Source organism: Ensifer adhaerens (assembly GCF_000697965.2).
Taxonomy (GTDB): Bacteria; Pseudomonadota; Alphaproteobacteria; order Rhizobiales; family Rhizobiaceae; genus Ensifer; species Ensifer adhaerens.
Map to the genome: position 1 here is coordinate 1,917,936 of NZ_CP015880.1, position 53,884 is coordinate 1,971,819.

A 53,884-nucleotide genomic window follows, 5' to 3' on the forward strand; every position below is an offset into this window, starting at 1 on the left:
TCCGCCGTGGCGACCGGCTTTGCCGTCGCCTATCTCGTCGGTGTCGTGACCGCCATCCTCGTCCAGTCGCAACTGGCGCCGCGGATGTTTGGCCGCAGCCTCAAGGAGGCCTGCGCCGAGCTAGAAGCCGAACTGAAGATCGCGCCGCAGACGAGCGGCGACACCGCACGGCGCGAAATCGAGGCGCGCGCCTTCGTCATCGCCGACGCCCTCGTGGGGCTGACGGTCGCGGAAGCCGAAGCGCGCGTTCCCGAAAACCAGAAGGCCTATATCGAGCAGATCCGCCGGGGCGAGGAGATCATCACCCCAACGCCCAAGGAGCGCCTGCAGGCTGGAGACATCATCGCCGTTGCCGGTCTTCGCGGCTTCCTCGTCGAATATTCCAGTCGGATCGGCACCGAGATCGACGACCGCACGCTGCTCGATATCCCGGTTGAAGTGCTCGATATCGTGGTGACGAACAAGGAGGTTGCGGGAAAACGCCTGTGGCAGCTGAGGCAGCAGCCGGAAGCGCGCTCGGTGTTCCTGCGCGGCATCCTGCGCGCCGGCCAGCCGATCCCGATCTTTCCTGGCCTCACCGTCCGCCGTGGCGACGTGATGTCGATTGCCGGCGCCAGACGCCATGTCGAGGAGGTGGCGAAGCTGCTCGGCTATGCCGACCGTGAGACCACCGCAACCGACATGGTCTTTGTCGGCGTCTTCATCTTCCTCGGCGGCCTCATCGGCATCCCTGCCCTGAAACTCGGCGCGCTCGAAATCGGCCTCGGCGTCGCCGTCGGCGTGCTGATCGCTGGCCTTTGCGCCGGCTGGCTGCGCTCGGTCCGGCGCACCTTCGGTTTCGTGCCGGAGGCAACCCTCTGGTTCTTCGACAGCGTCGGGCTGTGCGCCTTCATCGCCTGCGTCGGAATCTCGGCCGGCCCGAGCTTTGTCGCCGGCCTCGTCCAGTCCGGCCCGGCGCTGGTCATCGCCAGTCTGCTGATCTGCCTGATCTCGCATCTGGCCGCACTTGCGCTCGGCCGCTGGGTCTTCGGCATGAACGAAGGCGTGCTCGCCGGCACCTGCTGTGGGGCAGGAACCTCAGCCCCGGCGCTTGCCGCCGTGCAGGAGGCGGCCGGAAGCAAGGTCCCGACACTCGGCTACGGTCTCGGCTACGCGATCGGCAACGTGCTGCTGGCGCTCTGGGGCGCCGTGCTCGTCACCGTTCTGGCGTAGCGCAGCGAGGCTCCGCTCGGTGTCGAACTGCGAGAAGGTGCGGTTGCGAGGGGGCCAGCCGACCGGACAACCCCGCCGCGGCGCGCCCTCTCGTTACGACACAAGAACGCGCGGCCCACAGCGGCAGCGCCCGCAAATTGTTTCGAACGCGCCCGTCCGACTGACGACCTCCAGGGGCTAGACGCCTTCCAGAAAGTGCGCTTTCTGCGCCGGATAATAGTCTGAAAATGACGGCAAAGCCTTGCCGGCGCGCGCGGCGACCAGCATATCGAGGTAATATTCCCAGCCCGGCCCGACGTCGCCTGCGAGTTTCGGGTCGCTCAGATGTTGAACCAGGCGCAGCTCCGTCGTGTCGCCCGTCTGCGTAAACGTCAACGCGATGCGCCACTCGCCGGCGTCATCCTTCATCACCACGACCAGGCGGTGCGGCGCGGCGCACTCCTCGATCAGGACATCCGTCCATGGCTGGCTTTTCTCATGGAGCAGTTGCAGCCGCACGGTCTTGCCGGGCCCCGCTACGCCTTCCCAGCGGCCGAACCAGAGCGCGGTGCTCTCGGACTTTGTCACGCTCGTCCAGACGTCGGCGACGGGTGCATGAAACGTGCGCGTCAGGATCAGGTCATTGCCACTGACGTGGCCGGTGGGCTTGGGGCTCATGCCATCTTCTCCCTGTTGTCGCTCACGGATAGGCAAATCTGTGGCGGGCGCTACCGCGCGTCTACCTGTACACGGTAGCGGCTATTTATGCGAGCATCCCTGCCGGCGAGGCGCCACTCGCACCACACCTAGCGCAGCGGCCACACCAGCATCAGTGTCGGGATGCTGACGATCACGATCACCACCGACAGCGGAAGGCCGAGGCGCGGATAGTCGCTGAACTTGTAGCCGCCCGGCCCCATGACCAGCGTGTTGCACTGGTGGCCGATGGGCGTGAGGAAATCGCAGCCGGCGCCGATGGCAACTGCCATCAGGAAGGCTTCCGGCTTGTAGCCGAGCGCGCCGGCGAAACTCGCGGCGATCGGCGCCATAACGAGCACGGTGGCGGCATTGTTGAGGAACGGCGTCACCGCCATGGCGGCAAGCAGGATGATCGTCAGCGCGCCGGCCGGCGGCAGGCCTGCGGCAACCGTGCCGAGCCAGGCCGCAATGACATCGGTGCCCCCGGTCGTGCGCAAGGAATCGCTCACCGGGATCAGCGCCGCCAGCATCACCAGGATCGGCCCATCGACCGAGCGATAAAAATCGCGCAAGGGGATGATGCGGAAGACGACCATGGCGAGGGCCGCCGCGAAAAAGGCGATCGGCACCGGCACAAGTCCAACTGCCGTTGAGCCCATCGCGGCCGCCAGAACCAGAAGCGGCAGCGGTGCCTTTCGCGTCGTGCCAAGCAGGATCTCGCGCTGCGCCAGCGGCAGGCAGCCGAACTCCTGCAGGAAGAGCGTCAGTTCGCGCCGCGCGCCCTGCAGCACAATGATGTCGCCTGCCCTCAAGCGAATGCTGCCGAGCCGCTGCTTCAGCCTCTCGCCCTGGCGGCTGACGGCGAGCAGGTTGATGTTGTGGGTGTTGAACAGCGCCAGGCGCTGTGCCGACATGCCCTCGAGCGGCGAACCGCTGCCGACGACAGCTTCGATCGCCTCGATCTCGTCCCCGGCCTTTTCCCGCCCATGCGGCGCGCGGTCGCCGGCAATCTTCAGCTTGCCTTGCGAGACGATGCGATCGAGCGCTCCCGGACCGCCTTCAAAAATCAGGATGTCCTCGGCTTCGAGGGTAACGTCGGGAAGCGGCGCCAGATGCAGGCCGCGGCGAAAGATGGCGATGACGACGGCGCCGCCGTCGCCCAGTTTCACCAGATTGCTGAGCGCCTTGCCGATCGCCGGCGAACCGGCGGCAACAACCGCCTCGGACGTATAATCGGTGATCTCGATCGCCGAATGGACGGAGACCTGGCTGCTGGAGCGCTGCGGCACCAGCTTGTAGGCAAAGAGCAGGAAGATGCAGCCGACCAGCGCCAGCGTCGCGCCGACGGGCGTGAAGTCGAACATCGTGAAGCTCTCGCCGGTCAGCTCCTGGCGCACCCGTGAGACGACGATGTTCGGCGACGTGCCGACCTGGGTCATCAGCCCACCGATCAACGAGCCGAAGGCCATCGGCATCAGGAAGACCGAAGGCTGGACATTCGACCGCCGGGCAAACTGGAAGGCGACCGGCAGCATGATTGCCAGCGCCCCGATGTTCTTGATGAAGGCGGAAAGCACTGTCACCGTGATGACCAGCAGTGCGAGCTGGGCCCGGACCGACGAGATGTTCGGCAGGAACCGCTGGATGGCGGCGTCGACGATCCCCGAGCGCGCCACCCCGGCGCTGACGATCAGGGCGCTGCCGACGATGATGACGATGTCGTCGCTGAAACCATCGAAGGCATGATCGTAAGGCACGATGCCGACGGCGACCGCCAGCATCAGCGCCGAACAGGCGATCACGTCGTATCGAAACCGCCCCCAGATAAAGAAGACCATCATGGCGCCGATGACGAGAAACGCGAGAGACTGTTCGGCGGTCATGCAATATCCGGGTTCAGCAAAGAGACTGGGCGGGACGGAACGTGCGGCCGACACAAGCCGAAACGCGCAATCCGCGCAGAAGTTCACACAAGACGTAACCCATGTTTCGGCAAATCGGAATTCATCTCAGCGACAAATCTGGGCATGAGTGCGAAGCGCATGGACCGCCGGCCGCGCCCGGCGGCGAGGCGACAGCCCCTGCCGCCCGCTACTCGATGGTCCCGAATACGGCCGTCTTCAGCGTATCGATCGCCTCGCCCCGCTTCTTGCCCTTCATCAGAAATCTAACCATCCGCCAGGCGTCTCGCCCGCGCAGCGCAATGGTTATCTCGGCGGTGGCGTCCGGTTCCTTGAGCGACTTCATCGCCAGGCGCCCCTTGGCCGTTGATCATAACCGGCGTCCAGTCCGCGCTCGCCTCGTATCCCGCCCTCGCCTGCAGTTCGGCGAGCACCTCGGCATATGGCCGTTCGTTCATTGTTGCCGGGACCTGCTCGTGCCCGCCGCTTGCTTGGTCCGCGCTGATCGCGAAGAGCATGTTGTCGCGCGCGGGATCCTCGACGTGCCAGGCGGCCTCGAACGTCGTCTGCCAGCTTATCACCGGTTTGACGAAGGTCTGCATCGGGGGCGGCGGGCCACCAAGGCAGCCGGTATGTAAAGCAGCAGCATGTCGAAAATGCGCGCCAGAAAACGGGGCCATGGCCGGGCAAGCGGATATCCGGGCACTGGCGGCGGCACGTCGGCGGACGGTCCGGGTCCTGGCGTCGCGCGGCGGAGGCCGCTTTGATTTAGGCCATGTCGCAGGCCGGGATCCGCTCCCCGTGTCCCTGCCGCCAAACCAGCAGGTGAAAGCTCGTCCCGCGCGATCATCACCAGCAAAATGTTGTCGCTCACGGGCCCGTGTCGCTCGACCCGATCACATAGTGCCACGCTGCCATTTCGCCCCCAAAGGCGCGTCCAAAAAAGCTCGGAACGCACCCGAACGCTGGGTTGCGCACAAGCCCGCCGCAACTGTCGCGATCAGGCATTCCACAACTGGGACAAGCCGTGAACATTTGCAAGCATTGCTTGCCGGAATCCGCATGACAGAACTTGGAAATTTCCGTTTAAGCGCTACACTTTAGAAGAGAGTGCTGGACCGCACCGGCAACGATCGTCCAAGGCGTTTCCGCCTGACGCTTGACGCCGTGTGGGCCAGGCTCAGCCATTCTGAGGATCGCCGACATGAAACACGCTTTTGCCGCCCTCTCCGTCGTGCTGCTGCTCAGTGGCTGCACGGCGACCACCGGCCCCGACATCAGCTACGGTTACTCGCCGAACATGCAACCGATTCCTGGCAGCATCACCTATGGCGGGCAACCGCGCACCAAGCTGAAGAAGGCACCCGTCGGCAGCATCGTCCCGCACCAGTTCATCGATTCCTACGGCCGCAAGGTCTACGAGACCTATATCATCGAGCCTGACCGTTCGTTGCGCCTCACCAGTCGCCGTTGGGCGCCGGACTTCCTCGGCTTCGACGACTGAACGAGATCACCTCACAGATCAGGCATCGCCGCTGAACTGCGCGTGCACCCAATCGCGAAGCACGCGGGTCGCTGGCCGGTCCGCCATGCGCGGACTGTAGACCAGGTCGTATCGGTCGCTTTCCAGCGTCAGGTCGAACGGCTGGACGAGAATGCCGGAGGCAAGCTCCTCGGCGACCAGCGTGAGGCTCAAGAGGGCAATTCCCTGCCCGGCGATGGCCGACTGCACGGCATGGATCTCGTCGGTAAAGGAAAGCCCCGCGCCGGCCTCGACATCGGTGGCGCCAGCCCGTTCCAGCCATTGCCGCCAGACCGGCGCGCGCGCATCGTGGCGGCGCAGCGTGCCCCAATCGTAGTGGATGAGCGTCGCGTGCTTGAGGTCCGCGGCACTGGCCGGCGCCAGTCGCGGCACGCAAACCGGGGCGAAACGATCGGCGAACAGCGGTTCGGTGACGAGGCCCGGATAATCACCGCCGCCAAGGCGGATCGCAGCATCCGCATCCACCTCCAGATCGACCATCCGGTGGGAGGCGTCCAGCCTCAGCGTCCACTCGGGATAGGCTTCGCGGAAGGAACCGGCAAGCGGCGCCAGGCGCTTGGCGACGAAGGCGACGGTGGACGTCAACCGCGCCACCTTGCTCGCCTCCTGCCGGCGCATGTCGGCGATCGCCTGCTCGAAACGGTCGAGGCCATCACGCAGCACCGGAAAGAGCACCTGTCCCGCAGTGGTCAGCCGGACCTGCCGCGTCCCTCGTTCGAAGAGCTTGGTCTCCAGCATCTCCTCCAGCTGGCGGATCTGGTGGCTGACGGCAGTGGCCGAGACGTTCAGTTCCTCGGCCGCCAGCTTGAAGCTCATCCGCCGGGCGGCCGCTTCAAAGACCCTGAGTGCGCCGAGCGGCGGCAACTTCCTCATGATTTCCTCAATGGATGAACTCAGCTCATCTGTCGGCTGAGAAATCACTCTTTGTCAGCCGCCGAATGGCCCAGCATATTGAGATCAACAGTGAAGGCAACAGCGCCAAGCTGAGAAAATCTAAAGCATGAAAGGACATCTTATGTCTCTCGAACAGGTCGTCACCCAGCCGGATCCCTACGCGCCCTTCCTGCTTTCCCAGGCGATCAAGGCCAATGGCTTCGTCTTCGTCTCCGGTCAGGCGGCAATCGGCGACGACGGCAAGCTCGTCGGCGTCGGTGACTTCGACCGCCAGGCCGAACAGGCGTTCCGCAATCTCGAGCGGGCGCTCAAGGCGGCGGACTCTGGGTTAGACAAGATCGTCAAGGTCACGATCTTCCTGCGCTCCATGGAGAATTTCGCCAAGATCATCGAGCTGCGCCGCACGTGGTTTTCCGCCCCCTATCCCGCCGACAGCATCATCGAGGTCTCCTCGCTCTATTCGCCAGACGCGCTGATCGAGATCGAAGCGATCGCGCTCGATGGAGGCAAGTGACATGAACGCACCGTTTGGCATCGCGTCCCCCGCCTTCACCGGCACCCGTCTCAAGGGGCTTGATTTCGCCAATCGCCTGTCCGTGGCGCCGATGACCCGCATCAGCGCCACGGCGGCCGGCGCGCCCGGCGAGCGCATGCAGCACTATTACCAGCGCTTCGCCCGCGGCGGCTTCAGCCTGATCACGACCGAGGGCATCTACACCGACAAGGCCTATTCCCAAACCTACAAGGACCAGCCGGGCCTGACCGATCGGGAACAGGCTCTCGCCTGGCGACCGATCGTCGAGGCCGTTCATGCGGAAGGCGGGCGCATCTTCGCGCAGCTCATGCATGGCGGCGCGCTGGCGCAGGGTAACCCGCACAGGCCCGAGACGGTAGGCCCCTCCGCCGTCCGGCCGAAGGGCAGCCAGTTGACCGGTTATCACGGCGACGGCCCCTATGCCCTGCCGCGCGAGATCAGCGATGCCGAAATCGCCGAGGCGATCGAAGGCTTCGCCTGTGCCGCCCGGCTTGCAATCGAGGTTGCCGGTTTCGACGGCATCGAGATCCACGGCGCCAACGGCTATCTGCTCGATCAGTTCTTCACGGACTTTTCGAACCGGCGGGCGGATCGCTGGGGTGGAGATATCGTTGAGCGGCTCGGCCTGTCACTCGAAGTGCTGAAGGCAGTGCGCGTGGCGATCGGCCCCGACGTCCCGTTGGGGCTGCGGCTCTCCCAGAGTAAGGTCAACGACTTCAGGCACAAATGGGCAGAACGCGAACAAGGTGCAGCCCGCGTGTTCGAGGCGCTCGCCGAAAGCCCGGCAGACTTCGTGCACGTGACCGAGTTCGAAGCCTGGAAGCCGGCCTTCGAGGGCGGCGACGCCTCGCTCGTTTCCCTCGCCCGCCGCCACGCGCCGCGCCTGTTCATCATCGCCAACGGCAGCCTGCACGATCTTGACCGCGCCGAGGAGGTGATGGAAGCCGGTGCCGACATGATCGCGCTTGGCCGCGGCGCGCTCGTCAATCCCGACTGGCCACAGCTCACCGCGAAACGCACCGCTCTGCGTCCGTTCGACCTGCCGTTCCTTGCGCCGATCAGCGATATCAAGGACAGCGAACTGGCTCTCTGAATGCAGAGAAACGGGCGCGCCCCGCAGGAGGCGCGCCCGTCAACTGTCCTAGTGATTGCCGGCTCCAGGCGGTCACCCCGCCGCCACGAAGCGATAGGCCGCCCCGTTGCGCTCCGCCCGCCCGATCCCCGGATAGGCCCAATGATAGCCAAGCAGCGCCAGCCGCTCCGACGCGGCCCGGTCGATCAGGGCCTTGCGGTTCTTCAAGGCCAGCTCCGCATCCGTGTCGAAGCCGAAATGCCAGTCGGGGTGCTCAAAGAAGACGATGTTGCTGGTGACCGCATCGCCCGTGATCACCAAGCCCTCATGTCCGGCGCCGTCACCGCCGGAAAGCTGAAGCGAGATATGACCGGGTGTGTGGCCCCGCGTGTCGAGCACCTGCATGCCGCTGACGATTTCGTCGCCGGGCTTCACCAGGGTCAGCCGGTCCTTGACCGCAAAGAGATCGCGCTGCGCACCCTTGGCAAAGCCATGAAGCACCTGCGGCATGGTCTTTTCGAAGTTGGGATCGGTCCAGAACCGCCATTCCCCCTCCGAAACGAAGTACTGCGCATTCGGAAAGGCGAGCGTGCCGTCGGCGCCAACGGTGCCGCCCGCATGGTCAGGATGGGCATGCGTCAGCACCACCTTCGTCACCGCACTCGGGTCGATGCCGGCCGCAAGCAGATTGGCGTGAAGCTTGCCGGCGCTCTCCTGGAAACGTGTGCCCGAGCCGTCGTCGACCACGATCAGATCGTCGCCAGTGCGAATGACCGGAATATTGGTGTGAAACGGCGCCTTTTCGGGAGTGCCGCCAAGCCGGCGCATGATCTCCGGCCGCTCTTCCGCCGTTGCATCCGGCAGCACGATGCTGACCGGCAGCATGATGAAGCCGTCGCTGACGACGGAAATATCGAAGCCGCCATGCCGGAAACGTTTGATATCTGCGGCATAGGCACCTTTCGGCAGCAGGGCGGAGGCTGCAAGCGCACTGGTGCCTGCAAGGAATTCACGACGGCCGGGGCCGGAGACGTCGGTGGGATTGTGGGAAGAGGTCATGGCTCTGATCCTTGGCTGAAGCGTTTGACATAGGGTGCCGGCGCCACCTGTGAGGTGGCACCGGCGAACAACCATCAGGCCTTGGCGAAGGCGAGCAGGTCGGCGTTGAGCTGGTCCTTGTGGGTGTCGGTGATGCCGTGCGGTGCGCCGGCATAGACCTTGAGCTCCGCATGCGGCACCAGCGTCTTCGAGGCCCGTGCAGCCGCATCGATCGGCACGATCTGGTCGTCGTCGCCATGGATGATCAGCGTCGGCACGTCGAACTTCTTCAGGTCCTCGGTAAAGTCGGTCTGCGAGAAGGCGACGATCGAGTCATAGGTGTTCTTGTGTCCCCCCATCATGCCCTGCAGCCAGAAGCTGTCGATCATGCCCTGAGAGGCGACCGCGCCCGGGCGGTTGAAGCCGAAGAACGGACCGGACGCGATGTCGCGGTAGAGCTTCGAGCGATCCTTCAGGCTTGCCGCCTGCAGGCCATCGAAGACTTCCTTCGGCAGGCCGCCGGGGTTCTTGTCGGTCTTGACCATCAGCGGCGGCACGGCCGAGATCAAACCGGCCCTGGCGATCCGGCTGGTGCCGTGGCGGCCGATATAGCGGCTGATCTCACCGCCGCCAGTCGAAAACCCGGCAAGGAAGATCCCCTTCAGATCGAGCGCGTTGATCAGATCCGCGAGGTCGTCGGCATAGTGGTCCATGTCGTTGCCGTCCCAGGGCTGCGACGAGCGGCCGTGGCCGCGGCGGTCATGGGTGACGACGCGGAAGCCGTTGGCGGCAAGGTGGAAGGCCTGCGCTTCCCAGCTGTCTGACGACAGCGGCCAGCCGTGGCTGAGCACGACGACCGGGCCATCCTTCGGACCCCAGTCCTTGTAATAGATCTCGACGCCATCGCGGGTGATGATGCGGCTGCCCATGGTGTTTGCTCCCTTAGTGCCGGACGCGCCGGCGGTTGTTGCGGTGTTGGATGCGGCCTTGGCCGGCGTGTTCATGGCATTGACCGCGGCTACCGTCGCGGCAGCGCCAAAGGCGGCCGAGAGAACCGTGCGGCGGGAGATGCCGTTGGAAACGCTTGCGGAAACTGCTTTTGCCTGTGTCATTGTCCTCACCTCTTTGATCTCTGTTGCTCGGGCTTCCATTCGGCGGAAGCGATGGTTGAATTGATAAATCGGTGGGCCTAACCTCTCGACCGGCAAAGCTGACAACGATGGGGGCAGAAGTGACAAAACGACCCGAAAACGAGCCGGCGGAGATCGGCATCGTCGTCTATCCCCGCGCCCTGATGTCGGCGATCCATGGGCTGACCGACATGTTCCAGGTGGCGAGCATGCAGTCGGTGGAGCAAAGCGGCAGAGACGCGCCGCAAATCCGCATCAGCCACTGGAAACTTCAGGAAGATGGCTCGGTGTCGAAATCGCGCGACACCCACGAAGGCCCCTCCTCGGGCCTTGTGGCCCTGATCCTGCCGCCGACGCTCTCCGATCTGCCGGTCGGCGATCGCATCGGTGCCCTGCCCGCCTTCGTGCGCGAACAGCATCAACGCGGCGCGACGATCTGCTCCGTCTGCGGCGGCGCCTATCTGCTGGCAGAGTCCGGCCTCGCCACCGGTCGCACCATCACCACCCATTGGTCGCATCAGGACCTGATCTCCAACCGCTACAGCGACATCCGCGTCGACACCGACAGGCTGCTGATCGACGAAGGCGACATCATCACCGCCGGCGGCATGATGGCCTGGATCGACCTCGGCCTGAAACTCGTCGACCGGTTCCTCGGAACCGACGTCATGCTGGCAACCGCACGCTACATGATCATCGACCCCGGCGCGCGCGAGCAGAGCTATTACAGCGTCTTCGCCCCGAAGCTCGATCACGGCGACACGATCATCCTGAAGATCCAGCACTGGCTGCACGGCGCCAACACCAAGGGCGTGACGCTGCAGATGATGGCCGACCGCGCCGGTCTCGGCGACCGCACCTTCCTGCGCCGTTTCCAGAAGGCGACCGGCTTCAACCCGACCGAATATTGCCAGCGGCTACGGATCGCCAAATCCCGCGATCTGCTGGAGCGCTCACATCTCTCGATCGAGCAGGTTGCCTGGCAAAGCGGCTATGACGACACCAACGCCTATCGCAAGATCTTCCGCAAGATCCTGGGTCTCTCACCGAAGGAGTATCGCCTTCGCTTCTCGGTTTCGGAGAGCGTCCGCACTTTGGGCGCTCCGGCAAATCCGATACCGGCCGTGTGATCATCGACGGGCGAAACCCTTTAGAGCACCAAACGCAAAAAGCGCCGCGCACCCTTTCGGGTGCGCGGCGCTTTGATTAAAAGACGTAGGTCAAGCAGCCCTGAGCGCTAGGCTCTTCCGGCAATCACGAACACGATCCGCCGGATCGCTTCGGCAAAACTGACACCGAGAGCCATCGCAGCAATTCCCGTCACTCCTAGTGCGCCAATACCCATGAGCTTCCACCGCCTGACGTCATCGGTCACCGGCTTCATATCGGAGATTTCGGCACCGATAGCGGAAGCCGACGCTTCCAGTTCGTTGACCCGCTCAGCGAGTTCATCCATGCGCCGGTGAACGCTGGCTTGACTGGCGGCAGATTTATCCTCCGCCCGCCTCGCGCCATCCTCGATCCGATGAATGGACTCCTGCAGGCCGCGCATGCCGGCAACCAGTTCTCCCAACTGGCGATGAACAACGATATCGATTTCAGCCAGCGACATGATGGCCTCCCCCGTGCTTCGCGCATTCGGCCTTCGTCCAGATATCCGCGGCACAAAGGCCGACGACCGTGCGATCGATCCGGCGCTGATCCGCTGGCGATGCTCCGCGCGCGCCGACAAGATCAGTTCCGACCACGGCGCGCAGCCCGGGAGCACTGGCCGGACGCGAAGTCCCACACCCTGCCAGCATCAAGGCAGGAATCGTAATCAAGGCGCTTCCCACGAGCGCGGCTATGAGCGTCATTGTTCTGCCTTTCGATGGCATTGGCGTAGGATCGTGCGCCGTCTGCGCGGATTTCATGAATGAGCCAGACGAGACCCGAGACGATGAGGCCGGCGATGAGAAGCTTCGGCCAGGCAAACATCATTTCGCCCAACCAAGGCGTCGCGCCAGCACGTACCAGCACTCCGAGAGAATGCCCGCACCAAGGCCGATACCCACCTCCATCAGCATCTGCACGTCGGGATCATCGGCAAGCACCAGCCCCGCCTCCGGCGCCAGCAGCCCTTTAGCCACGAGCAGCCCCGCGCCGTAGCGCAGCAGGATACGGATGACGACAGCACTCATTTCGTCCACCGCGCAAGAAACCCGGCAACCGCCTCAATGAGACGGCGCAGGCGATTGAATTTGGCCCCGTGCGAAGCGTTGACGCTTTCCATGTCGGGCGCCCTTTCGACCGAGCCTGGCCGCAGCACGACAACAACGGAGGGATCGGCCGAAGCGCTCTCGCGACCATATCCGGCCGCACGCAGCGCCGCCTCGAAGGCGCGGCCGTAGGCCTCGATCTTCGGCCCGTTCTGCCTGATATCGCCGTTGATAATCGCGCGTGAGGCGGCATAACGATAGCCGGTCGCCGCCGCCGAACGGCTATCGTCCGTGTCGAAATCAGTCAGTCGCTTGCCCGTGAAAAGCCCGTGCACCATGCCGTCGAAAAGAATGCGAATGGCCGTCGCCGGATCACAGGCACGATCCGGCATCTCCACCAGACCAAACTTGCCATAGTTCGCGCGACCGGTAATTTGCGCCAGCCCTCGCCCGCGAAAGACCCACCCGTCGTCGTCTTCGACATTGCCAAGCCGCCCGCCATAGACCCGGTTCGCAAGCTTGCGCGGATTGCCCGCGTAGGGTTCCGCGCTAGCAAGCGTCGGAAATCGCGCCGGCCATACTTGCATGAGCCGCCTTGCCGAGTAGTTCAGATTCTCCTCGACCGGCCGCATTGTGCCGCCGGTTTCGTGATGGACCTCGGCGAGAATTGCGGCCAGATGGCAGAGGCCTACCGCACGCCGGCGCCCCTCCAGGACGACCGCGTCCAGGCTTTCAAACTGCTTTGCAGAATAGGACTTGAATACACCCGACGCGGGATCGCGCAGGGCCGCGTAAAACGCTGCTCTGTTCATGGATTCACCTTTTGGAGATTTTCCGGTTAAAGCGCGGCGGCCGCCACCCACAGGGCATCGATCTGGGTGTCAGAAAGACCAAGCGCCGTACCAACCGTCCCGATCAGCGGGTGCAACCGGTTGAACGTGGTTGCATACTCCCACTCGATCTGAGCCTTGTCCTGATCCGAGCCAACGGGCATCCCCGCGATCGCTGCGGTCACGGTCGACGGCGAGATGTCGGCATTCACCAGTCCCAGGCGGAATTGGCGGGCGGTCAGACTGGGCATCCGCTGCCGCAATTCGTCTTCCGTCGGCGGATCGGGGGGGATGTATGGCTCGATCTGGAAGCCGGGATTATCGAGCAACCACTGGCGGATCAGGGGATTGACGCCGACGGTGTCATCCGGACGACTGCAGTAGTCGGTGTCGTAGGACGCGCCGAGATAATCCGTGATGTTGCAACGGATGTTGTAGACGTCAGCCTCTTGAGTAGCTCGAACGGCATAAACCATATTAAGTGACATCGATGTCATTATGCCGTCCTCACGAAGCAATAGGTCCATGCACCCGACCCGGGCGAATCGTAGCCGCCTCGAGCACGCCAAGTTCCAGCAAGTTGCGCCCCAGCCCCGCCAAAGGCGTAGCCGTAACTGGAACTAAGATAAATCGCATGGGCGGAATTCCTCTCTTTGATGTCCCCATTACCCGTTTCGACCAGGATGGTATGTCCGATTGGGAAATTGGTTTCATCGCGGTTTGAGCCGGTGTAGATGCCGGCCTTACCGTTCACGACGTTGCCGAGATAGTCCCCCCACATTGGCATGTACATATTGCCGTCCGACTGGATAAAGAAGCCACCGCCCCAGTATAGACGATCGCCGACGGAGCCGTTGACGCCGAGCTTGTTGCCTCCATAGCCGAACTGTATCCAACCGTTGGCCAAGTTGGTCTGACCGCGAACGGAGAGTGTGTCTGCTTGGTTGATGTCACCGAGCCACACATCGTCGCCGACCTTGATGGCTTGGCCATCACCATTCGCGGTTGCTATAAACCGAGGGGCATATACGTTGCTCGGGAACGTAGCTTCACTGATCCCGCTCCAAGAAAGCAGCGTCGGTGCATTTGATACGAAACGGTCGCTGGACCGTTGAATATACAAGCCGCCGTCGTTCACCCCAATCATACGATAGCTGTGACCGTTGTTGTTGGTGAGCAGTTGGATTTCGCCGGATGATCCGTTGCCTCCAAGTCGTGCGATGTGGCCAGACCACGAATAAAGACCAGTTTCGTGCCAACTCGCCAGCTGCTGAAACACACCGGAAGTGTTCCACACGCCGATCTGCATCGCAGCGTTCGCTTGGCTCGAAACGATCGTGCCGCGAGTTACCGACGCTGCCGACTGGAATGCAAGCACTCTATCGCTGTTGGACAAGATGTACATTGCGCCGCCGCCCCCCCCCGAAGCAACGAAATTGAGTGCCGACACGTTGCTTGAAAACGTCGCGCCTACGCCGATGATGCCACCAGTGAAGTAATGTCCACCATCCGCCTCTGGATGTCCTCGGGCGTCGGCTTGGTGAAGTAGAGGTCAGGCGATTTCAGCCCCGCCGCCTCCACGGTCTTGGCAATGCCGTTGTAGAGGTTGTCGGGCGAGACGTAAGGGTTGTCCGGCCCGAGCGTCGTCAGCAGCTTTTCCTGCAATTGCTGGATCATCTGGATCATCAGCATGTCGCGCTCGCGGGTGCCCGCACCGAGCCCGGTGTTGACGGTCGCATCCATGCCGGCGTTCCAGTGGCGCGGGTCGAAGGTCACCCATTTGCCGCGCAGACGCACCGCCCGCGGCCGGTCCTGATGCTTGATGGTAAGCCCGAGCACCCCCTTGAACACCCGCCTCAGCCCCTGCGCAAAGGTGCGCACCATCAGTTCCGTCTGGCCGATGCCCGCCTGTTCGACGAGTGCGGTCGCCTTCGCCGTCATGTTCTGCAGCGCATCCGGCGCCATGCCGCTCGACGCATCGGAAATCCCGGTCCGGTCAGTCGCCTCCTGGTCGAGATAGCCGAGCATGGAGAAGGATTCGCGCGCCACGAACGGCACCGCCGTATAGCCGACGGCGCCGCGCACATCGACGCCCTGGCCGACGCGGATCGGCTGGCCGAATTTTGGGTTCAGCACCGACTCCGGGTTCTGGATCATCCCTTCCTGCACAATCGGCTGCTGGTTGTTCTGCCAGTAGAGATTGTCGAGCGTCTGGCGCAGGAGCACGGTCTTCACCCGCTGGATCTCCGCCATGTCGTCGGTGATCGCATTGCCCTCGCGCTGGTGCGGCCGCCGCTCGGTGATGAGATCGGCAAAAGGCACCTCGTCCCATTCCGCATCCTCAAGCAGGTTGTCGGCCCCGGTGCCGCCGGCAAAGATCAGGCGGCGCAGCTCCGCAATGCCGTCATCGTCCGCATCCACCTTCACATAGAGCTCGTAGTAGTCGACCTCCTGCAGCGCCTTTGCCGTCTCCTCGCCATCGCCGAAGATGCCACGCCTTCGGGCAAATTCCTCGTCCTCGCCGTCGGTATTGCCGGCAAGGGCAAAGCCTTCGACGAGATCACGGTCATAGCCCATGGCGATCAGATCGGAGCGGCGCATCCGCCGCTTGATCCCGGCAATCGGGCTGTCGTCGATCGCGATCGCGTCCGGATGAACGAGGAATTCTTCGAGCGGCACGGCGGCCAGCCTTGTCGCCCCGCGCTCCGCCGTGCGGCGGATCTTCACGGCAAAGACCGGCTGCTCGACAGATCCCGTCGGCAGCTCGATCCGCTCGACCGATTGCGCCTGTTCCAGCACCTCCACCGTGTCGTCGGCAATGAGCTGCACCAGGGCTGCCTCGTCGAGCCCGCTATGGGTCGAAACCTCGACGCTTTTTCTCTTCTCGTACCACCAGCGGATCACCCCGTTGCCGAGCTTCAGCGCGTCGTGCGCGGCATCCTGCACCGCGTCGTAGCCGTCGCTTTCGGGAAAGACGATGTAGTTGATATAGTCGGTCGCCTGCTCGGCGCCGGCCTCGTCGCCCTGGTTGACCGGCTGGTATTCCACCACCTTGTCATTGCCGAGCACGGTGCGGATGAGCGAAGGCAGCACCTTCTTCACCGCCGCCCGCACATCGCGCGAAACCACCTTGGAGCGGTTTGCTTCCGCCGGCACGTCGGCCATCACGCCGTCGTAATATTCCATCGCCCTGATACGCGCCGCGGAAAGCTGGTCGCGATAATCCTCGCAATCCCTGACGAGCTGGCCCACGAGCTCCGTCAGTTCCGGTTTCGTCATCGCTGCCATCTGGAGAACCTTCCGATCGGTAAAGGCCCAGGCGGCATGAATGGCCTGCCCGGGCACAGCGTTCCGTCAATCGGCTCATAACGACCGAAAGAGCGTCATCACGTTGTTTTGCTTGTGAAATCAGGTGATCCGGATCGTGCCGATCTTGTAGCGCACGCCTTCGTCGGCCGTTATCACGACCGCGCTGTCACCGAGGATCGTCTTGTAGTTCTGATCCTGAGAGTTCGGATCGAAGACGCTGATGTAGTGGTTGCTGTGGTATTCGTTCGTGGCGCCGCCGCCGGCAAGGCTCACCAAACGGTGCCCGTTCGCCTCGAACTGCGGATTGGCGAGCGTATCCGAAACGCAGTAGCAGAAGCCGGGCGTCTGCAGGCCAGTGTAGCCGAACAGAACCCATTTCTGTGTGGGCACGTGGTAGCGGATGCTCTGCGCCATGCGGCCGTTCTGGTCATACATGGTGTAGGGGTTGTAGCCCGCCACCTTGAAGAAGATTTTCGGCTGCTGCGGCGCGATGTTGCCCTGGTAGTACTGGTGGTTCACCGTCTCCCACTGGTTGGCGTTGTTGTAGAACTGCCAGCCGACCGACGCGTCGAGGTTCGATGTTCGGATGATGGTGAAGCCGTTGTCGAGCAGCGTGGTGTTGCCCGGCAGATTGCGGACCTCGATGAAGGCATAATAGTAGTTGCCCTCTTGCACGATGTTCGACGGATGCAGGAAGCCATAGGCCGTGTCGATAGACTGGTAGGACCACGGCTCCGGGATCAGCACGCAGCGCACATTGTGATGGTTCTGGCCGAAATCCCCGGGATTGGGGACTGTCCAGGCCTGACCGTCATTGGTAGAGCGCACATAGCCGATGCCGTTGACCCAGCGGGTATTGAAGCCGTGGGCGTGGGAATTGAAGCCTTTGACCCCGCCGATCGTCGTCGACGATTGATAGAATTCGTGGTGGGTCAGGCCGACGACCAGAGAGCCGCGCGCGAACGGTGACACGATCCAGTGGCGGTTGGCATAGTGCCCTTCAACGGTGTCGCGCGGCGAGTTCCAGTGCCGGCCGGCATTCCAGTTGGTCCAGGTGTGGCCGTTGTGCCAATCGGAGAGGACGTTGTAGCGATACCCTTCGGAATGGCCGGTGATGAAGGTCGGCGTTCCATTGGCGTCGCGCCACGGATGCAAGGGACCGTCCACCCACAGGCCATAGGGCGTGTTACCGCCAACGTAGCCGTGCCACTGGTTCGTGCTGAAATCCATGCATGTCGTGTTTCCAGATGTGGTGACAACGCTGGTAACCATGACGACTCCTACTGTTGATATTGAAGGCAACGGGCCCCGTTCCACGGTCGTGGAAGCAGGCTCCTGGAAGGTCTGATCGATTTTCGTTCGCCGGCCCGCGGTTCGGGCCTCGAGGCCGCGACGGGCCTCGCTGGCGTTAGGTTTCACCACCGCGGCTAGAGAACCTTCCGATCGGTAAAGGCCCAGGCGGCGTTATCCGCCTTCACCCGGGCAAAGCGTTTCATCATCAGCGCGTAGCGGCTGGCCGAAATCACGTCGTCGCGTTCCTTGACGATCCGGCCGTCCTTGCGGTGGTAGAGCCTGAACTCCTCGAACCAGTCGCCACAGGTCGAAAACACCTTGAAGCGACCGGTCTGCATGCGCTGCAGCATGTCGGAGACCCCCGCCTCGACACCGTTGGTGCCGTCGTCGAAGGTCGCGCGCTCGGGCAGCATCACGAGCCCCTGCCCGCGATATTGCGCCGCAAGCTGCTCGCCCGAGCCCTTGTCGTGCTGCAGCCCGTCGTGCGGCCAGGCCCAGGGCAGCCAGGGTCCCCAGGGTTTCAGGCTTGCGGCATGGATGATCGGCGTCGCCTCGCGCTCGCGGTAGCAGCGGGTCACGTAAAAGACATCCGCATCGCGGTCCCAGGCGCAGAGCGCTGCGGCAAAGGGGTGATCCCAGCCGAAATCGAGCCCGCCGATCTGCACCCAGTGCCTGGGAACCTCGAATGGCTCGACCCGGATCTGCTCTTCCGTCACCGGGAAGATTCTTCCCGACCCGAGCGTCGGCACCCCCTTGGTGCGCGCTTCCTTCTCATGCGCGGGGTAGCTGGCGATGATCTTCGCGCGCTCCTGCGGCGTATAATGTTCGGCATCGTCGATCGTCGTCGTCACCACGGTCCGGTCGTCTGATGGTTCCAGCAGATAGCGGCTGACGACCGAGCTCATGCCTTTCAGCGGCGTAAACGTCACGGCGACCGAGCCACCGGTCGCATTGGTGCGGGTGATGCCTTCGAAATAGACGTCTTCCGGCGGCTCCTCGTCGAACCAGAGATAGTCCACGGTGTTGGCCTGCCATTTCGCCCGGCCCTGCTCGTAAGCCTTCAAGAGCAGCGTCGAGGTGCCGCCCGAAGTGTGCCGCACGGTCACGCTGTCGAGCGCGCCGGAAGCGCTCGATCGTCGTGTCCAGCCGACAAGCGCCGCTTTCGGCAGATAGCCGGTGCCCCAGTCCTCCTCGCTCATTGGCGGGCCGACGAGCAGCCGCTGCACGCCATCGCGTGTCAGCTCGTGCGATTCCGAGCCGCCGATCATCGTGATCGGCCGGTCGAACCGTCGGCCCGCCCACCAAGAGGGATAGTCGCCTGTCAGATGCATCGCCGCTTCCGCGGCGCCGGCAAGCGTCTTGCCGAGCTGGTTACCGGCCATGAACAGCCGCTCGCGAAAGCTGGCCCCCGCCGCATGAAACTCGGTCTGTTTCGCATAGGGACGGTAATAGGCGAGCCTATTGGTTTTCTGCCGCCGCCCGATCTCCATCGTCAGTTCCATCCGCTCCCGAAGCAGCAAGGAAAGGCCTGATGGTCTGGTCGAGCTTGCGGATCCGCTCGAGGAGTTGTTCATCCGTCATCTCGCCCATCTGGTTTGGATTGATGGTCACGTCCTTCGGCATCAGCGCCGCTATCGTCTTCAGGAAGTCGTTTGGGTTCTTCTCGATCAGCGCGTGGATCGCGGCCGCCCCTCGGCTCTCCCAGGCCGAAAGCATGTCTTCGAGAAAGAGTTCGCCGAGCTTGGTGCGGACCGCCTTGCGCGTGCGCGTCCGGGGGACGGCCCCATCCCCTCCGGCGCGCGGCAGAAAGCGCCCGGTCTTCGGGTCCTTTGCGGGTTTCACTGTCATGGGATTTGCTCCGGGGCACGAGGCGATTGCTCCTCCTGCGCACGTTGGATCGGCCGCCGCTTGACCAAAAGTTGCATTCTGCCATCAAAGCCGACCGGTAGCGGCGGGATTTGGAGGCGATCGCAGGTGATCCGGCGTTTGTGGACGAAACTGCTTGGCATGTTCGCGAGGCCGGCTCCGGCCCTGGCCGAAGTCGACGAGCCGACATCTCCGAAGGTCTCGGCGCCCAAGCTGGGAACGCCAATGCCTGCGGGAGGCACCATCGTGTCGCCGCGGCTGTTCAAGCTAGCAAGCGTGACAGCCGATCACAGAAAAATGCGTGTGTCACGCCGGATGTCACGCTTGCAACCTTGACTTCAGGTTGCATTCGGTCATCAATACCGCTCACCGGGTTGCCCCACATCGGGTGCTTCTGGCGCAATGCATCGCAAGCGCTCCTGCTCTACCGGCAGTGGCCAGGGAAAAGTCGAATTAGTTCAAGATTTTAAGCAGTTTTTCAGCCTAGCAGTCCAGCCGCGGGAACCATGCAATGAATGCAACAGGTGCCAGATGATCCGCAACACGTTCAGCAAGTTGAAGACCATTTTCACCCCGCGGCCGTCCGCAACGAATATCTCGCCCAGGTTGCTTGAACTGGCGACGTCAGGAAATGTCGATGCCCAGGCGAAACTCGCCGAAATCTATTTCAACGATGGCGGCGCGGAACACTATGCCGCCTCGCTTCATTGGAACCGCCAGGCCGCCCGCCAGGGTCATCCGGCTGCCCAGGCCCGCCTCGTGACCATCTATCAGAGAGGCCTCGGCGTCGAGCGCGATCCGAAGGAAGCCTCGCGCTGGCTGCGCAGCATCGGGCAGCCCCGCCCGCGACATGAGACCGGCGCCTCCGTCACCGGCAAGATCGCCAAGCAGGAAGCCTAAGGCTTTTCGCGTAAAAGTGGGCAGCGGTATTGCCGCAACGACATGCATAAAAACAAGATCTTAAAGCCTGTCGCGTGAGCCCTTTCCACGCGACCAGCTTTAGGGCTTTCGCACCAGAACATGCGGCGATCTTGCGACAGCAGCATGCGGGCGCCGAAGACGTGAAGCCCAAGTTCGGATCCGAAAAATCGCGAAGCGCCGTGACGCCGTAGCGGCCGTCGTCACCCGCGTCTCAGCGGTCGCAGCCGGCGCCGGCGCGGATTTGACTTTTTTGGATATCGGCATCAGCGCCCAGGCAAGGCCGCGCCAATCCGCCGGAATCAAAAAGGCCGCTTCAATGACGAAACGGCCAGCCTGTAATATCCTTAGCCCGCTTCCGGTCGCTTGGCAAGCCCCTTTGCCAAAATTTGTTTCCGTTTTGTTCGTTTTTTCCTTTACCCCCGCCCCGCCTCTTTGCCAGCCCATGTGCGCGATCGGTGGTACAATCGCGAGCGCCATGCAAGGCCGCTGGCGCCATGTCTCCTTCCTCAACGGATCCGGGGCCGGAGGCGGCATGGTTGATCCGTTTCGATGCGGAAGCGGTTGATGCCGCTCCCACGACCACGGGAGATACCCATGACACGACAATACCTGATCGCCGCTCTTTGCGCGGCGCTTCTTGCGGCTGCCGGCTGCACCACCGACCAGGCGAGCCGCACCAGCACTCCTGCTCCGAGCCCCAGTTACCAGGGCATGCAAGGCGTCCAGGGCATGAGTCAGGGCGGCGGCGGTGCTGGCGGTTATTGAGGTCGCTGATGCTTCGTAGACGGCGAAGCTGGCGGGGCTCGACGTTGTCCAGATCGCCCGCCCGCAGTGTCGCTCCCGTGCAAAGCCTCGGCCGAACGCACCGCGCACCGAAGCCAATCGGATTGAACATCTTGGGCCGACATGCGTTGAGTAACCATGACGCGCATTCTCGCTGCCGCGCCATTTGTTTGCGCGCATTCTGTGTTAAGCTTCCCCTTGGGAGGAAAATGCCATGGAGAATTTCTTCGCACTCGCCGCCATCGTCGTCGGCTCCGCAATCCTGGGGCTCGCGCTCGCCTACGGGTTTCGTCGCAAGGACGCGCACCGCCCTCCCGAACATGACGACGCCCGGTTGAAGTTCTAGAAGACGTTGAAGTTCTAGAAGACCGGGCTTTTCCGACCTCGCCGGTCCGCGGCCGCTCCGCTTGTCTGCCTCTTCGCGGGGTTGCCGCAATGAGCGATTCCTAGCAGACGCCTCCCCTGCAAACGCGCGACGCGGCAGAGTTCGCCCCGATATCATCGACAGGATGTCTGGCTCGATAGCGCGTGCTTGGGATGCCGATTGCATCGCGGACCAAGACTTGGAAAACGACAGGAGCCGGATGCGATGTCCCCCAATCCGCACGGCCACGCCCCGTCATTGATCCACCTTCAATCTTGAGATCTTGAACGTCCAGACCGGAACCTTTTCCGCTCGCCTCGGCTTATTCCTGGCAAACCGCCAGCAAGGAGATGCGACGATGAACAAGGCAAACCCGAAATCCCGCGACCGAGAGACACCGGAAGACGTGCCCCCGTCTGGCGAAACACGCGCAGTGCCGATCGGTAAGATCCCGCCGCTCCCCGTCGACCAGCTTCCCGCGGGAGACCATCCGACGCCGGTCGATCAGGGTCGCGTGTCGCCCGTTCCGAGCCGCGACGAAGCCAATGTCGATCCGGACGATGCACTGCCTGACGACCGCGAAGAGAAAATCCTCGAGGATGATCCGGGGCGCGAGAAAACCCGCTTCGACGAGGAGATGCCGCGCAGCAGTCGATAGAGGCTGCGTTCCCACCCATGCCGGGCCGCGTTCCCTCAGCGCATGTGAATGCCAGAAAACAAAAAAGAGGCCCGCCGGTCAGCGACCGGCGGCCTCCTTAAAACACGCTCGCCTCAGAAGTAGGGCGAATAGCACTGCTGGCGCGGGCCACCATAGGGTTGGAACGAGTTGTCCCAGGCGCGGTAGGAGCGATAGCGCGCATAGCACCAGTCGGCATGGCGCGGGTTGACGCCGGTCTCGTAGCGACGCGCTGGCGGAGCGGCGATCGCGCCACCGATGATGACTCCGGTGCCGAAGGCCGCCAGCGGATACCACCAGCCGTCATTGTGGCGGCGATAGCCGTAGCGCTCGTAGCGATAGCCGCGGTGGCCGTTATAGTAGCCATAGCGGTAGCCGCCGTCCCAACCCGGACGCGGACGATAGCCGCCATGCCAGCCTGGCCGCGGGCGGTAACCGCCATCCCAGCCGGGGCGCGGGCGATAGCCGCCGTGCCAGCCCGGCGGACGCCGGCGATGGTGACCGCCGTTCCATTCCCGGTGCTGCACCAGTTGAACGTCGCTCTTCTGCACCCGCTCGATGGCAACAGCCGGCAGGGCGTTTGCCGGCGTGATGCCCGAAAGAGCCGTTATCGCCGCAAGCACGACGATGCCAATCTTCTTCATTTCATCACCTGTCCGTTTGTAACAGGTGCGAGTTTTGGCCGGGGCGACGTGAACCCACAATGAATGCGACAATCCTAATATGGACCGCAACTCATAGGTAGCATCGCAATACTCCAGGGTGACACTGCCGCCCGGCAAGCCCGCCATCCCCGGCGATGGCCTGCCATACCCGGGTTGCCCCTGTCATCCCCTCAGGTGCGCGCGCCCGCCTTGCCGCGCAGCTTCAGCGCATGGGCGATCAGCGTCTCCACCACCTGGCCGTAGGCGATGCCGTCGGCTGCCAGCGCCTTGGCATACATGCTGATATTGGTGAAGCCGGGAATGGTGTTGATTTCGTTGATCATGAGGCTTCCATCGGCGCGCAGGAAGAAGTCCACCCGCGCCATCCCCGCGCAGTCAAGCGCCCGGAATGCCCGCGCGGCCATGTCCTTGGCCTCTGCGATCACCTCCTCGGAGAGTTTGGCGGGCGCCTCGACGACTGCGCCGCCGGCATCGACATATTTGGCGTCGTAGCTGTAGAAGCCGTGGCTCGCAGCCGGAATGATTTCGCCCGGTCGCGAGACGGTGAGCTGTCCCTTCGCATCCTCCAGCACCGAGCACTCGATCTCGCGGGCCTGGACGAACTCCTCGATCAGCACCTTGTCGTCGTGCCGGAACGCCTCGTTAAGCGCCGCCTGAAGCGCGTCCAGACTGTCGACGCGGCTGACGCCGACGGAAGATCCCTGCCGCGCCGGCTTGACGAAAACCGGCAGTCCCAGGCTTTCGAGGATGGTCTCGCTTGAATAGGCGTCGCCCGCATGAAGGCCGATCGCCCGCGCAACGGCAATGCCTTCGGCGACCAGCAGGCGCTTGGCGAGCGCCTTGTCCATGGCGACCGCCGAAGCCGCGACACCGCAGCCGACATAGGCGACATCGGCAGTTTCCGCATAGCCTTGCACCGTCCCGTCTTCGCCGAAGGGACCATGCAGAACCGGAAAGATCAGGTCGATCGCCGGCAGCAACCCTTGGCGGCCGTCGGCCGCGATGGTGACCGCCCGCCCCCGTCCGCCGGGGATCAGCGCCACCTGCGTTCCCGACACGGGGATCGCCTTCGGCAGTTCCCCGTCTTCGAGATCGACCAGCATCCAGCGGCCATCCCTGGCGATCCCGATCGGCACGATCTCGTAGCGCGTCCGATCGAGCGCCGCGACGGCGTTGCGCGCCGACATCAGCGAAACCTCATGCTCCGCCGACCGGCCACCGAACAGCACGGCAATGCGCAACTTACCTGTCATGATCCTTTTCCCTCCAGAATCGTGGTGCATCGTGCGCAACCAAGCGAGCGAAGATGGCAAGAAAAGGTCGAGAGACGCGGCATCAGCGCGGGAGGAATATTTTCCTTAAGGGCAGCCTTGCCGCTTGAATTCCGCCGAACGAAATACAATTGATGCGCGAACACTGGTTTGAAGGAGAAGCTGCCGATGGCCGAAGTCCTCGTATTCCACCATGCCCAGGGGCTGACACCCGGCGTGCACGCTTTTGCCGACGACCTGCGCGCGGCCGGGCACGTCGTCCACCTGCCCGATCTCTTCGAAGGACGTACATTTGCGAGCATCGAGGAGGGCGTTGCCCATATCGAGGCGGTCGGCTTTGAAGAGATGCGCGAGCGCGGCGTGCGCCTCGCCGATGCCCTCCCCGAAAACCTCGTCTATGCCGGCTTCTCCTTCGGTGTCCTGCCGGCTCAGAAACTCGCCCAGACCCGCCCCGGCGCCCGCGGCGCCCTGCTCTTTTACTCCTGCATCCCGATCAGTGGCCAGTGGTCCTTCGGCCCCTGGCCGGCAGGCGTACCCGTTCAAATCCACGGCATGGACAACGACCCGATCTTCGTCGGCGAAGGCGATATCGACGCCGCCCGCGAGATCGTCGAGAAGGCAGAGGACGCCGAACTGTTCCTCTATCCGGGCGACCAGCACTACTTCGCCGACAGCTCGCTGCCCTCCTATGACGCGGCGGCAACTGCGCTGGCGATGAAACGGGTACTTGCCTTCCTCGAGCGGATCTGACCGGCGCCTCGAAAGCCCGACGGTCGAGCGGCGCTGCCGTGATCAGACAGCGCCGCTTCTCATTTTCCGGTTCAGTTGCCGGTCGGCATCGGCAGACTGAAGCCTTCCTTGCCGAGCTCATCGCGCAGCCACTGGAACTGCTGATACTTCGAGATTTCGATCGGACCGGTATAGGTCCCGCTTTGAAGCTTGCGCGGTGGATATTTGACGTAGGTCATCATCAATTGCTTGATGGAGTCGCTGATGGTCACCATCGTCCAGGTGCGCTCGGTGTAGTTGTTCATGAAGATGTCGTAGCGCTCCTGCGGGTCCTGCCAGAGGTCGAAGATCTGCGGCACCGTCGCCACATATTTGTTCGGACCCTTCCAGCCCTGATTGCTGTCGACGGCAAGGCCGCCGGTCGCCTGTCCATTGTCGCCACGCAGGTTGAACACCGCCTTGTAATTGCCGACGCGGGCAGCGCCGGGAGACAGTTCGTTCTCGGTGAAATAGAACCATGAGTTCCGTTCCGACTTGCCGGTTCCAAGCAGGACCGGCGACATGTCGAAGCTGTCGAAGATGATCGGCTGGCCCTCGCGGTCCTTGTCCGGCAGAGCGACACCGGCAACCGAAGCAAATGTCGCCATCAGGTCGAGGCCGCCGACGATGTCATGGTTCTTGGAGCCGGCCTTGATCTTGCCCGGCCAGACGGCGATGGCGGGAACGCGGTTGCCACCCTCGCGCACCGTGCCCTTGGTGCCACGAAACGGCGTATAGCCGGCGTCGGGATAGACATCCTGCCAGGCGCCATTGTCCGTCGTGTAGAAGACCAGCGTATTCTTGTCGAGGCCGGTCTCGCGCAGCTTGTCCATGATGCGGCCGATGCGGGTGTCCAGCTCCACGATGCTGTCGGCATATTTCGACTTCGACAGCGATTTATGCTCGAACTCGGGCGCCGGCATGTTCGGCTGGTGCACCTTCATGAAGTTGACGTCGATGAAGAACGGCTTGTCGGATTTCGCCGCGTCGTCGAGAAACTCGATGGCCGCCTTTTCGACGTAGCTGTCGAAATAGGGGATGCCGACGACCCCTGCCGCGCCATTGACCGTGGGCGTGTCGATATACTGGCCGTTGATCTTGAAGTCCTCGACCGCCGTTTCGCCGGCCTTACCGGAGAGCGCGCCCTTGGTGACCTTCTGGAACATGGCCCTGAGCTTGGGGTCCATATCCGGGAACCAGGTCGGGTCGGCGTAGGTGTAGGCGTTGAGGTGGTAAAGGCCGCAATACTTCATGACGTCGAAGCCATGGGCGTTCGGCAAGGCATAGTCCGCCTCGCCCAAATGCCATTTGCCGGTGAAATAGGTCTGGTACCCGCCGAGCTTCAAGACGGAGGCGAGCGTCCATTCGGCCGCCGGAAGACCGCCGCCTTCCCCCTGGAATGCAACCGTCGTCATGCCGCTGCGGTTGGGAATACGCCCGGTGATCATGGCGGCGCGACCCGGCGTGCAACTCGGCTGGGCATAGAAATCATAAAACAGCATGCCCTGTTCGGCCAGCTTGTCGATGTTGGGTGTCGGCATGCCTCGTCCTTCACCGCCGCCATAGGGGCCGAGGTCTCCGTAGCCGGTGTCATCGGAAACGATCAGAAGGATGTTGGGTTTTGGTGTTGCTTGCTGCGCACGCGCCGGGGTTGACAGGCCAGCGACAATGCTCAGCCCTGCCACGCACGACGCCAGAAGTTTCATCGGAAAAGTCCTCGACACGCAGCGGGACGAAGTTGAATGATCAGATGCCTTTATCATTGTCAGGTTCCTTCCTGCGATGAGCCATCGCGCGAAAAACTGATCTGGGAAGAAGCACGTCTCCATTGAGGTTCGACGCGCAAAGCCATGCCTGAATTTTCAAACAAATTTCGGCTGCCAAAACGGCAACTCACGACCGATTGCGAAAGGCCGTTGCCGTCTGCGCGGGCATGCTGCTCCTTTCGCGCGGGCAATCAAGTACGTAACTGTAACGAACGCCATAAACGTGGGCGCTCAACCGGTGGCGCAGTGACCGCATCGGGCCGAAATCGACCGGAAACGAGCCTCCCTTGAGCCGCGACCTCATTATTGGATTTGCCTTGCAGAAAGATCCAGGCACTGGAAATCTGATACAAATACGCAATACTGAAGAAATCCGAGGTGACCGCAAATCATTCTCGAACTTTCAAATAATATTGCTGCAAGAATTGAAATTGTTTTGGAGTAACCGTGCTGATCTACTCGGACGAAAATCTTGAAGTCATCCATCGACCGGGTTCATCCCCCTATCTGCTGGTGACCTTCAACGAGATGGAGATCCAGGCAAACGGCAGCCGCTACTGGGGCCAGCGCTTTTGCGAGAAGGCCGACATCTCAGCCCTCGGCTTCATCAGTAGGCGGCCCAACTGGTTTCCGGCGGCAAGCGTGGTCAAGGCGGTCGAAGCCGCAGCACCCATTCTGAATGCAGCTCCCGAGCGCATTCTGTACGGCCATTCGCAGGGTGGTTATGCGGCGCTTCGCTATCGCCGGCGCTTCAATGCCACCACGGCCATCGCCTTTTGCCCGCAGGTCTCGATCGACCCGAAATCCGTCCCCTACGACAATCGCTTCCTCCGGCATTTTTCGCCCGATCTGCACGCCAATATGGGCATTTCGGCCGATCAGGCCGCCGGCCGCGCCTTCATTTTTTATGATCCCTTCCACGCGATAGATCGCCGCCACGCCGAGCGCATCGCAGCACTTCAGGCCGAAACGCATCTCGTGCGCGTTCACATGACCGGCCACGGCACCGTCCGTGTCTTTACCGGCACCGAGCGTGCCCTTTCGCTGATCGCCGCCTGCAGAACCCATGACGTTTCGCGCCTACGGGGTCTTGCCCGCGCCGCCCGGGTCGATGCGCCCATGCGTCCCTATCAGGTCGCCGTCGCCGCCATGGCCCGGCATCCCGCCTGGTCCGACGCGCTCGACGCCCGCTTCGGCGACCGTTTTGCGCCAACGGAGCGGGTCAACTTCCTTTATCACCGCGCCAATCGCCACATCCGCGACGGCGATCTCGTCACCGCACGCAATATGCTGGCGAAGGCTCTCGCCCTCCTGCCCGGCGATCCCGCCCTCACGCACCGGCTGAAGGAACTCGACGCTCGCATCCTGCGCGAACGGAAGGTTGCGAGGAGCCTCGTAGGGTAGGATAGGCGATGTTATTCGGCCGGCTGCGCGTTGCTTAGCTTTCCTCGTGGGGCGGAGCGCGTCGGAGATAGACCTCATCGACGGCTGCCAGGAGAGAGCTTTCGGTTGAGGTAGACAAATTGAACTCGAACATAAGAAACCGGGCAAGATGTTCGGCGCAGCTTCCCTCCCGCGGTATCTGGTGCTCCGCGCAGGTCGCCTCGAACACACACCGCAGCAGCTCGATTTCCGCGACGCTCATCAAGACATTTCCATTCGCGTCAGACACGGGCGTTTACCTCGTCTTCTTCAGGCCCGCTGTGGTGCGTTGAGAAGCACAGCGGAGGCCAAATTGCTGGTCGAGGCCGGCCATAGTCCAGGAGCCGATATACAACCGCGCTCCCGTCCAGGACCCGTCACGTTCCACACGCCTGCCATATTGATCGAGTTCGCCCGTGTTGCCGGTTGCCCCACCGTTTCGCAGCCAAAGCGTAAGGCCAATCTGATGTGTGCGATGGAGCGGTTTCATCGGCGTCTATCTCCTTGTCTTGACGCAGATCAGTTGCTCTACAAAAGCCGGTGGCGCTCCTGCGTATCCCGGCTGCGCTTCAATATGCCGGAGCTGTCATGACGTTCCTGCGGCCTTTCGCGTGCCTTTTGACTGGCCGGCTTTGCGACTGTCAGCACAAGACCAACGTGACGGATTTCAGGTTTAACCCGGAATAGTCGCTTCAATGTTTCGACATAGCGCATGGCATTCCTCAGTGGCTGCGGGTCATTCCCCAGTCGATCGGTTCCAGATTGCTTTCAGCGCTGACCCGCTCCTGTCCGAGTTCATCGTTGCGAATTCGATATTGAGGGGCGTTGTCGCGTAGCGGCATCTTTGCGGTGATGCGATAGGTTTCGGCGGTTCTCGGTGAGAGGTTATGACGGTCTCGCAGGCGAACGGACAGCCCGACGGGATAGCGATGTTGGGACATGGTTTTATCCTCACTGTCCGGGCGCATCTGATATCTCGGCGCCGCTGAGCGCGACCAAACGCGCCAACTCGTCGGGTTCGATTTGTATCAACCGCATTCGGTAGTGGTTCTCGACTGTCGCGGGCAACTTGATGAAGGTGGCAACACGGCGGTAGGCGAGCCAGGAAAGCCCTTCGATCGGCACCTCGTCGTCATCGATTTCGTAGGCGCCGGCGACGATCGTCTCATCGACGCCCGGCAATCTGAACGGTCGGTCGAAATGGATTGTCCGGTGAATCGTTCGGTCGAACATGACATCTCCTCCCGATACCGGCAGTCGCCGGCACGCGATCTCGTTTGATACCGCTGCGTGCGGCAGCGCTACGACGCGGCGATCTAAGGGGGAAATGGCGGGTCGAGGTTCTGACGCCGCGAGAAGCCAAGCAGGCTTAAATCGATTTAATCAGGGTGCGCGTCAATTGAGGTCTATTCAAGGCCAAGATGAGGCAGACCCTTCGTGGCCTGGATACCCGGGCGCAGTCGGCTGGCGACCGCTGACGAAGCAATCGGCCGCATCAATGACCCGAAAGTCTGGCATGCGGTCAACGAAAAAGCCCGGGGCGAAATCGCACCGACCTTCCTCATCATCGCTCTTACACCAGTGCCAGTACATTCGTGGTCAAAAGTCTAAAGCGACACGGCAATTGCGAGCGGCGAAACGTTCAGCGCTCACCTGCATGATGTTTTCCTACGAACCGGAGGTGGCCGCCACGACCGAGGGAAGAGCCTTCCGCGGATAATCGTTACCGTGCCTGAGAGACCGCCGCGCGCCCCATCCACACGGCTCCGGTCGCGTCCGCCCGCCCCTCAGGCCGGTTCGAGCGTCGCGTGTTCAGCCGAACATGCGACGCTCGTCGCGGTGCGCAGCCGCGCTGACGCGAAGGCATTCGAACCCGCCATCGCGGCAAGCGGCGCGGCGAAGCGCGAGCCGGCTTGAAACCGCGCCACTGGCAGCGGCCGATCCGCGCCGCTCGCTTTCACGCCCCTTCCTTCTCCCGCGAAAGCCCCAGCTGCCAGTGCAGCTCCATCAGCCCGCGCTTCAGCCAGGCGAGCTGCGGTTCCGGCATGGTGCGTAGCATCTCGTAGTCCATGATGCAGACGTTGAAGACAGTGGTCTTCACCTGCGGCCCGTCCGGCAGTTTCAAGAGCACGCCTTCCAGCTCCATCATCCGGTTCGCCGCCTGGCGGGCGCCGCGGGCGCGCTCGGCGCTCGTCTCGCCGGCAAAACCCTTCACGTCGAACAGCGATTGGGCCCGCACGCTCGGGAAAGGAATGCCGGTGAGGCTGTAGTAACGCGCCATCTGCCGGCTGTATTCGTCGCCCGCCTCGCGCTCATGCGCCGTCAGCTTGCCGTCGAGGAACATGCGACCGAGCGTGTAGCCGGCAAAGGGGCTGGCAACATCGGCGTCGCGTCGGCCGGAAAAATGCATGCGCCGGCGCGCGTCCAGCGCCACGGAGCAGACCTCGCGCTCGCTTTCGCCATGCTTGATCTGCCCGCCCGGATAGCGCGCCACATTGGCCTTGCGCGGCCTGCCCGCCCGGCTGGCGCGCTTGATGCGGATGCGCTCTGCCTTGGATTTCATGGTCTCTTCTCCTTTTGCAATCTGCATGTGCCCTCGCCCGCTGCATGTGTCTGCGGCCGCGGGCGGGACTGAAATTCGTCGGAAAATCAAAATGCCGGCGCGCCGATCCCGTCGGCACCGGCATTCGCGGGCAAGCGGCCCGGCTGCTGGGTCCGTCCGCGCCGCCGCGCATTGCCGGGCTCGCGCTTGTTGACGGCGTGCAGCACCGAGGTGTGGTCGCGCCGAAAGATCCGCCCGAGCGCCGGCAGCGATAGATCCGGACGCTCGTCGTAAACAGCGGTCATGCAGCGGTGCCGCGGCTCGACCAGCCGTCGCTCGCGGCCAACCCCGATGATGTCCTCGAAGCTGATCCCAGGATAGGCGCCAAGCACCTCCTCGATGATCGCCCGCACCGGCCGGCGGTTGAACAGATCGCTGTTTGCCGCGGCCGTGGCACCGCAGATCAGCCGCGCCTGCGAGAGGATGCGCGCCTCGGCATCGGCGAGCGCCAGTTCCAACTCCTGGATCCGGCTCGCCTGCGCCCGCACCTGAACGGCGACGATGCCGACGAGATCGTCGAGCGTCGCCGGTTTTGCAGCCGCGCTCCCCGCTTCGTCCCCCGAGAGCATCCTTTCCGCCGACCCTTCCGCTGCGCGGCCCGGTGCCTGTCCTGTCGTCAATTCAGTGCCTTCAGACCGCATGGAAAGCCTCCCTCGAAACGGCTGGATTGAGATTTGCACGCTCGACGCCGGACACGAGCCAGTCGCGAAACGCATTCCGCGCCGCCGGATTTTGCGGGGCCGTATCATCCGGCTGCCTATCAGCTGCGCTTTCGGTCGGGACGTTCGCGCCTTGCGCCCGCCCGTCGGAGGAAACTGCATCCCGCCCGGCCTTCGCTGCCGCATGCGCCTGACGGAAGCTTTCGACCATCGCCCGCACCCGGCTGCGGCTTGCCGGCGATCGCCGATCGCGCGGCGTCAGCGCCGCAACCATCTCGCGTTTGCGGGCAAGATCCGCCCTGAGACCCAGCGCCTCCGCCTTGGCGAGCGCTGCCAGCACCGGCGGCTTGGGTATCGTGCCGAGAAGCACGTTGGGATTGGCGGCATAGTCGCCGCGGATCAGTTTCTGCGTCGCCGCCGAAAGCCCCGAGGCCGGCACGCCCGAAAGCGCGTAGTGGTAGACCGCAATGATCTTCCTCGGCTCGATCGTCGGGGGCATGGTCATGCCGGCCGTCTGCATCGCATCGAGGCTGCGCAGCACCGCCGCCTCGTTGACGCAAGCCAGCCGCTCAGTGAGCGCGGTAATCTCCCGGCCCAAGGTCGAAAGCCGGGCCTCCGCCGGCGAAATCATCATCTCTGAATAGGTCATTGTTCTCGTTTCCGTTCAGTTGGTTTTCGATTGTCTGCCTGCATTCCCGCTGATGGCGGGCAAAGGCGGTCTCGTGTGGCGGCGCTTGGGGGTGATGGCCGCGACGGGCCTGTCCGCCACCGCGCAACCCGCGGCCGCCGGCATTGCGCATCCAGTTTCGCCAGGTGGCGGCCCAGTCGAGCTTGGTCGCATCGCGTCCGGATTTGGCGCGCCAGTAGTCGCGGAACTTGTCGAACTCGACGCCGGCCTCGGCCCGGCCGAAGCCGAGGCCGGCGGCAAAGTCCCAGTCGGGCTCGAAATCTTCAGGCAGCCGCATCGCCCGGCCGCTCCCGTTGCGCCGCGAGCCTGCCGCATCCGGAACGGCTGCAGCCGGAACCGGCCGGTCGGCGTCCCCACCCGGATTCGGGTCGGGAGAGTTAGTTTCTTTAGGGGGTGTGGGGGAGCTTTCTTTATCAGAGAGGGCACCGTCGGCCGTCACCGTGACATCGCGTGACGTCACGCGGGCCCGACGGCGCTGCTGCCTTTCGCGGTCGCCCGCCCGGCGGCGCTCGATCTCGGATACGTGCCCCGCCTCGGCAGCGCGCACGGCAGAAAGGATTATCTCGGGCGACGCGCCCGATTGAACCAGGGCTTCGACGATTGCGGTAATGCGCATGCGCTCAAGCCCTCGCCGGCCGGGGGAAAGGAGAACGCACCACCTGGCGGGAGAAGACGCCCGCCACCCGGCTTGGACGACGAAGCCCGGCCTTGGAACCGACGTCCCCGGTCGCCAGCCGCCCCGGAGTTTCGCGCGTCGGCAAAACCCCGCGCCCTCCCGGCGCCTTCCCTGTCAAATCATTGTCAGCCATGCAGCTTCCCATGCCTTCCCCTTTGGCCGTGCCCATTGGCACGGCCATTCGTCGCGCCTGCCGCGCGCCCGCTTCCGATTGTTCTTCCCGTCACCGGCCAGTCGCCTCGCCGCCCACCGTCAGGCAAGCAGCCGGTCGCCTTCGCCGTCCCCTCCCGGTGTCAGGGGGGCCACGCCTCCGCCGAAGGAGGCACTGCAACGGCCGAAACCCGTGACCTTGGCGCCGCCGGCACGCACTGGCTGCGCGCCGGCTGCTCTCCACCGACGTGGCGCACGTCACCGACCACGGACCGTCATCGGCCCGCGTGGCAACCATGCGCCGGCGCGCCGGCATCGATTGGAAAAGCGAGAGGTCGCCGGGGAGGAAACGACGGCCTCTCGCCTGGACCACCGCACAAGATGCGGCGATCGATGCTGAATGCGCCCCCTGGTCGGCATCGGCTGAGACGGATCGATCATCCGCATCCAGTCCGCTTGCTGGCCCACTGGGCGCCGTGACGGTTGCTGCAGCGGTTTCTGCCGCTCATTTCCGTTGACATCCTATTCATAGTAGGATTTCTTATTGCCATCAAGAGGAAAAATCCTATTGGACGACGGAAACGGAATCTGGGATGCCAGTGCCATGGACGAATTGCGCCACCTCATCCGGGAAGCAGTCGACGCGAAGAAGACGACCTACAAGGATCTGTCGATCGCGATCGGGAAGAACCATGCCTATATCCAGCAGTTCGTGGAGCGGGAGACGCCGCGGGAACTGCGCGAGCGCGACGCCCGCGCGATCGTCGAGCTGATCCAGGGGGCTGCCGCCGCCGGCGAAGCCGCGCCCAGACGCGCGCCGGGTTTTGCGCCGCAGATCGTGCCCGGCGAGCAGCTCGTCGGCCATCGCGACCTGCCGATCTTTGCGGCCGCGCAAGGCGGCGACGGCCATGTGATCGTCACCTTCGATGCGGTCGAATATGTCAAGCGCCCGTCCGTGCTCGAGGGCGTCAAGGGCGCCTACGGTATCTACCTCACCGGCAGCTCGATGATCCCGGCCTATGAGCCGGGCGACATGGCGCTCGTCCACCCGCACCTGCCACCTACGCGCGACAAGGACGTGGTGCTCTACCACGTTCCCCCCGCCAACGATGCCGAGGCAATCATCAAGCGGCTCGTCTCGTTCAACGACCGCGAATGGACGCTGAGGCAATACAACCCCTTCCTGGAGTTCACCGAAAGCCGGGTCGAATGGTCCTTCTGCCACCGTGTCGTCGGCAAATACAGCGCGCGGTAAGCGGGGCGAGCACCACAAACAATCACAGGATTTTAAAGAGATTGAGCGGCAATCCGGTCGGGATCGCCGAGCAGCCGCCGCTTAGGTACGCCGCAATTTTTCAGCCCGCTCGTCGCGCTTTAAGTCTTTGATTTCTCGCCCATCGCCGCCGCAAACAGCACAAATAAGCGAGTTGCCTTAGTCGGAACACCGATCGACCAAGGCCTGAAAAGCAGCGTCAACCGCTGTCCGAGGGCTGGTTGCGACCACCCAGATCGGATCGGCCGCAGCGACGACCCTATCACCGGAACCACCAAGGTCAGCCGCCCGAACCGCCTCGAAAATGGCGCAGGCGCGCTTGCTCCTGCGATTGTACGCAAGCTCGAACATGGCCTCCGGAGGCCCGGCAGGATCGGCAAACACCTGCACGACATAGGCCCGAAATCCGCGCCTGTCGTCGCAAAAATTGATCTGTCGCAGGAGAACGGGGCTCAACTCGGCCTCGTCAACCGGAATGGGCGAAGACCAATATTGACCGGTAGACGGCTCGCCGCTTGCACGACTGTCGACGGACATCATTTCACGCCTCCCAACGTTGCGCGACGACATTACCACGGCGCACCCGGCTCGTAACCAATGAACATTGAGTGGCGCCCAAGCGGTGAGCGCCTTCTCGACCGCTCACGGATGTGACCGTTACGGGCCACCCCTGCCCGGCGACAGCCGTCACGCCGCCATCGCCTCCTCGATCTCCGTGGGCAGGTCGCCGATCGTAAAGAGCACCCTGGCATCCTCGAACTCACCGGTCGCCAGGTCGCCCGAGCGGCTGAAGGCAATCACCCCCACCTTGGTCGCCGCGAGCCTTTCGGCCAGCCGCTGGGCATGCTCGGGTCCGGTCGCCTGCACCGGATCGTCGGCGAGAAATGCGCCGCGGCTCCCCAGTGTGAAGCTCTGAACGACGAAGTAGGTGATCATCCCATGCTCCTTTTCCGCCACCTGGAATGGCGGCCCCACAGTGGCGCAATCACGCGAACAAAACAAGAACAAACAGGGCGTCATCGACAACTTGAACAAGGCAATTCCTGCCGGCAGTGTTTTTCCTATTGACTGGCAGATAGGATTTTTCCTATATCTACATCAGAAACACAGCCGGAGGGGCCGACAGGGAACCCGCGAAGGGTGTTCCAGTGCGCACCTCGAACAGACGAGGTGAACGATGTCGGATGCGATCTCCGTGGACGCCGCAACGGCGATGAGCGCAGCACCCTTTCTAAAGCGCCGAGAAATCATTCTCGCCATGATGACGCTCGGTGCCGGCACCTTCTGCAACGAGACCGACACGACGGGCACCACCTACCGAACCGCAGCCGACTGGCTCGATGTGCATGACGGCGAGCATGTGGAGCGGCTAATCCGCTTCGATCTCGACGCGCTTCACGGCGAAGATGTTACCGAGACCGTCGCCGATGCCTGGCTGAACGGTTTCGAGCAGAGCCCCGAGCAGGAACACAGACTGCCCGCTTTCGTGCGAACGTCGCAGGCATGGGAACGCTGGTGCGCCGATTTCAGCGCGCAGTGCGCGCCTTTCGGCCAAACCGCCCACGGCACCCTCAACCACCGCCAGCAGTTCGGAACCAGCCTGCGATGACCGTCACGCTCGACAGATCCGCCCTCTTTGCAGCCATCGAAGCCTTCTGGGAAACCGAAGGCGGCAACGATCGCGGCATCGAGGCGGCGATTTCGGCTTACCTGCAGCGCCAGGGGCTCACCACCTTCGACGGCATGGCGACGCGCAAACGCGCCACGCTCGCCGCCACCACCGCCCGGCCCGCCTGACCTTCGCCTGCCCGGACGCCCCCACACGCCCAATATTGGCAAATTTGCGAACATGCTAATAGACAGCAAAGGCATCGCGGAGGAGACAGTCCATGCCAAGGCTTGCGCAACTCTATTTCAAGACCGCAATCATCTTTCTGATCATCGGCCTCTGCATGGGCCTGCACATGGCGATCAGCCAGGACCATGCAGCAACGCCGGCCCATGCCCATACGAACCTGCTCGGCTGGGTGACGATGGCGATCTTCGGCATCTATTACGCGCTCAACCCGGCCAAGGCCGAGCGGCGGCTCGCGCTGATCCAGTATTATGTCTACACGTCAGGCGTCGCGGTGCTCGTGCCCTCGCTCTATCTGATGACGACAGGCAGGCCCGAGATCGAGCCCATCGTTGCCGCCGCGTCGATCGTCGCCTTCCTCGGCGTGCTGCTATTTGCCGTGGTGATCTTCAGCAGCGCTGAAAGTCCCGCGCGCGCCAGCACCGCCCCATCGCGGTAGGTAGGCCGCTGCAGCCCGGGGCACCTCGTATCGCGTCACTTCGATGTCGATTTCAGCACGCGATGGGTCGCATCGTCCAGCGCATGGCCGGTTTCGACACCGTCCTGCCGAAAGCCGCGCGCCGTGTTGGCGCAAGCCGAAAGCACAAGCACCGCCAGGCACAGGAACGTCAGCATCGCCTTTGACATGATCGTCTCCGTCTTTTCCCCAATCGGAAATGAAGCTCCGACCGGCAAAGTCAATCGATAGCCTTGAAAACCGACCCGTGAAGCGACCACAGGGGCGCGCCTGCCCGCCCGTGCGCGGGCCACTTTATTTTGGCAACCGTACCAGAATCAGCGAATCCGGCCTTTCCCGCTCCGGCGGATGCACGTTAGCTTCCGTACCGCGCAGTACGTTCTTTCTGGACTGCGCTTCCCCGCACCCCGAGCCATTTTGGGTGCCTGCTTGCCCCGCCCTCGTGCGGGGCTCTTTCTTTCTAGGGGCCTGCCGGGTCGTTACCAACCGGTCTCAATCAACCTTGAACACTGCGTCGCCGACGAAGACGATGACATATTGTCCGCCCTCACCCTCACGCGCCCAGCCCTGCAGCACCGCTGCATAGGGTGCGCGCTTCCAGGCGTCCGGATGATCCGGATCGACGAGAACCGTGACCTGCGGTCCCTGACGATAGATCATCATATGCGAACGCGCCGGATCCCACGCCTCGCCCAACTTCTCGTCCGTACGCCAGAGACAGAGAAAGTCACGGCAAAGCTGCGGCCGGTCCTCATAGATCCGGCATCCCGCACCCGTGCAATGCCGACACCAGGCATTGGCCGGCTTCTCCAGCGCATCGATATCCGGCAGGCGGCAGCAGAGCGTGCAGGTGCCGCAGGCGCGCTCGGCGAGCGGGGTGGCGTTGAAATCGGAAAGTGCGGTCATGCGGCGAGGTCTATCACCGTGCCCGGCCGCAAGGAAACCCGCAAAACTTCGACGTTACCCGACCGCCGACGCCGAACGATTGCCGACGCCGGCCTATGTGAGAGAACGATCGCGATCGTCATGCGACCGCCCAGCCGTTATCCGATGCGCGGACAGCCGCTGCGGTTCGCCAGATAGATCCGGGCATATTGGCCGCGCCGGGTTTCGCCTTCAACGACGATCCGGTTGCGGCTCATGGCGGCAATTTCTGGATCGCGCAGCCCGGCGCGATAGGCCCGGCGCAACGCCTGACCGGTGCTGCAGCCGCGCGGGCGAACGTAATCTTCGTCGTCATAGCGCCGCTCGCGACGGAAGTCGTCGCCGTAATAATCCCGGTCCCGGCCGATATAGAGGTCGAGTGATTGCGCCGGCGAGACGGCCGGCATTGCAGTGACCGATCCCGCGGCCACCAGGGCCGCCATCAATAGCTTGCTCATCACGCTTGTCATGTCTGCCTCCTCCACTTCTTGGCGCATCAGCGCGAACGTGGATGAAGGAGAAACAGGATAGCGGCCAAAAAGTTTCGCAGAAAACGCTTTGACGTCAGGCTGCGCACCAGTGCCGACCCGCTTGAATGCCGCCTTTTGCGATTGAAGGATACCCGCAGAAACTGTAGCAGCCGGGCGCACTCCACGTGTGCGAGCCACTCGACACAGCGATTTTCGCTCCCCATATCCGTGCGATCGTATGGATTGCCACGCCTGTGCTTTTGATTTAGTCCGGGTTCATATTGTTTATGACAAATGTCGGAATGAGCATGACGGATATCGCGTATCCCTTCAAGAATCGATCCGATGCCGAGTCGATCACGGATCGAAGCTTGTTTGATCGCATCGCGACCTGGTACGAGACGACCAAGGTCGAGCGGCGCGAGCGCAGGATGAACCACGCGGTCGATCTGCGCTGCGTCAGCCCCCAAGGGCAGACGTCGCTCTATCCCGATGACCTGCCGCTGATCTTCCTGACCCGCAACGACGCCAAGCTCATGCCGGGCTTCCTCGCCCATTACCGGTCACTCGGGATCACCCGCTTCATCTGCGTCGACGATGCCTCGACCGACGGCACCCGCGAATATCTGCTCTGTCAGCCGGATGTCGACCTGTGGGCATCCTCGGTCCGCTACAAGGATGCGCGGCGCGGACGCGCCTGGAGAGAGTCGCTGTTCGCACTGTATGGTGGCGAACGCTGGTACGTGAACGTCGATTCCGACGAATTCCTGATCTATGACGATTGCGAAAACCGCACGCTCTGGTCGGTCATCCACGCGCTCGAGGGCCTGAAGATCTCGCGCCTCCCGGCACCGATGCTGGACATGTATCCGGTCGATCTCGGGGCCGCCGACATCGACCAGTTGCAGACCAGTGCCCCCTGGGAAGTCGCCGATCATTTCGACAGCCGCGGCTACACGCTGACGACGACGAAGCGGGCGATCACCATCAAGGGCGGCGCTCGCCACCGCGAGTTCGACTCGGACCTGGAAATGATCAAGTACCCGCTGATCTATTGGGACGAAGACTGTCGCTTCGGCCCTAGCATCCACCAGCCGCTCCCCTATCAGCGCAATTTCTCGTCTATTCTTGGCACGCTGCTGCACTTCAAGTTCTTTGCCGACTACCAGAAGGTCATCAACGACGCGGTGGCCGATGGGCAATATTTCGACGGCTCGGCGGCCTACGCCAAGATGACGGATGCACTCTCCAGCACTGGCGCCCTGCAGCTCTTTTCCGAGTCTTCGATGAAGTTCGACGGATCGAAGCAATTGCTGCGGCTCGGCTTCATTACCGCGGTCCCGAAGGCTCCCGACGAAGGCACCCGCTAAGGCGGGTTTGTCGGTTCGCGCTTTCGCTTAGCCGGCTGTCGATGGGGAAAACCACCCGGCTCATGTTTACACTTCAGGGACAGCCGCACACGTCGGGGCGGTCACAGCCGCCCCACGCCACGTTTGGCATGTGTTTTTCAACCGACCCGCGAACCGGCCCGTTGATAATTCGACCAACCGCTCCATTTACAGCTTCAAGGCACTTAACCTGAGGAGAAGCCTTGATGAATCGAAACACCATCATCGGTATCGTGGTTGTGGTCGTGCTCATTGTACTTGCTGTGATGTTCCTGAAACCGGGGGCGAACCAGCAGGCAACCGAGACAGCGCCGACAACGACGACGACACAGCCGGCAACGACCGAGCAGCCAGCAACGACCCAGCAGCCCGCAACGACAGACCAGTCGGCGACGCCGCCAGCAACAACCACGCAGCCGGCCACGACGCAGCCCGCGACGACCCCGTAAACGCCCGCGAGCACCCGGCGCCAAAAACGCAATCACCCACGGGCGTCGCCCGTGGGTGATCCTTCATCGGAATTTTAAAGGCGAAGCGGCGACGGACGTCGCCCAAGCCGCGGGCGGGCCCGCGCTATTTCCTCACCACGGCCTGGATATTGGAAGGCATCATCGAATCGATCTTGTGATCGTCGGTGTATTTCCACGTCGTATCGTACTGCTGGGTAATGAAGACGTCGAAGAACCGGGCCGAGCGCGCCATGAGTTCGATGAACGGGCGCGCCAGCGGAAACACGTCGCACTGCAGCAGAATGCGCTGCATCAGAATGCCGATCGTTTCGAACGGCATGCTCGAGCCACGCAGGTCCTCGATCTCGCTCCAGTCCTTGAACAGCATCTTGAAGGAGAAGGGCGTGAAGTGGAAATAGTTCTCGGGCCCCTCGTGGAAGGAGAACACCGCCGAGGCGGAGATGATCAGCTTGCCGTTCGGCTTCAGGATGCGGCGCATGTCGTCGATCAGCCGCTGCGGATCGGGAACATGTTCGAGCAGGCCGGTGCAGAGCACGATGTCGTAGCTTTCGCTCTCGATGGCATCGAGATGGTAATGCGTGTCGACGACGAGATCGGCCTTCTTGCGATCGGACTTCGAGACCAGGAACGAGTTCGGGAAAAACTCAGTATAGTCAACGTCTTCGGTGTGAACGATGATCGTGCGCTTGTTCGAAGCATTTTCCTGGCATAGCCGGACCAGGTTCTTCGTCGAAAGCTTGCCCCCGAAGTAGTTCTTTCGCGAGAGCTTTTGCCAGCGCGTGCGTTTCGCCCGCTGTTCCTTGCCGCTAAGTTCCGGGGAAGTCATTTCCGTCATGGATTACCCGCCTTTGTTTTGTGGCGCTGGCATATCTTATCGGCGGTAAGCATTGCAAGCGCCATGACTGTCAGTACTGGATTGGCGTAGCCGTAGGAGGTGAAGACCGACGCGCCTGCCGCGTAGAGGTTGTCGACCCCGTGCACCCGGCCATCGCGATCGATGACGGACATGTCGGCCGAGCGGCCCATACGCGTCGTGCCCATGAAATGGGAATGGATGCCGGTGATGTCCCAGGGCTTGCCTGCCGGCGGCAGCGTCGAGATCAGCTTGCCGATATTGTGGCGCAGCAGCAGCCCGGAAAGCTCGTCCAGAAATTCGCGGATCGACGCCTGGTCATCTTCTGTCAGCGACCAGCGCACGACGCCCTTCGGCAGCCCATGGGGATCGCGCGCCTCGCTCAACTCGACCCTGTGCTCGGCATTGGGATGTTGGTCGAAGAAGCCGCGCACCACGAGGATCGAGCCGCCCGGCCCGAGCAACCCCATCTTGCCGATGACGTTGAAGGCGACCTGGCCGACAACCGCCAGAGCCGAGGTCAGGCGACGACGCAAGGTCGATTGCGGGCGATCGCCGCCCTCGCCGGCAGCCACCACGTGCTGCGCATGTTCGAGGAGCTTGAGCCCGATTGATTCAAAGCGCGGCGAAAACTGAACATAATGGTTCAGCTGCTCTCTCTTCTGACCCTTGCGCACGCCGACACCGAAGCGCAGCGAGCTGCTGCCGCTCTTGTGATCGCTGAACAGCGGCCCTGCCGTCTTCACCGTCTTGAACAGGTGAATGCGCCCGACATTCGCCTTCGGATGGGTGGAAAAGAAGCGGCCGATATTGTCGTTTACCAAAAACCCGCCTTGGCGGCTGTTCAGCATGATGCGCGGGTTTTCGAGCCCCCCCGCGCAAAGCACGAATTCCGGGGCGGAAAGCTCCACGGTTCGCCCCTCGCCGATCGCCGCCCGCACCGCACCGACGCGATCGCCGGCGGCGGTCGGGATCACCTGCAGCACGCGGCAATTATAGACGATGGTGAGATCAGGGTTCTTGCCCGCAAGCGCCTTCAGATAATCCTGACCGTTGAAGGCCGGACGGCTCCACTGGAACCGCTTGACCGAGACGGCCGGGTCGGAGACAAAATCCCGCCAAGGCGCCGAGCCGCCGTCATAGGCTGGCACCTGGTCGATGGCGCCGATCGGCTTCAGCTGCAGGAGTTCGATCGCCTGCTGGTAATATCCATCGAGTTCAGCGCGCTCCAGCGGCCAGTCGTTGCCGGACGTCAGGTCGACATCTTCCAGCGGCGCGACACGCCCGGACCAAAGATTGGTCGCGCCGCCGATCTGGAATGAAAGCCCGAACGGCTCCTGGTTGGCGATCTCGAAGAAGGGCGAGCTGTCGGAGTTGACGAGGTTGTCGCCGGTTTCAAGCAACGTGACCTTCAAGCCCTCCGCCAAGAGCCGCGTCGCCATGGCGCAGGCCGCAGCCCCCGACCCAACAATCAGCACATCGGAACCGATCGCCTGCAGGGCCTCGTCGCTGCACGCACGCGCGTCAATAATATTCCTGGTGTCCGTCATCGCTACTGCACTTCCACCCGCGGTTTCAAATGCCGGATGTCCCGACCTCGTCACCGTCATAGCTAATTGAGCAAACCGGGCAAGCGCGCTCGTCGATATAATCAGGGAAAACCGGCCCGGGTAGCAGACGGGAGGCGGCGTTCACACGCCAGAATAGAAGGTTTGTGATCAGGACATGAGTGACGTTTTCGATACCCAGCCTTCCCGCAACCAGTGCTATGAATGAGCCCTTGCCCCCACGGAGCCCCGAATGCGCGTCGTCTTCCTCTCTTCGCTGCTCTTTCTTTCATCCTGCATACCGCACATCCCGGAGGACGTTCTCGACGCCGGCTGGTGCAGGGAGATGGCGGCAGCAAGGGCGAAGGCGACAGGCAAAGGGCGGGAAAACCTTGCCGCGGCGATGATCAAGCATGACTGCGCGGCCAAGCTCGCCGCGCCAGTCCCCCAGTGAGCCGATTGCCCTCTGAGCCGTTGTTCATCGGCCACCGGTTGCTGCGGGAAAAGAGGCCCGCTTGACGCGGGCCTCAGTTGTGTCTCGTCACCGGATAGCCGACCGGCATCTGCCAGAGCGAGATGTCGGCGATCTCCGGCTTCTTCACGCCCTCTCCCGTCTCTGCGCCGATATCGCGCAGCATACGGTCGGAGAGGTGGCTGAGCTGGTTGAGCGTCCGCTGACGCCTCCAGGCAGCAAGCAGGAAAGCGCCGACCGTGCGGCGGAAGCCGAACGTTCGAAAAAGGTCGTCCATGATCGCCGGCAAGGCGCCAGCGGTGGTCAGTTGCAATTCGCGCATGATTTTTCCCGCCGCGCAAAGCGGTCGGGTCCTCTAGATTATGGATGCGCGCGGACACGGAACTACGTTCCGGAAGCCGGTCACATCAAGTCAAAATGGAAGATACGAAAAGGCGGAACTCAGGACGCAATTATGCGCCGAAGTAATACACAGGATTACGGCACACTCGTCGTGACGGGTGAACCATTCCACCAGAGGCGCGCATCTGAACAAAATTGATATTCATCGTATGCCTCCTCTAGTTTGAGCTCCGATTTGGGGAAAATTACACAGGATTACTTTGTCGGCAAGAGGACAATCTGCAGACGCAGGATTGAAGATGCGCCTGTTGCATGACGGCAACACCAGCAATGCGGCGGGCTTTGTGAGCCTTTCGACCACCCCTGGTTCGGGCGTGACCGTCATCAACGGAAACGATCCCAATTGCACCGTCAATTGAACGGAGCCTGCTGATCTCGAAAACATAGGGGCGGCCGACGCCGAACGGTGCCGGCGGCACAACCGGCCGAGGGTCGGTCGCGCCGGCCGCGACGCCTTGTGGCCCGCACTTGAGGATCGGTGATCCAGCCCTTATGGAACAGACATCAATTCGGCTCAGACCAGACGGATGTTTCCATGAATTTCGACGTTCAGGACCTCAACGGCGCCTGCCACTGCAAAACGGTTCGCTTCAATGTTCGGCTGAAGAATGGCCTCCATACGGCCCGCCGCTGCACCTGCTCATACTGCCAGCTGAAGGGCGCGGTTGCCGTCTCGGCGGCCAAAGACGGCGTGACTGTGCTTTCGGGCGGCGAGGCGCTGACCAAGTATCAGTTCAACACAAATGCAGCAGAACACTTCTTTTGCTCGAAATGCGGCATCTACACCTTTCACAAGCCGCGCTCCAACCCCGATTTCTACGGCGTCAACGCAGCCTGTCTGGAGGGCGTGAGCCCCTTTGATTTTGAAGATTTGCCGGTCAACGACGGCATCAATCATCCGATGGACACCAAGGGCTCAACCGGCCCCCGGCTCGCCGGAACCCTGCGATATTTTCCGGCCAAGTGATTCACGAGCCCTGCAAGACACGGCGCGACGGCGGCCCGGCCGTCGCGCGTGCTTGGCGACTGATCGCCGGAAGACCGATCATGCTGGCCCAGCCCTGTCTTTGCGATCCTCATCCGCCGCCCGTCCCACGGGTCAGCGGAATGCGCGCCACCCACTGGGGTCGCAACATCGAAACGGTAGATTTTGCAACGGAAACGGGCCGTGACTTCTGCCCAGAAGCCCGGACACATGCGATCGACGTAAATATAGGAATTGTAATCTAATCAGCGCTTTAGGAGAAGTTTTGGTGGGTGATCACGGGCTCGAACCGTGGACCCGCTGATTAAGAGTCAGCTGCTCTACCAACTGAGCTAATCACCCATCCGCGACCGCTGCGGTGTGTCCCGCTGCTGTCGTGAGGGGGCGTATAAAGGCGTTCGGTTTGGTTGTCCAGCGCCTTTGTGAAAATCTTTTGAAAAATCTCGTGGGGCTAGAGCACCCCCTGTGGAGAACTCGCCCGCTATCAACCGGGCGCGTTCCGGCCACCCCTCGCGCCTCCCTTCGGGTACAGGCCACAGGGGAAACGCGACGAAAGACCCGTTTGACGCGAGGCGCATGCTCGGCATACTGCAGTGAAGCGGGCACACGAAACGAGCGATGATTGGAGAGGTATCCCCATGCGCAGCACGATCGCCACAGGAATGCTCGTCGGTATCCTTGCCGGCTTCGCCACCGAGGCGAAGGCCGAAGTGCCGTTCTTCAACGCCACCTGCCCCGGCCGTATCGAGGTCCACGCCGATCAGGGCGGTCCCGTCTTCATCAATGGCAGCCAGGCCCGTCTGAAGCGGTTCAGCAGCGATTATTACGAGGCGAGCCAGGGACGAACCACGATCTCGATCAGCGTCAACCGCGATGGTTCGCCTTCAATCAGCTATACGCGCCGGGGCGCCGGCAACGGCGTCTGCCGTGTCACGTCTGCCGGCGGCAACACACGGCCACGCCCGGAACGCCCGCCGCAATACGACGACACGCAGCAGCCGGATCGTGTCGACGCAAGAATGATGCCGCGCTTCTGCCAGGGCGAAGCGTCTGCCGCCTTCGGCGTGCGTCCCAACCGGATCACCGTCAATATGGCCTTCCGAAGCGGCCGCTACTATTGGGTGCAGGGCAACTACGATGGCGGCCGCGGCGTCACCTTCTTCAACTGCCGCTTCGACCTCAGGGGCAACTTCATCGACGTGCGCTGACGACGGGGATGATTGAAGGCAAGAATCTAGCCGTTTCTGACCGCTCCGGCGGAAACGGCTGTGAGTTTATCATTGCGAGATGCAAATACCCTCTTGAGTGTGATGAGGTCGTGCGCTAAAGCGACGCCACGGATGGGTGATTAGCTCAGTTGGTAGAGCAGCTGACTCTTAATCAGCGGGTCCACGGTTCGAGCCCGTGATCACCCACCAAAACTTCTCTTAAGACGCTGATTAAGCTGAATTTCCCAAGTCTTATGCCGACGCCTCAGACGTAGAGTTCGCCGGCCGCAATCTTCACCGCATGGCCGCCGATGCGGGCGTTGCTGATTTCGCCGCCCGAGATGTCGAGATGCAGATGGATGAAGGACGGCCGTCCCATTTCCACGCCCTGCTCGACCAGCACCGGATGATGGCCGTCGACGAACTGGTCGAAATAGTGGATCGCGCCGGAAAGGGCGGCAACGGCCGAGCCGGTTGCCGGATCCTCCAGATTGCCGGCACCAGGGCCGAACTTGCGGGCGTGAAAGCGCGCCGTGTGGTTCACGCCGCCGCGACAATAGACGTAAGCCGCGGCCAGCCGTCCCTCGGCCATCGGCGTCAGTTGCTCCCAGCGCAGCGAATCGAACTCGATCGACGAAGCCGCCGCCACATCATGCACCGGCACCATGACGAAGGGTGCGCCCGCGCTCCAGAACGACGGCACGTGATTCTCGAAACCGATCTGCGAGAGTTTCAGGCTTAGCGCATCGGCGATCGCCTGCCGGTCGAAGCGTGCGTCGAGCCTGACCGATTTTCGCGGCAGGTCGAATTCGGCAAAGCTCGCCTGCCCGGGCTTGAGCCGCACGGCGCAGCGCACCGGCCCAACCTTCTCCTCCAGCACCTGCACGAGGTCGAAGCCTTCCTCGGTCGCGCCACGCTGGGCCTCGGCGATCGCAATTGCCGCACCGACGGTCGGATGGCCGGCAAAGGGCAGTTCCTGGGCAGGCGTGAAGATCCGGAGCTTCGCCGTGTGCGCCGCACCGCCGGGCCTGCGGATAAACACCGTCTCCGACAGGTTGAATTCCTGCGCGATCGCCTGCATCGCTTCATCGTCGAGCCAGTCGGCACCGAAGACCACGGCCAGCGGATTGCCTTCCAGTCGCCTGTCGGTGAAGACGTCGTAGATCGCGTAGCTGAGCGCCATTCATGTCCCCTTGCGAATATGCGCGAACTTTGCAGCGTCGGGACGCGGGCGGCAAGGCTTAAAAGCGCCGGTACACAGCTCGGCGCGGATCACGTTTTCTTTAGCTCCGGCTCCGGCAGCACGCTTCGCCGCTCACGCGGCCAAAAACCCTCCCAGCCGTAACCGGCGCGCATCCGCCGCCGCGCGGCCGCGTGGCGACCCCCGCTAAAACGCACAAATACAAGGAGATGCGACGTCCCGTTGATTCGAAATCAGAGCGGTTTCTCGCGCCGAAACAGCCAGTCGAGGATCGGCGGTATGAAGGGTGGATAGTTGTGCGCCACGGGATCCGGGCCGAAAACCGCGATCGCCTCGTCAATCTCCGGCTCCGGGTCCGCGGCAATGTGCTCCGCCACGCGCGCAACCAGCGCTGCCGCCTTCTCCGGATAGCGATAGACGCGGATGAGCGTCACGGCGCGGCCCATATGCAGCAGGTGATAGCCGGGCTCCACCGTCGCGAGCGAAAGGTCTATGCCGGTTTCTTCCATCGCCTCGCGGCGGATATTGCCGTCGATGTCGCAGCCGCCATCGACGATATCCTCGGGCTCGAGCGAACCGGAGGGGCTGTAGACCCGGCCCGGATTGGCCGTGTGCCCGCCCATGCGCACGAGGATCAGCGCACCGTCGGAAGAAAGGATCGCCGGCATGGCAAAGAGATGAAAGGCACTCTTTGCTCGCGTCTTCCGCCACCAGAGAAAGGTCGAATAGGGCACCACATGCCCCTCGCCCCGCAGCCGGCCGTCCGCGATGCGAAGCGCCCTGAGCAACACCATCCGCCCGTCGAAGAGGTGCGGGTTGGCGGTAATCTCCCGTTGCCAGTTTTCCTGCGCGCGCTCCACCTGCTCCTGATGAAACGGATGCGCCGCGCCGGTGACGCGGACATCCACCGCATCGATCGGGATGATGACGCCTTCATCCGGCCAGGCGTCCGTGTTGCTTTCAAGCGCGCTCATGCTCACACATCCAGGGTGATGGCCACGGGGCAATGGTCGGACGCCTTCGGCCGGTCCCAGCCGGTGCGCGGATAGCGCTCCACCTCCAGATCAGGCGGAAAGATCGTGCGGAACGGCTGGCCGCCGCGAATGACCTCGGGCACCTGGTGCGCGTTGCGCTTGGCAAGCGCCGGCGAAAGCCAGATATAGTCGAGCTGGCAGAGATGCCGCTCCTGCGGCCCGCGGCTGTGGAACAGCGTCCAGCGATCCATCACCGGACGGCGCAGCATCGGGTTCTCGACAAAGCCGTCGCGGGTGAAGACGTCAAGCGAACTCGTCTCCTCCTCATGCGGCACGAACTGGTAGCCGGTGCGCCGGTCGCCGAGGATGTTCACCTTCTCCTGGTAATCGTTCATGTCGCCGCAGATCGCGAACATCTTGTCGGCCGTCTTCCCGCGGCCGAAGCGGCTTTCGATGATGTGGCGCACGGCCGAGGCTTCGGCCACGCGCAGCGGCATCGTCGCCTGCCGGCCGTCGAGCCCTTCGCGCGCCGGCCCCATCGACTTGAAATGCACCACGTAGAGCGTCAGCGGCCGCCCGCCGATCCTTAAGTCCAGCTCCAGGCAGTCGCGCTTGAAGATCCGGTCGGCCGGCCGGTTGGTAAGCGCTATTCTGTCGTTGAAGAGGTCGAGGTCCTCATAGGTCAGCCCCGCATGGCTCTTCACGTCGAGGCATTCGATCGGCTGGCCGTCGCGCGTCTCCTCGCGCATCAGCACGGCGACGTCGATCCCGCGCGAATCATTGCCCTCTATCAGGTACTTCTGGCGATAGCCGTTGCCGACCATGCGAAAAAGGTAGTTGTATTCGAAGGCCTGCAGCGAGGCCATGTTGTCGGCTTCCTGCAGGCAGAGGATATCGGCATCGCAATCGGCGATCGCCAGCGCCGACATCTGCCGCGTATCGTCCGTATGCGCAATCGTGCGCGCCTCCTCCAGCCGCTGGTACTCGGCTTCCGTCTTCACGTCGAAGAGCCGGAGCACGCGGTCCTGTTTCAGCTGGTTGCGAAAGCCGGAAAAATCGAAGCGGCTCAAAAGGTTTTCGATGTTGAAGGTGGCAAGGCGAAGCGACATTTATCAATTCCGTGGCATGAAATGCGGGGAGCTTAAGCAATTCCAGGAAAAGTGTGAAACGGTTTTCCGTTCGGAATTGCGTCATCTCAAAAAGCAATTCCAGGAAAAGTGTGAAACGGTTTTCCGTCCGGAATCGCGCCATCTCAAAAAGCAATTCCAGGAAAAGTGCGAAGCGGTTTTCCGTCCGGAATCGCGCCATCTCAAAAAGCAATTCCAGGAAAAGTGTGAAACGGTTTTCCGTTCGGAATTGCGCCATCTCAAAAAGCAATTCCAGGAAAAGTGCGAAGCGCTTGTCCGTCCGGAATCCATTGAAAACCCGTACACCCCGGCGGCCTTCAGCTTCGAGCGCGACCTATCGCGTGGGACCGCCGCCGCAAATATGATCCATGTCATCCAGAACACGAACCAATGTGCTCATATGGCATTATCGCGTTGTCTCTTGCACTTGTTGGAGGATGGGGTTGAACACGGAAATCGAAATCAAGCTCGAGCTTCTCCCTGAAGATCTCGATCGCTTCGCCGCATCCGGGCTTCTGGGTGAGCCGGCGCGCGTCGAAAGCCAGCGGTCGGTCTATTTCGATACGCGCGCCCGCGACCTGTTCCAGTCGGGTTTCACGCTGCGCATCCGCACGGTCGGTTCTGCCCGCACCCAGACGATCAAGGCGACGGGAGCGAGCGCCTCGGTTTTCGCCCGGCCGGAATGGGAGCAGCCGCTGGACAGCGACGAGCCGGTGGTCGACCACACCACGCCGCTTGCCGCCCAGTTCGACCTCGAGCCAGGCGATCTGCAGGCGCATTTTGCCGTCGATGTCGAGCGCACCACCTGGAAAGTGAAACAGGATGGCGCCGACGTCGAGGTCGTGCTCGACCGCGGCCTGATCACCGCGGGCACCCGCCAGACCGCGATCGGCGAGATCGAACTTGAGCTCAAGGACGGCGCGCCCGAGGCGCTCTTCACGCTCGCCCGCCGTATCGAGGCGATCGTTCCCATCCGCTTCGGCGTCATGTCCAAGGCGGAGCGCGGCTTCCGTCTCATCGATGCCGAGCAGATGGTCTTCAAGGCCGAGCCGGTCGAACTCGACCGCGAGATGCGGGTGGCAAAGAGCTTCCGCACGGTCGCCCTTGCCTGTCTTCGCCACCACCGCCTGAACGAAGACGTGCTGCGCGTGCGCCAGAACCCGGAGGCCCTGCACCAGGCTCGCGTTGCCCTTCGGCGCCTGCGATCGGCCTTCTCGCTCTACAGGGATTTGCTTCAGGACGACGAAAGTACGCGCCTGAAAGGCGAGCTGAAGTGGCTGGCGGGCGTCTTCGGCAAGGCCCGCGACGTCGACGTTCTCCTGGCCCGCGCATCCCAGCCGGAACTTGTCGAGTGGCTGAAGACGGCCCGCGCCGCCCGCTATCGGGAGGTGTTCGCGGCGCTCGATGACGGTCGCGGCCGCGCCCTCATGCTCGATCTCCACCAGTGGCTGCACTGCGGCGCCTATCTTTCATCGCCGCCCGCCGAACTTCACGATCGGCCCGTGACCGATTTTGCCGAGGCCGTGCTCGACCGCGAGCGCCGGAAGCTGAAGAAGCACGGCCGCGCGCTCGCCAAGATCAACGACGAGGAGCGGCACGAGGCCCGCAAGGACGCCAAGAAGCTGCGCTATGCCGCCGAATTCTTTGCGACACTGTTCGACGACAAGCGTGGCGCCAGGCGCCACAAGCGCTTCACGGCCGCAATGGCCGCACTGCAGGATGAACTCGGCACGCTCAACGATCTGGTTTCGGCGCCGAATGTGCTCGGCGAGATCGGCCTCGAAGATCACCCGGACGCCGGAACGCTCGTCGTTCAGGCCAACAAGGACAAGCTCATCGACCGCGCGCAGGCTGCGCTCGACGACGTGATCGACGTCAAGCGCTTCTGGCGTTGAGCAAGCCGGGCAAACCGACGTCGGTTTATCCCGGCACCTTGGCCCCCCTCATGCCGCAACCGTGATCTTCGGCGGCTGCCAGGTGCCGTCGAGGATCGCGTCCTTGCCCCAATAGGCGCGAATGTAGAGCGAGAAGATTCCGTGCGGCGCCGGCAGCCAGTTGCTGTCCTTTTCCCCGCCGGGGCGCTCGGCGCTCACGTAGAGCGTCAGCGAGCCGTCCGCATTGCGCTTCAGCCTGTCGCTCTTGGTGCCCAGCGAATAGCGCTTGAAGTCGTTGGTGTGGAAGAGGTGCTTGTCGTCATAAAGGGTCAGCGACCAGAAGCCGTTGACCGGCGGTTCCTGGCCGGGCGCAAAGGTGATCTCGTAGAGTTTCACGCCGGTCAGCTGGTCGCCGGCGCCGTCGAAGTCGGTATAGAAATACTGCGTCTCGCTCGGCCGGTTGTTGAACATGTTCGACTTGGCGGTGCCGGTCCGGTTGAAGTAGTCGATCCCCCATTGCGCATTGTTGACCGAGCGGTTCCAGCCATTGCCGGCCGGCAGCCCGTTGCGCTGCCATTCCAAGAAGGGGTGGATGACCTTGTTCTCGGTCTCGATCGCGGTGTCGACGAGCATGCCCCGAAGCTCGGGATCCCGCTCGGCCGCGTCGAGCAACAGGCGGAACTGGGCAAAAAGCGCCTCCTCCCCCGGCAGCGGATCGACCGCGGCGATGGCGTCGCCGAACTGGTCGAAGAACGTCTCCGGCGTCACCCATTTGGTTTCGGCGTCGGTCGCGCCGCCGTTTAAGGGCGGAGCCGGAATGTCGGTCAGCTTTGCCCATTCGATCGTCTTCGCCTCGCCGGTAAACTCTTTCAGCGGATAGAAAACCACCTGGTTGATCAGCGGCTGGACCGCCTGGTTGTCGTCGCTCACGTCGGTCTGGAAGATGCGGGGAATGGCGCTCGCAAGCGATGTCGGGGAGCGGATGATGTCGGTGATGCCGGCGGGCTTCAGCCCGTCCCAGTCGGGGCCGACAAGAAGATAGAAGCCGGGCCGCGTGCCATAGGGCTTGCCGAGCTGGCCGAACTGATCGGTGCGGGCATCGTAGAGCGAATAGAGCCAGAAGCGGTCGCCGAAGTCGGGCACCTGCGCGACGACGGGCTCATCGTCGAGCTCGAAGAAACCGAGGCCATAGACGACGTCCTGGTTGGGGCATGTGACGAAGGTTTCCGACGGCTCGATATAGTCGTGCAGCATGCCCACCTGGCCGCGCGGGGCCACCGGCGAAAGGCCACCGAGCAGACCCGCATAAGGCGCCTGGGTGACCTTGGCCCTGCGGTTCAGCATGTTGACGATCGGCCAGCCCCAGATATAGGCCATCTGCCCGATCGTACGGGCATAGCCTGGATGCATGGCAACGCCGGTCACCGGCAGCGTCGGCGCTCCCGGCCCGAGCGCTTGCTGCGCCTCGGCGGGCGTGGCCGAGGTAACGACCGAGGCGGCGGTCAAAGCCGCCGGAACGGCCGCGCCGGCACCGATCGCGGCAAGCGAGGCTGCTCCGATCCCGCCTTTCATCATGTCGCGTCGAGTGATTTCAAGATTGCTGCCGGATGTTTTCATCATCGTCTCCAGGCGTCCTGATCAATCAGCTTTCGAAAGGCACCCGCACAGGCGCCCCGTTTTTGGCACACCGTCCATCTCGCCCGGCTTCGTCCTCGCGCCGGAAAACCGGCCTTTCGCCCTCACCCGTGACGGTTCAGGACACGGATCGCTCGCAAGAATGGTTCTCTGTTTTTTTTCCTCAACTGCGGCATTTCAATGCCCAGCAGCACGGATCCGCACAGGGCCATCGGACACCGCGCGTGAGGACCGCTATCCTGCCGAAACAAGCCGTTCGGCGAAAGTACGTAACTGTTAAAATACGATGCAAACGATCACGTAAAGCAGGGCGATCTTCCTTTCACCGATCGCCCCGCCTTGACGAACCGTCGCAGGCTCAGCGGCGGCCGTCCTGCGCCGCCATCGCCCTTTCGATCCTCAGCGCCAGGTCATCACTCACCGGCACCATCGGTAGGCGCATCTCCGGGCTGTCGATCAGCCCCGCGCGCCACAGCCAGTGCTTGATCGGTCCGGGGCTCGGCTCGGCAAAGAGCAGCCGCGGCAGGTCGGCAAGGCGCTGCCAGGCGGAAAGCGCCCCCGCCTGGTCGCCGGCAAGCAGCCTGTTGCGAACATCGGCGAAGGCTGCCGTCTGCACATGGGCGGACGCCGTGATCCCGCCTTCGGCCCCTTGCGTCAGCGCCGTGTAGAACAACGGGTCCTCGCCGGTCAGTACGGCGAAATCGCGCGGCTTGTGGCGCAGCAGATCGAAGGATTGCGTCGCATCCGCCGAACAATCCTTGACGCCGACGATGTTTCTCCGTTCCGCCAGTTGCAGCATCGTCTCGTTGCCGAGGTTGACGCCCGTCCGGTAGGGAATGTTGTAGATCAGGATCGGCCGGTCCGTGGCATCAGCAAGGGCCGAGAAATGCGCAAACAGCCCCCGCTGCGACGGCCGCGTGTAATAGGGGCAGGCAATCAGATAGCCATCGACGCCCCAAGCGGCCATCCGCTCCAGCGCCTTCACCGACTTCCGCGTATCGCTGCCGGAAAGCCCGAAATAGACCGGAATGCGCCGGCCGGATCCAGCCAGGGCCTGATTGGTGATCGCAACCACCCGCTCGCACTCCGCCTCGTCGAGCGCCATGCCCTCGCCCGTGGTCGCGCCGAGAATGAAGCCATCGATCGGCTCGGCCGCATAGTGGACGACCAGCCGGCGGAGTGAGCGCTCGTCCAGTTCACCATGGCGAAAGGGCGTGATCAGCGGCAGCCAGAGGCCGCCAAGGCCCGGCGATTGCGTTGAAGCTGTGCTTTCCATGAAATTCCATCTCCTTGAAAAAACCGGAGACGGAGAGCGCAAGCGAAAACCCCGTCCGAACCGGCGGGGTCGATCTGATCCTTGTGCTTGCTATGCTCTGCGCGCAACGACCGACAGCCCCGGGTGCGGGGCTTTTTTCACAGTCGTCAGTTTGGCGAGGCGGCAGGTCATGAGCGCGAAGGTCGAACAGTCCGGCTGCATTGTCAAGGAGGACCCGCTCCTAGCGACGACGTGCCTGCGCTCCCCGATCGTCGCAGCAACGCCTCGATCTTGCAATTTTCAGTTGTTTACAGTTACTTGGCCGCATCAAATCCAATCTTGCAGCAGGCCTGGCGAAGGCTGCTGAAGATTGCATGACGCCGTGCGCGGCACGCGCTTCGACAGGCTGATACAGCGCTCGCCGGCAATCCAATCCGCTTAGCCCAAACTTGAGCTTCCGCTCAGTCCGGACATGCGCTTGCGCTCAGTCCGGACATTCCGCGCCGGTATCCACCCAGGCTGTGATCAGCGCGGCGAACTCCGGTTGCGAACCGGGCGGCGCACTGCGGCCCTCACCCGGATGCCAGGCCCAGCCGACCAGGTG

63 protein-coding genes and 2 tRNA genes (2 of these 65 only partly in view) are annotated in these 53,884 nt (G+C 62.9%); 23 read left to right on the forward strand and 42 right to left on the reverse strand.

Going from position 1 to position 53,884, the window contains the following annotated elements; all coding sequences use genetic code 11:
* Window positions 1–1,212: the 3' portion of an aspartate:alanine exchanger family transporter gene (locus tag FA04_RS09175; protein WP_051659120.1), read on the forward strand. The gene continues 468 nt to the left of window position 1, outside the view; the window shows 1,212 of its 1,680 coding nt (coding positions 469–1,680); its start codon lies beyond the left edge, outside the window; the stop codon is at window positions 1,210–1,212.
* A gap of 177 nt (window positions 1,213–1,389) precedes the next feature.
* Here FA04_RS09175 and FA04_RS09180 read toward each other — a convergent pair whose 3' ends face one another.
* From FA04_RS09180 to FA04_RS35080, 3 genes are all read right to left on the reverse strand, one after another.
* Entirely contained in the window at window positions 1,390–1,869 is a 480-nt protein-coding gene (locus FA04_RS09180; protein WP_034788082.1) for an SRPBCC family protein, read from the reverse strand.
* Window positions 1,870–1,997: 128 nt separating this feature from the next.
* Complete coding sequence (locus FA04_RS09185) at window positions 1,998–3,773, reverse strand: SLC13 family permease (RefSeq protein ID WP_034788081.1); 1,776 nt, start codon at window positions 3,771–3,773, stop codon at window positions 1,998–2,000.
* 208 nt (window positions 3,774–3,981) lie between these two features.
* A complete protein-coding gene (locus FA04_RS35080) occupies window positions 3,982–4,137 on the reverse strand; it encodes a hypothetical protein (RefSeq protein ID WP_156552968.1) in 156 nt (51 codons plus the stop codon).
* 858 nt (window positions 4,138–4,995) lie between these two features.
* Here FA04_RS35080 and FA04_RS09195 point away from each other — a divergent pair.
* Window positions 4,996–5,295: a putative periplasmic lipoprotein gene (locus tag FA04_RS09195; protein ID WP_034788071.1), complete on the forward strand. Its 300-nt coding sequence runs from the start codon at window positions 4,996–4,998 to the stop codon at window positions 5,293–5,295.
* An 18-nt stretch (window positions 5,296–5,313) separates the two neighbouring features.
* Here FA04_RS09195 and FA04_RS09200 read toward each other — a convergent pair whose 3' ends face one another.
* Window positions 5,314–6,207 carry a LysR substrate-binding domain-containing protein gene (locus FA04_RS09200; RefSeq protein WP_034788068.1) on the reverse strand — a complete coding sequence of 298 codons (894 nt, stop codon included), beginning with the start codon at window positions 6,205–6,207 and terminating at the stop codon, window positions 5,314–5,316.
* 142 nt (window positions 6,208–6,349) lie between these two features.
* Between FA04_RS09200 and FA04_RS09205 the strand changes: the two genes are divergently transcribed.
* Together FA04_RS09205 and FA04_RS09210 are read left to right on the forward strand one after the other, a co-directional pair.
* Window positions 6,350–6,742: a RidA family protein gene (locus tag FA04_RS09205; RefSeq protein ID WP_034788065.1), complete on the forward strand. Its 393-nt coding sequence runs from the start codon at window positions 6,350–6,352 to the stop codon at window positions 6,740–6,742.
* Window position 6,743: 1 nt separating this feature from the next.
* Window positions 6,744–7,856, forward strand: a complete 1,113-nt coding sequence (locus FA04_RS09210) for an NADH:flavin oxidoreductase (RefSeq protein ID WP_034788062.1) — start codon at window positions 6,744–6,746, stop codon at window positions 7,854–7,856.
* A gap of 72 nt (window positions 7,857–7,928) precedes the next feature.
* On the opposite strand, the gene FA04_RS09215 is transcribed toward FA04_RS09210, so the two are convergent.
* The gene (locus FA04_RS09215) at window positions 7,929–8,894 is read right to left on the reverse strand and encodes an MBL fold metallo-hydrolase (protein ID WP_034788060.1); all 966 of its coding nucleotides are present in this window, start codon (window positions 8,892–8,894) and stop codon (window positions 7,929–7,931) included.
* A gap of 74 nt (window positions 8,895–8,968) precedes the next feature.
* Window positions 8,969–9,985 (reverse strand): alpha/beta fold hydrolase, encoded by a 1,017-nt coding sequence (locus FA04_RS09220; RefSeq protein ID WP_064816999.1) that lies wholly within the window; start codon window positions 9,983–9,985, stop codon window positions 8,969–8,971.
* 119 nt (window positions 9,986–10,104) lie between these two features.
* Between FA04_RS09220 and FA04_RS09225 the strand changes: the two genes are divergently transcribed.
* Window positions 10,105–11,133, forward strand: coding sequence for a GlxA family transcriptional regulator (locus tag FA04_RS09225; protein ID WP_034793840.1), 1,029 nt, complete (start codon window positions 10,105–10,107; stop codon window positions 11,131–11,133).
* Window positions 11,134–11,240: 107 nt separating this feature from the next.
* Here FA04_RS09225 and FA04_RS09230 read toward each other — a convergent pair whose 3' ends face one another.
* The 10 genes from FA04_RS09230 to FA04_RS34260 all read right to left on the reverse strand — a co-directional run bounded on the left by FA04_RS09230 (window position 11,241) and on the right by FA04_RS34260 (window position 19,481).
* The gene (locus FA04_RS09230; protein WP_034793518.1) at window positions 11,241–11,615 is read right to left on the reverse strand and encodes a DUF1515 family protein; all 375 of its coding nucleotides are present in this window, start codon (window positions 11,613–11,615) and stop codon (window positions 11,241–11,243) included.
* Window positions 11,602–11,859 (reverse strand): hypothetical protein, encoded by a 258-nt coding sequence (locus FA04_RS35850; RefSeq protein ID WP_082572756.1) that lies wholly within the window; start codon window positions 11,857–11,859, stop codon window positions 11,602–11,604. The genes FA04_RS09230 and FA04_RS35850 overlap by 14 nt, the downstream gene beginning before the upstream one ends.
* A gap of 120 nt (window positions 11,860–11,979) precedes the next feature.
* A complete protein-coding gene (locus FA04_RS09240; protein WP_034793500.1) occupies window positions 11,980–12,183 on the reverse strand; it encodes a hypothetical protein in 204 nt (67 codons plus the stop codon).
* Complete coding sequence (locus tag FA04_RS09245; protein WP_177235700.1) at window positions 12,180–13,064, reverse strand: hypothetical protein; 885 nt, start codon at window positions 13,062–13,064, stop codon at window positions 12,180–12,182. The genes FA04_RS09240 and FA04_RS09245 overlap by 4 nt, the downstream gene beginning before the upstream one ends.
* Window positions 13,040–13,528 (reverse strand): hypothetical protein, encoded by a 489-nt coding sequence (locus tag FA04_RS09250; RefSeq protein ID WP_034793497.1) that lies wholly within the window; start codon window positions 13,526–13,528, stop codon window positions 13,040–13,042. Before FA04_RS09250 ends, FA04_RS09245 begins: the two co-directional genes overlap by 25 nt.
* Complete coding sequence (locus tag FA04_RS09255) at window positions 13,528–14,436, reverse strand: hypothetical protein (RefSeq protein ID WP_034793487.1); 909 nt, start codon at window positions 14,434–14,436, stop codon at window positions 13,528–13,530. The genes FA04_RS09250 and FA04_RS09255 overlap by 1 nt, the downstream gene beginning before the upstream one ends.
* Before the next feature lie 65 nt (window positions 14,437–14,501).
* Window positions 14,502–16,319, reverse strand: a complete 1,818-nt coding sequence (locus tag FA04_RS09260) for a portal protein (RefSeq protein WP_234798744.1) — start codon at window positions 16,317–16,319, stop codon at window positions 14,502–14,504.
* A gap of 120 nt (window positions 16,320–16,439) precedes the next feature.
* The gene (locus FA04_RS09265; protein ID WP_034793485.1) at window positions 16,440–17,570 is read right to left on the reverse strand and encodes a hypothetical protein; all 1,131 of its coding nucleotides are present in this window, start codon (window positions 17,568–17,570) and stop codon (window positions 16,440–16,442) included.
* Window positions 17,571–17,767: 197 nt separating this feature from the next.
* A complete protein-coding gene (locus FA04_RS09270; RefSeq protein WP_034793483.1) occupies window positions 17,768–19,207 on the reverse strand; it encodes a terminase large subunit domain-containing protein in 1,440 nt (479 codons plus the stop codon).
* Complete coding sequence (locus FA04_RS34260; protein ID WP_143106225.1) at window positions 19,092–19,481, reverse strand: hypothetical protein; 390 nt, start codon at window positions 19,479–19,481, stop codon at window positions 19,092–19,094. The genes FA04_RS09270 and FA04_RS34260 overlap by 116 nt, the downstream gene beginning before the upstream one ends.
* Window positions 19,482–20,030: 549 nt before the next feature.
* Here FA04_RS34260 and FA04_RS09280 point away from each other — a divergent pair.
* The 4 genes from FA04_RS09280 to FA04_RS09285 all read left to right on the forward strand — a co-directional run bounded on the left by FA04_RS09280 (window position 20,031) and on the right by FA04_RS09285 (window position 22,225).
* Complete coding sequence (locus tag FA04_RS09280) at window positions 20,031–20,399, forward strand: tetratricopeptide repeat protein (protein WP_051659282.1); 369 nt, start codon at window positions 20,031–20,033, stop codon at window positions 20,397–20,399.
* Between the two features lie 615 nt (window positions 20,400–21,014).
* On the forward strand, window positions 21,015–21,185 hold the full coding sequence (locus tag FA04_RS35085; protein ID WP_156400691.1) for a hypothetical protein: 171 nt from the start codon (window positions 21,015–21,017) through the stop codon (window positions 21,183–21,185).
* Between the two features lie 232 nt (window positions 21,186–21,417).
* A complete protein-coding gene (locus tag FA04_RS36375; protein ID WP_255380915.1) occupies window positions 21,418–21,549 on the forward strand; it encodes a hypothetical protein in 132 nt (43 codons plus the stop codon).
* A 376-nt stretch (window positions 21,550–21,925) separates the two neighbouring features.
* Window positions 21,926–22,225 (forward strand): hypothetical protein, encoded by a 300-nt coding sequence (locus FA04_RS09285; protein ID WP_090425664.1) that lies wholly within the window; start codon window positions 21,926–21,928, stop codon window positions 22,223–22,225.
* Window positions 22,226–22,338: 113 nt separating this feature from the next.
* Here FA04_RS09285 and FA04_RS09290 read toward each other — a convergent pair whose 3' ends face one another.
* Together FA04_RS09290 and FA04_RS09295 are read right to left on the reverse strand one after the other, a co-directional pair.
* Complete coding sequence (locus FA04_RS09290; RefSeq protein WP_034793472.1) at window positions 22,339–22,887, reverse strand: BA14K family protein; 549 nt, start codon at window positions 22,885–22,887, stop codon at window positions 22,339–22,341.
* A 191-nt stretch (window positions 22,888–23,078) separates the two neighbouring features.
* Entirely contained in the window at window positions 23,079–24,161 is a 1,083-nt protein-coding gene (locus tag FA04_RS09295; protein WP_034793469.1) for a D-alanine--D-alanine ligase family protein, read from the reverse strand.
* Between the two features lie 186 nt (window positions 24,162–24,347).
* Between FA04_RS09295 and FA04_RS09300 the strand changes: the two genes are divergently transcribed.
* The gene (locus FA04_RS09300; RefSeq protein WP_034793467.1) at window positions 24,348–24,929 is read left to right on the forward strand and encodes a dienelactone hydrolase family protein; all 582 of its coding nucleotides are present in this window, start codon (window positions 24,348–24,350) and stop codon (window positions 24,927–24,929) included.
* A gap of 71 nt (window positions 24,930–25,000) precedes the next feature.
* Here FA04_RS09300 and FA04_RS09305 read toward each other — a convergent pair whose 3' ends face one another.
* Window positions 25,001–26,653, reverse strand: a complete 1,653-nt coding sequence (locus FA04_RS09305; protein ID WP_051659281.1) for an arylsulfatase — start codon at window positions 26,651–26,653, stop codon at window positions 25,001–25,003.
* 507 nt (window positions 26,654–27,160) lie between these two features.
* On the opposite strand from FA04_RS09305, the gene FA04_RS09310 reads away from it, so the two are divergent.
* Window positions 27,161–28,117 (forward strand): hypothetical protein, encoded by a 957-nt coding sequence (locus FA04_RS09310; protein ID WP_034793464.1) that lies wholly within the window; start codon window positions 27,161–27,163, stop codon window positions 28,115–28,117.
* A 34-nt stretch (window positions 28,118–28,151) separates the two neighbouring features.
* On the opposite strand, the gene FA04_RS09315 is transcribed toward FA04_RS09310, so the two are convergent.
* The 9 genes from FA04_RS09315 to FA04_RS35100 all read right to left on the reverse strand — a co-directional run bounded on the left by FA04_RS09315 (window position 28,152) and on the right by FA04_RS35100 (window position 32,700).
* Complete coding sequence (locus FA04_RS09315) at window positions 28,152–28,358, reverse strand: hypothetical protein (protein WP_034793461.1); 207 nt, start codon at window positions 28,356–28,358, stop codon at window positions 28,152–28,154.
* Window positions 28,359–28,663: 305 nt separating this feature from the next.
* Window positions 28,664–28,849, reverse strand: coding sequence for a hypothetical protein (locus FA04_RS35090; RefSeq protein ID WP_127889113.1), 186 nt, complete (start codon window positions 28,847–28,849; stop codon window positions 28,664–28,666).
* Between the two features lie 8 nt (window positions 28,850–28,857).
* Window positions 28,858–29,076: a hypothetical protein gene (locus FA04_RS09325; RefSeq protein ID WP_034793455.1), complete on the reverse strand. Its 219-nt coding sequence runs from the start codon at window positions 29,074–29,076 to the stop codon at window positions 28,858–28,860.
* A 10-nt stretch (window positions 29,077–29,086) separates the two neighbouring features.
* Window positions 29,087–29,368, reverse strand: a complete 282-nt coding sequence (locus tag FA04_RS09330; protein WP_034793452.1) for a hypothetical protein — start codon at window positions 29,366–29,368, stop codon at window positions 29,087–29,089.
* A 554-nt stretch (window positions 29,369–29,922) separates the two neighbouring features.
* Window positions 29,923–30,096 (reverse strand): hypothetical protein, encoded by a 174-nt coding sequence (locus tag FA04_RS35095; protein ID WP_156552970.1) that lies wholly within the window; start codon window positions 30,094–30,096, stop codon window positions 29,923–29,925.
* Window positions 30,093–30,698 (reverse strand): hypothetical protein, encoded by a 606-nt coding sequence (locus FA04_RS09335; protein ID WP_034793449.1) that lies wholly within the window; start codon window positions 30,696–30,698, stop codon window positions 30,093–30,095. Before FA04_RS09335 ends, FA04_RS35095 begins: the two co-directional genes overlap by 4 nt.
* An 86-nt stretch (window positions 30,699–30,784) precedes the next feature.
* Window positions 30,785–31,378 carry a helix-turn-helix domain-containing protein gene (locus FA04_RS09340; RefSeq protein WP_060643541.1) on the reverse strand — a complete coding sequence of 198 codons (594 nt, stop codon included), beginning with the start codon at window positions 31,376–31,378 and terminating at the stop codon, window positions 30,785–30,787.
* Entirely contained in the window at window positions 31,368–32,045 is a 678-nt protein-coding gene (locus FA04_RS35585; RefSeq protein WP_159415454.1) for a hypothetical protein, read from the reverse strand. The genes FA04_RS09340 and FA04_RS35585 overlap by 11 nt, the downstream gene beginning before the upstream one ends.
* Window positions 31,966–32,700: a hypothetical protein gene (locus tag FA04_RS35100; protein ID WP_060643539.1), complete on the reverse strand. Its 735-nt coding sequence runs from the start codon at window positions 32,698–32,700 to the stop codon at window positions 31,966–31,968. Before FA04_RS35100 ends, FA04_RS35585 begins: the two co-directional genes overlap by 80 nt.
* Window positions 32,701–33,514: 814 nt before the next feature.
* Here FA04_RS35100 and FA04_RS09355 point away from each other — a divergent pair.
* The gene (locus FA04_RS09355; protein WP_082566246.1) at window positions 33,515–34,165 is read left to right on the forward strand and encodes a S24 family peptidase; all 651 of its coding nucleotides are present in this window, start codon (window positions 33,515–33,517) and stop codon (window positions 34,163–34,165) included.
* A 705-nt stretch (window positions 34,166–34,870) separates the two neighbouring features.
* Here FA04_RS09355 and FA04_RS09365 read toward each other — a convergent pair.
* On the reverse strand, window positions 34,871–35,119 hold the full coding sequence (locus FA04_RS09365; protein ID WP_034793442.1) for a hypothetical protein: 249 nt from the start codon (window positions 35,117–35,119) through the stop codon (window positions 34,871–34,873).
* Window positions 35,120–35,360: 241 nt separating this feature from the next.
* On the opposite strand from FA04_RS09365, the gene FA04_RS09370 reads away from it, so the two are divergent.
* The 3 genes from FA04_RS09370 (at window position 35,361) to FA04_RS09380 (ending at window position 36,477) form a co-directional block, all read left to right on the forward strand.
* Window positions 35,361–35,792, forward strand: a complete 432-nt coding sequence (locus FA04_RS09370) for a hypothetical protein (RefSeq protein ID WP_034793413.1) — start codon at window positions 35,361–35,363, stop codon at window positions 35,790–35,792.
* The gene (locus FA04_RS09375) at window positions 35,789–35,980 is read left to right on the forward strand and encodes a hypothetical protein (RefSeq protein ID WP_034793412.1); all 192 of its coding nucleotides are present in this window, start codon (window positions 35,789–35,791) and stop codon (window positions 35,978–35,980) included. The genes FA04_RS09370 and FA04_RS09375 overlap by 4 nt, the downstream gene beginning before the upstream one ends.
* Window positions 35,981–36,072: 92 nt before the next feature.
* Window positions 36,073–36,477 (forward strand): heme-copper oxidase family protein, encoded by a 405-nt coding sequence (locus tag FA04_RS09380; protein ID WP_034793402.1) that lies wholly within the window; start codon window positions 36,073–36,075, stop codon window positions 36,475–36,477.
* Window positions 36,478–36,512: 35 nt separating this feature from the next.
* Here the strand turns inward: FA04_RS09380 and FA04_RS09385 are convergent, their stop codons facing one another.
* From FA04_RS09385 to FA04_RS09395, 3 genes are all read right to left on the reverse strand, one after another.
* Entirely contained in the window at window positions 36,513–36,665 is a 153-nt protein-coding gene (locus FA04_RS09385; RefSeq protein WP_034793400.1) for a hypothetical protein, read from the reverse strand.
* A gap of 322 nt (window positions 36,666–36,987) precedes the next feature.
* Window positions 36,988–37,401, reverse strand: a complete 414-nt coding sequence (locus tag FA04_RS09390) for a hypothetical protein (protein WP_034793398.1) — start codon at window positions 37,399–37,401, stop codon at window positions 36,988–36,990.
* A gap of 137 nt (window positions 37,402–37,538) precedes the next feature.
* On the reverse strand, window positions 37,539–38,069 hold the full coding sequence (locus FA04_RS09395) for a hypothetical protein (protein WP_234798745.1): 531 nt from the start codon (window positions 38,067–38,069) through the stop codon (window positions 37,539–37,541).
* A gap of 203 nt (window positions 38,070–38,272) precedes the next feature.
* Here FA04_RS09395 and FA04_RS09400 point away from each other — a divergent pair, with 203 nt between their 5' ends.
* Together FA04_RS09400 and FA04_RS09405 are read left to right on the forward strand one after the other, a co-directional pair.
* A complete protein-coding gene (locus FA04_RS09400) occupies window positions 38,273–39,259 on the forward strand; it encodes a glycosyltransferase family 2 protein (RefSeq protein WP_034793796.1) in 987 nt (328 codons plus the stop codon).
* A gap of 224 nt (window positions 39,260–39,483) precedes the next feature.
* Window positions 39,484–39,726, forward strand: coding sequence for a hypothetical protein (locus FA04_RS09405; protein ID WP_034793396.1), 243 nt, complete (start codon window positions 39,484–39,486; stop codon window positions 39,724–39,726).
* 124 nt (window positions 39,727–39,850) lie between these two features.
* On the opposite strand, the gene FA04_RS09410 is transcribed toward FA04_RS09405, so the two are convergent.
* The gene (locus FA04_RS09410) at window positions 39,851–40,582 is read right to left on the reverse strand and encodes a class I SAM-dependent methyltransferase (RefSeq protein WP_051659275.1); all 732 of its coding nucleotides are present in this window, start codon (window positions 40,580–40,582) and stop codon (window positions 39,851–39,853) included.
* A complete protein-coding gene (locus tag FA04_RS09415; RefSeq protein ID WP_034793394.1) occupies window positions 40,579–42,150 on the reverse strand; it encodes a GMC oxidoreductase in 1,572 nt (523 codons plus the stop codon). The genes FA04_RS09410 and FA04_RS09415 overlap by 4 nt, the downstream gene beginning before the upstream one ends.
* 250 nt (window positions 42,151–42,400) lie before the next feature.
* On the opposite strand from FA04_RS09415, the gene FA04_RS09420 reads away from it, so the two are divergent.
* A complete protein-coding gene (locus tag FA04_RS09420; protein WP_034793392.1) occupies window positions 42,401–42,601 on the forward strand; it encodes a hypothetical protein in 201 nt (66 codons plus the stop codon).
* A gap of 73 nt (window positions 42,602–42,674) precedes the next feature.
* On the opposite strand, the gene FA04_RS09425 is transcribed toward FA04_RS09420, so the two are convergent.
* Complete coding sequence (locus FA04_RS09425; RefSeq protein ID WP_034793390.1) at window positions 42,675–42,941, reverse strand: DUF1127 domain-containing protein; 267 nt, start codon at window positions 42,939–42,941, stop codon at window positions 42,675–42,677.
* 615 nt (window positions 42,942–43,556) lie between these two features.
* On the opposite strand from FA04_RS09425, the gene FA04_RS09430 reads away from it, so the two are divergent.
* On the forward strand, window positions 43,557–43,988 hold the full coding sequence (locus tag FA04_RS09430) for a GFA family protein (protein WP_034793388.1): 432 nt from the start codon (window positions 43,557–43,559) through the stop codon (window positions 43,986–43,988).
* A gap of 284 nt (window positions 43,989–44,272) precedes the next feature.
* Here FA04_RS09430 and FA04_RS09435 read toward each other — a convergent pair.
* A tRNA-Lys gene (locus FA04_RS09435) sits at window positions 44,273–44,348 on the reverse strand.
* A gap of 296 nt (window positions 44,349–44,644) precedes the next feature.
* Between FA04_RS09435 and FA04_RS35785 the strand changes: the two genes are divergently transcribed.
* Complete coding sequence (locus FA04_RS35785; protein WP_063979481.1) at window positions 44,645–45,214, forward strand: hypothetical protein; 570 nt, start codon at window positions 44,645–44,647, stop codon at window positions 45,212–45,214.
* 134 nt (window positions 45,215–45,348) lie between these two features.
* A tRNA-Lys gene (locus tag FA04_RS09445) sits at window positions 45,349–45,424 on the forward strand.
* Window positions 45,425–45,479: 55 nt separating this feature from the next.
* Here FA04_RS09445 and FA04_RS09450 read toward each other — a convergent pair.
* The 3 genes from FA04_RS09450 to FA04_RS09460 form a co-directional block, all read right to left on the reverse strand.
* Window positions 45,480–46,397: a PhzF family phenazine biosynthesis protein gene (locus FA04_RS09450; RefSeq protein WP_034793378.1), complete on the reverse strand. Its 918-nt coding sequence runs from the start codon at window positions 46,395–46,397 to the stop codon at window positions 45,480–45,482.
* 251 nt (window positions 46,398–46,648) lie between these two features.
* Complete coding sequence (locus FA04_RS09455) at window positions 46,649–47,389, reverse strand: NUDIX hydrolase (RefSeq protein WP_034793376.1); 741 nt, start codon at window positions 47,387–47,389, stop codon at window positions 46,649–46,651.
* A gap of 2 nt (window positions 47,390–47,391) precedes the next feature.
* A complete protein-coding gene (locus tag FA04_RS09460) occupies window positions 47,392–48,498 on the reverse strand; it encodes an endonuclease/exonuclease/phosphatase family protein (protein ID WP_034793373.1) in 1,107 nt (368 codons plus the stop codon).
* Here FA04_RS09460 and FA04_RS35105 point away from each other — a divergent pair.
* Together FA04_RS35105 and FA04_RS09465 are read left to right on the forward strand one after the other, a co-directional pair.
* The gene (locus FA04_RS35105; RefSeq protein WP_156552972.1) at window positions 48,470–49,000 is read left to right on the forward strand and encodes a hypothetical protein; all 531 of its coding nucleotides are present in this window, start codon (window positions 48,470–48,472) and stop codon (window positions 48,998–49,000) included. The two genes, FA04_RS09460 and FA04_RS35105, sit on opposite strands and share 29 nt — an antisense overlap.
* Window positions 48,954–50,411: a CYTH and CHAD domain-containing protein gene (locus tag FA04_RS09465; protein WP_226020699.1), complete on the forward strand. Its 1,458-nt coding sequence runs from the start codon at window positions 48,954–48,956 to the stop codon at window positions 50,409–50,411. The genes FA04_RS35105 and FA04_RS09465 overlap by 47 nt, the downstream gene beginning before the upstream one ends.
* Before the next feature lie 48 nt (window positions 50,412–50,459).
* Here FA04_RS09465 and FA04_RS09470 read toward each other — a convergent pair whose 3' ends face one another.
* The 3 genes from FA04_RS09470 to FA04_RS09480 form a co-directional block, all read right to left on the reverse strand.
* On the reverse strand, window positions 50,460–52,007 hold the full coding sequence (locus FA04_RS09470; RefSeq protein ID WP_082566244.1) for a DUF1254 domain-containing protein: 1,548 nt from the start codon (window positions 52,005–52,007) through the stop codon (window positions 50,460–50,462).
* A 376-nt stretch (window positions 52,008–52,383) separates the two neighbouring features.
* Window positions 52,384–53,301 carry a 4-hydroxy-tetrahydrodipicolinate synthase gene (gene dapA / locus FA04_RS09475; protein WP_034793367.1) on the reverse strand — a complete coding sequence of 306 codons (918 nt, stop codon included), beginning with the start codon at window positions 53,299–53,301 and terminating at the stop codon, window positions 52,384–52,386.
* A gap of 463 nt (window positions 53,302–53,764) precedes the next feature.
* Window positions 53,765–53,884, reverse strand: partial view of a hypothetical protein gene (locus FA04_RS09480; RefSeq protein WP_034793361.1) — the 3' end only. The gene runs 522 nt beyond the window's last position; 120 of the gene's 642 nt are visible here — the last part of the coding sequence; the start codon falls outside the window, past its right edge; its stop codon occupies window positions 53,765–53,767.

Coding starts and splice junctions, on each gene's coding strand:
- FA04_RS09205 (WP_034788065.1), top strand. CDS start 6,350: ATGTCTCTCGAACAGGTCGTCACCCAGCCGGATCCCTACGCGCCCTTC.
- FA04_RS09230 (WP_034793518.1), bottom strand. CDS start 11,615: ATGTCGCTGGCTGAAATCGATATCGTTGTTCATCGCCAGTTGGGAGAA.
- FA04_RS09340 (WP_060643541.1), bottom strand. CDS start 31,378: ATGCGGTCTGAAGGCACTGAATTGACGACAGGACAGGCACCGGGCCGC.
- FA04_RS09390 (WP_034793398.1), bottom strand. CDS start 37,401: ATGACCGCACTTTCCGATTTCAACGCCACCCCGCTCGCCGAGCGCGCC.
- FA04_RS09210 (WP_034788062.1), top strand. CDS start 6,744: ATGAACGCACCGTTTGGCATCGCGTCCCCCGCCTTCACCGGCACCCGT.
- FA04_RS09385 (WP_034793400.1), bottom strand. CDS start 36,665: ATGTCAAAGGCGATGCTGACGTTCCTGTGCCTGGCGGTGCTTGTGCTT.
- FA04_RS35785 (WP_063979481.1), top strand. CDS start 44,645: ATGCGCAGCACGATCGCCACAGGAATGCTCGTCGGTATCCTTGCCGGC.
- FA04_RS09420 (WP_034793392.1), top strand. CDS start 42,401: ATGCGCGTCGTCTTCCTCTCTTCGCTGCTCTTTCTTTCATCCTGCATA.
- FA04_RS09365 (WP_034793442.1), bottom strand. CDS start 35,119: ATGATCACCTACTTCGTCGTTCAGAGCTTCACACTGGGGAGCCGCGGC.
- FA04_RS09450 (WP_034793378.1), bottom strand. CDS start 46,397: ATGGCGCTCAGCTACGCGATCTACGACGTCTTCACCGACAGGCGACTG.
- FA04_RS09315 (WP_034793461.1), bottom strand. CDS start 28,358: ATGAGCGTCGCGGAAATCGAGCTGCTGCGGTGTGTGTTCGAGGCGACC.
- FA04_RS09465 (WP_226020699.1), top strand. CDS start 48,954: ATGGGGTTGAACACGGAAATCGAAATCAAGCTCGAGCTTCTCCCTGAA.
- FA04_RS09355 (WP_082566246.1), top strand. CDS start 33,515: ATGGACGAATTGCGCCACCTCATCCGGGAAGCAGTCGACGCGAAGAAG.
- FA04_RS09335 (WP_034793449.1), bottom strand. CDS start 30,698: ATGAAATCCAAGGCAGAGCGCATCCGCATCAAGCGCGCCAGCCGGGCG.
- FA04_RS09285 (WP_090425664.1), top strand. CDS start 21,926: ATGAACAAGGCAAACCCGAAATCCCGCGACCGAGAGACACCGGAAGAC.
- FA04_RS09185 (WP_034788081.1), bottom strand. CDS start 3,773: ATGACCGCCGAACAGTCTCTCGCGTTTCTCGTCATCGGCGCCATGATG.
- FA04_RS09220 (WP_064816999.1), bottom strand. CDS start 9,985: ATGACACAGGCAAAAGCAGTTTCCGCAAGCGTTTCCAACGGCATCTCC.
- FA04_RS09460 (WP_034793373.1), bottom strand. CDS start 48,498: ATGTCGCTTCGCCTTGCCACCTTCAACATCGAAAACCTTTTGAGCCGC.
- FA04_RS35100 (WP_060643539.1), bottom strand. CDS start 32,700: ATGCGCATTACCGCAATCGTCGAAGCCCTGGTTCAATCGGGCGCGTCG.
- FA04_RS09415 (WP_034793394.1), bottom strand. CDS start 42,150: ATGACGGACACCAGGAATATTATTGACGCGCGTGCGTGCAGCGACGAG.
- FA04_RS35085 (WP_156400691.1), top strand. CDS start 21,015: ATGACACGACAATACCTGATCGCCGCTCTTTGCGCGGCGCTTCTTGCG.
- FA04_RS09200 (WP_034788068.1), bottom strand. CDS start 6,207: ATGAGGAAGTTGCCGCCGCTCGGCGCACTCAGGGTCTTTGAAGCGGCC.
- FA04_RS09370 (WP_034793413.1), top strand. CDS start 35,361: ATGTCGGATGCGATCTCCGTGGACGCCGCAACGGCGATGAGCGCAGCA.
- FA04_RS09260 (WP_234798744.1), bottom strand. CDS start 16,319: ATGGCAGCGATGACGAAACCGGAACTGACGGAGCTCGTGGGCCAGCTC.
- FA04_RS09180 (WP_034788082.1), bottom strand. CDS start 1,869: ATGAGCCCCAAGCCCACCGGCCACGTCAGTGGCAATGACCTGATCCTG.
- FA04_RS09215 (WP_034788060.1), bottom strand. CDS start 8,894: ATGACCTCTTCCCACAATCCCACCGACGTCTCCGGCCCCGGCCGTCGT.
- FA04_RS09195 (WP_034788071.1), top strand. CDS start 4,996: ATGAAACACGCTTTTGCCGCCCTCTCCGTCGTGCTGCTGCTCAGTGGC.
- FA04_RS35105 (WP_156552972.1), top strand. CDS start 48,470: ATGTTGAAGGTGGCAAGGCGAAGCGACATTTATCAATTCCGTGGCATG.
- FA04_RS09305 (WP_051659281.1), bottom strand. CDS start 26,653: ATGAAACTTCTGGCGTCGTGCGTGGCAGGGCTGAGCATTGTCGCTGGC.
- FA04_RS09250 (WP_034793497.1), bottom strand. CDS start 13,528: ATGACATCGATGTCACTTAATATGGTTTATGCCGTTCGAGCTACTCAA.
- FA04_RS35585 (WP_159415454.1), bottom strand. CDS start 32,045: ATGACCTATTCAGAGATGATGATTTCGCCGGCGGAGGCCCGGCTTTCG.
- FA04_RS35090 (WP_127889113.1), bottom strand. CDS start 28,849: ATGCGCTATGTCGAAACATTGAAGCGACTATTCCGGGTTAAACCTGAA.
- FA04_RS09265 (WP_034793485.1), bottom strand. CDS start 17,570: ATGGATTTCAGCACGAACCAGTGGCACGGCTACGTTGGCGGTAACACG.
- dapA (WP_034793367.1), bottom strand. CDS start 53,301: ATGGAAAGCACAGCTTCAACGCAATCGCCGGGCCTTGGCGGCCTCTGG.
- FA04_RS36375 (WP_255380915.1), top strand. CDS start 21,418: ATGGAGAATTTCTTCGCACTCGCCGCCATCGTCGTCGGCTCCGCAATC.
- FA04_RS09410 (WP_051659275.1), bottom strand. CDS start 40,582: ATGACGGAAATGACTTCCCCGGAACTTAGCGGCAAGGAACAGCGGGCG.
- FA04_RS09255 (WP_034793487.1), bottom strand. CDS start 14,436: ATGTACATCTTGTCCAACAGCGATAGAGTGCTTGCATTCCAGTCGGCA.
- FA04_RS09470 (WP_082566244.1), bottom strand. CDS start 52,007: ATGAAAACATCCGGCAGCAATCTTGAAATCACTCGACGCGACATGATG.
- FA04_RS09425 (WP_034793390.1), bottom strand. CDS start 42,941: ATGCGCGAATTGCAACTGACCACCGCTGGCGCCTTGCCGGCGATCATG.
- FA04_RS09455 (WP_034793376.1), bottom strand. CDS start 47,389: ATGAGCGCGCTTGAAAGCAACACGGACGCCTGGCCGGATGAAGGCGTC.
- FA04_RS09280 (WP_051659282.1), top strand. CDS start 20,031: ATGATCCGCAACACGTTCAGCAAGTTGAAGACCATTTTCACCCCGCGG.
- FA04_RS35080 (WP_156552968.1), bottom strand. CDS start 4,137: ATGAAGTCGCTCAAGGAACCGGACGCCACCGCCGAGATAACCATTGCG.
- FA04_RS09295 (WP_034793469.1), bottom strand. CDS start 24,161: ATGACAGGTAAGTTGCGCATTGCCGTGCTGTTCGGTGGCCGGTCGGCG.
- FA04_RS09325 (WP_034793455.1), bottom strand. CDS start 29,076: ATGTCCCAACATCGCTATCCCGTCGGGCTGTCCGTTCGCCTGCGAGAC.
- FA04_RS09330 (WP_034793452.1), bottom strand. CDS start 29,368: ATGTTCGACCGAACGATTCACCGGACAATCCATTTCGACCGACCGTTC.
- FA04_RS09375 (WP_034793412.1), top strand. CDS start 35,789: ATGACCGTCACGCTCGACAGATCCGCCCTCTTTGCAGCCATCGAAGCC.
- FA04_RS35850 (WP_082572756.1), bottom strand. CDS start 11,859: ATGACGCTCATAGCCGCGCTCGTGGGAAGCGCCTTGATTACGATTCCT.
- FA04_RS09380 (WP_034793402.1), top strand. CDS start 36,073: ATGCCAAGGCTTGCGCAACTCTATTTCAAGACCGCAATCATCTTTCTG.
- FA04_RS34260 (WP_143106225.1), bottom strand. CDS start 19,481: ATGACAGTGAAACCCGCAAAGGACCCGAAGACCGGGCGCTTTCTGCCG.
- FA04_RS09270 (WP_034793483.1), bottom strand. CDS start 19,207: ATGAACAACTCCTCGAGCGGATCCGCAAGCTCGACCAGACCATCAGGC.
- FA04_RS09405 (WP_034793396.1), top strand. CDS start 39,484: ATGAATCGAAACACCATCATCGGTATCGTGGTTGTGGTCGTGCTCATT.
- FA04_RS09240 (WP_034793500.1), bottom strand. CDS start 12,183: ATGAGTGCTGTCGTCATCCGTATCCTGCTGCGCTACGGCGCGGGGCTG.
- FA04_RS09300 (WP_034793467.1), top strand. CDS start 24,348: ATGGCCGAAGTCCTCGTATTCCACCATGCCCAGGGGCTGACACCCGGC.
- FA04_RS09290 (WP_034793472.1), bottom strand. CDS start 22,887: ATGAAGAAGATTGGCATCGTCGTGCTTGCGGCGATAACGGCTCTTTCG.
- FA04_RS09430 (WP_034793388.1), top strand. CDS start 43,557: ATGAATTTCGACGTTCAGGACCTCAACGGCGCCTGCCACTGCAAAACG.